General features: G+C 45.3%; 50 protein-coding genes (2 of these 50 running past the window's edge). 18 read left to right on the top strand and 32 right to left on the bottom strand.

Going from position 1 to position 57,671, the window contains the following annotated elements; genetic code table 11:
- The 14 genes from AC1RNB_RS00975 to secA all read right to left on the bottom strand — a co-directional run.
- Positions 1-1,743, bottom strand: partial view of a MutS-related protein gene (locus tag AC1RNB_RS00975; RefSeq protein WP_493079919.1) — the 5' portion only. 36 nt of this gene lie to the left of the window's left edge; the window shows 1,743 of its 1,779 coding nt (coding positions 1-1,743); the start codon lies at positions 1,741-1,743; the stop codon falls past the left edge of the window.
- The gene (gene galK, locus AC1RNB_RS00970) at positions 1,740-2,909 is read right to left on the bottom strand and encodes a galactokinase (RefSeq protein WP_493079917.1); all 1,170 of its coding nucleotides are present in this window, start codon (positions 2,907-2,909) and stop codon (positions 1,740-1,742) included. The genes AC1RNB_RS00975 and galK overlap by 4 nt, the downstream gene beginning before the upstream one ends.
- A 43-nt stretch (positions 2,910-2,952) precedes the next feature.
- A complete protein-coding gene (locus tag AC1RNB_RS00965) occupies positions 2,953-4,353 on the bottom strand; it encodes an MBL fold metallo-hydrolase RNA specificity domain-containing protein (RefSeq protein ID WP_493079915.1) in 1,401 nt (466 codons plus the stop codon).
- Positions 4,354-4,441: 88 nt separating this feature from the next.
- Entirely contained in the window at positions 4,442-4,939 is a 498-nt protein-coding gene (locus tag AC1RNB_RS00960; RefSeq protein ID WP_493079913.1) for a PaaI family thioesterase, read from the bottom strand.
- A gap of 108 nt (positions 4,940-5,047) precedes the next feature.
- Positions 5,048-5,785, bottom strand: a complete 738-nt coding sequence (locus AC1RNB_RS00955; RefSeq protein ID WP_493079911.1) for an MlaE family ABC transporter permease — start codon at positions 5,783-5,785, stop codon at positions 5,048-5,050.
- Positions 5,786-5,880: 95 nt separating this feature from the next.
- The gene (locus AC1RNB_RS00950) at positions 5,881-8,223 is read right to left on the bottom strand and encodes an NADP-dependent malic enzyme (RefSeq protein WP_493079909.1); all 2,343 of its coding nucleotides are present in this window, start codon (positions 8,221-8,223) and stop codon (positions 5,881-5,883) included.
- Positions 8,224-9,064: 841 nt separating this feature from the next.
- A complete protein-coding gene (locus AC1RNB_RS00945; protein ID WP_493079907.1) occupies positions 9,065-9,715 on the bottom strand; it encodes a hypothetical protein in 651 nt (216 codons plus the stop codon).
- Between the two features lie 631 nt (positions 9,716-10,346).
- Positions 10,347-10,787, bottom strand: coding sequence for a VOC family protein (locus AC1RNB_RS00940; protein WP_493079905.1), 441 nt, complete (start codon positions 10,785-10,787; stop codon positions 10,347-10,349).
- Between the two features lie 500 nt (positions 10,788-11,287).
- The gene (locus tag AC1RNB_RS00935; RefSeq protein WP_493079904.1) at positions 11,288-11,809 is read right to left on the bottom strand and encodes an ORF6N domain-containing protein; all 522 of its coding nucleotides are present in this window, start codon (positions 11,807-11,809) and stop codon (positions 11,288-11,290) included.
- 72 nt (positions 11,810-11,881) lie between these two features.
- On the bottom strand, positions 11,882-13,063 hold the full coding sequence (locus tag AC1RNB_RS00930) for a M20 metallopeptidase family protein (RefSeq protein WP_493079902.1): 1,182 nt from the start codon (positions 13,061-13,063) through the stop codon (positions 11,882-11,884).
- Positions 13,064-13,068: 5 nt separating this feature from the next.
- Positions 13,069-13,503 carry an SPOR domain-containing protein gene (locus AC1RNB_RS00925; protein ID WP_493079901.1) on the bottom strand — a complete coding sequence of 145 codons (435 nt, stop codon included), beginning with the start codon at positions 13,501-13,503 and terminating at the stop codon, positions 13,069-13,071.
- 27 nt (positions 13,504-13,530) lie between these two features.
- The gene (gene deoC, locus AC1RNB_RS00920) at positions 13,531-14,202 is read right to left on the bottom strand and encodes a deoxyribose-phosphate aldolase (protein ID WP_493079899.1); all 672 of its coding nucleotides are present in this window, start codon (positions 14,200-14,202) and stop codon (positions 13,531-13,533) included.
- 55 nt (positions 14,203-14,257) lie between these two features.
- Positions 14,258-14,608 (bottom strand): four helix bundle protein, encoded by a 351-nt coding sequence (locus tag AC1RNB_RS00915; protein WP_493079897.1) that lies wholly within the window; start codon positions 14,606-14,608, stop codon positions 14,258-14,260.
- 118 nt (positions 14,609-14,726) lie between these two features.
- Positions 14,727-18,032 (bottom strand): preprotein translocase subunit SecA, encoded by a 3,306-nt coding sequence (secA, locus tag AC1RNB_RS00910; protein ID WP_493079895.1) that lies wholly within the window; start codon positions 18,030-18,032, stop codon positions 14,727-14,729.
- Positions 18,033-18,209: 177 nt separating this feature from the next.
- On the opposite strand from secA, the gene AC1RNB_RS00905 reads away from it, so the two are divergent.
- From AC1RNB_RS00905 to AC1RNB_RS00870, 8 genes are all read left to right on the top strand, one after another.
- The gene (locus tag AC1RNB_RS00905; RefSeq protein ID WP_493079893.1) at positions 18,210-18,797 is read left to right on the top strand and encodes a DUF6992 family protein; all 588 of its coding nucleotides are present in this window, start codon (positions 18,210-18,212) and stop codon (positions 18,795-18,797) included.
- A gap of 404 nt (positions 18,798-19,201) precedes the next feature.
- On the top strand, positions 19,202-20,083 hold the full coding sequence (gene atpG / locus AC1RNB_RS00900) for an ATP synthase F1 subunit gamma (protein ID WP_493079892.1): 882 nt from the start codon (positions 19,202-19,204) through the stop codon (positions 20,081-20,083).
- A gap of 108 nt (positions 20,084-20,191) precedes the next feature.
- Positions 20,192-20,962 carry an SMC-Scp complex subunit ScpB gene (gene scpB / locus AC1RNB_RS00895; protein WP_493079890.1) on the top strand — a complete coding sequence of 257 codons (771 nt, stop codon included), beginning with the start codon at positions 20,192-20,194 and terminating at the stop codon, positions 20,960-20,962.
- A 92-nt stretch (positions 20,963-21,054) separates the two neighbouring features.
- Complete coding sequence (gene lysA / locus AC1RNB_RS00890) at positions 21,055-22,269, top strand: diaminopimelate decarboxylase (RefSeq protein ID WP_493079888.1); 1,215 nt, start codon at positions 21,055-21,057, stop codon at positions 22,267-22,269.
- A 55-nt stretch (positions 22,270-22,324) separates the two neighbouring features.
- Positions 22,325-23,110 carry an ABC transporter ATP-binding protein gene (locus tag AC1RNB_RS00885; RefSeq protein WP_493079887.1) on the top strand — a complete coding sequence of 262 codons (786 nt, stop codon included), beginning with the start codon at positions 22,325-22,327 and terminating at the stop codon, positions 23,108-23,110.
- Between the two features lie 13 nt (positions 23,111-23,123).
- Positions 23,124-23,642 (top strand): TlpA family protein disulfide reductase, encoded by a 519-nt coding sequence (locus AC1RNB_RS00880; RefSeq protein ID WP_493079885.1) that lies wholly within the window; start codon positions 23,124-23,126, stop codon positions 23,640-23,642.
- Positions 23,643-23,721: 79 nt separating this feature from the next.
- Complete coding sequence (gene mdh, locus AC1RNB_RS00875) at positions 23,722-24,651, top strand: malate dehydrogenase (protein WP_493079883.1); 930 nt, start codon at positions 23,722-23,724, stop codon at positions 24,649-24,651.
- Between the two features lie 189 nt (positions 24,652-24,840).
- Entirely contained in the window at positions 24,841-27,264 is a 2,424-nt protein-coding gene (locus tag AC1RNB_RS00870) for a TonB-dependent receptor domain-containing protein (RefSeq protein ID WP_493079881.1), read from the top strand.
- Between the two features lie 75 nt (positions 27,265-27,339).
- On the opposite strand, the gene AC1RNB_RS00865 is transcribed toward AC1RNB_RS00870, so the two are convergent.
- From AC1RNB_RS00865 to AC1RNB_RS00845, 5 genes are all read right to left on the bottom strand, one after another.
- Complete coding sequence (locus AC1RNB_RS00865) at positions 27,340-28,401, bottom strand: glycosyltransferase family 9 protein (RefSeq protein ID WP_493079880.1); 1,062 nt, start codon at positions 28,399-28,401, stop codon at positions 27,340-27,342.
- 54 nt (positions 28,402-28,455) lie between these two features.
- Positions 28,456-29,712, bottom strand: coding sequence for an MFS transporter (locus AC1RNB_RS00860; protein ID WP_493079878.1), 1,257 nt, complete (start codon positions 29,710-29,712; stop codon positions 28,456-28,458).
- Positions 29,713-29,783: 71 nt separating this feature from the next.
- Positions 29,784-31,022 (bottom strand): MFS transporter, encoded by a 1,239-nt coding sequence (locus AC1RNB_RS00855; protein WP_493079876.1) that lies wholly within the window; start codon positions 31,020-31,022, stop codon positions 29,784-29,786.
- Positions 31,019-31,717: a DedA family protein gene (locus AC1RNB_RS00850; RefSeq protein ID WP_493079875.1), complete on the bottom strand. Its 699-nt coding sequence runs from the start codon at positions 31,715-31,717 to the stop codon at positions 31,019-31,021. The genes AC1RNB_RS00855 and AC1RNB_RS00850 overlap by 4 nt, the downstream gene beginning before the upstream one ends.
- 9 nt (positions 31,718-31,726) lie before the next feature.
- The gene (locus AC1RNB_RS00845; RefSeq protein ID WP_493079873.1) at positions 31,727-32,980 is read right to left on the bottom strand and encodes a dicarboxylate/amino acid:cation symporter; all 1,254 of its coding nucleotides are present in this window, start codon (positions 32,978-32,980) and stop codon (positions 31,727-31,729) included.
- Between the two features lie 154 nt (positions 32,981-33,134).
- Here AC1RNB_RS00845 and AC1RNB_RS00840 point away from each other — a divergent pair, with 154 nt between their 5' ends.
- From AC1RNB_RS00840 to AC1RNB_RS00830, 3 genes are all read left to right on the top strand, one after another.
- Positions 33,135-34,751 (top strand): amino acid permease, encoded by a 1,617-nt coding sequence (locus AC1RNB_RS00840; RefSeq protein ID WP_493079871.1) that lies wholly within the window; start codon positions 33,135-33,137, stop codon positions 34,749-34,751.
- Positions 34,752-34,883: 132 nt separating this feature from the next.
- Positions 34,884-35,606, top strand: coding sequence for a YebC/PmpR family DNA-binding transcriptional regulator (locus AC1RNB_RS00835; protein WP_493079869.1), 723 nt, complete (start codon positions 34,884-34,886; stop codon positions 35,604-35,606).
- Between the two features lie 87 nt (positions 35,607-35,693).
- On the top strand, positions 35,694-36,113 hold the full coding sequence (locus tag AC1RNB_RS00830; RefSeq protein WP_493079868.1) for a thiol-disulfide oxidoreductase DCC family protein: 420 nt from the start codon (positions 35,694-35,696) through the stop codon (positions 36,111-36,113).
- Here the strand turns inward: AC1RNB_RS00830 and AC1RNB_RS00825 are convergent.
- Positions 36,103-36,516, bottom strand: coding sequence for a DUF1801 domain-containing protein (locus AC1RNB_RS00825; protein WP_493079866.1), 414 nt, complete (start codon positions 36,514-36,516; stop codon positions 36,103-36,105). The two genes, AC1RNB_RS00830 and AC1RNB_RS00825, sit on opposite strands and share 11 nt — an antisense overlap.
- A 64-nt stretch (positions 36,517-36,580) precedes the next feature.
- Positions 36,581-38,971, bottom strand: a complete 2,391-nt coding sequence (locus tag AC1RNB_RS00820; RefSeq protein ID WP_493079864.1) for an alpha-ketoacid dehydrogenase subunit alpha/beta — start codon at positions 38,969-38,971, stop codon at positions 36,581-36,583.
- A 192-nt stretch (positions 38,972-39,163) separates the two neighbouring features.
- Here AC1RNB_RS00820 and AC1RNB_RS00815 point away from each other — a divergent pair, with 192 nt between their 5' ends.
- Positions 39,164-39,553 carry a DUF1573 domain-containing protein gene (locus tag AC1RNB_RS00815; protein ID WP_493079863.1) on the top strand — a complete coding sequence of 130 codons (390 nt, stop codon included), beginning with the start codon at positions 39,164-39,166 and terminating at the stop codon, positions 39,551-39,553.
- Between the two features lie 92 nt (positions 39,554-39,645).
- Positions 39,646-40,839 carry a pyridoxal phosphate-dependent aminotransferase gene (locus tag AC1RNB_RS00810; RefSeq protein WP_493079861.1) on the top strand — a complete coding sequence of 398 codons (1,194 nt, stop codon included), beginning with the start codon at positions 39,646-39,648 and terminating at the stop codon, positions 40,837-40,839.
- A gap of 408 nt (positions 40,840-41,247) precedes the next feature.
- On the opposite strand, the gene AC1RNB_RS00805 is transcribed toward AC1RNB_RS00810, so the two are convergent.
- The 7 genes from AC1RNB_RS00805 to AC1RNB_RS00775 form a co-directional block, all read right to left on the bottom strand.
- Complete coding sequence (locus AC1RNB_RS00805; RefSeq protein ID WP_493079859.1) at positions 41,248-41,856, bottom strand: toxin-antitoxin system YwqK family antitoxin; 609 nt, start codon at positions 41,854-41,856, stop codon at positions 41,248-41,250.
- Positions 41,853-42,515: an SCO family protein gene (locus AC1RNB_RS00800; protein ID WP_493079857.1), complete on the bottom strand. Its 663-nt coding sequence runs from the start codon at positions 42,513-42,515 to the stop codon at positions 41,853-41,855. Before AC1RNB_RS00800 ends, AC1RNB_RS00805 begins: the two co-directional genes overlap by 4 nt.
- A gap of 2 nt (positions 42,516-42,517) precedes the next feature.
- Positions 42,518-42,940, bottom strand: coding sequence for a DUF4890 domain-containing protein (locus tag AC1RNB_RS00795; protein WP_493079856.1), 423 nt, complete (start codon positions 42,938-42,940; stop codon positions 42,518-42,520).
- 105 nt (positions 42,941-43,045) lie between these two features.
- Positions 43,046-43,801, bottom strand: a complete 756-nt coding sequence (locus tag AC1RNB_RS00790; protein ID WP_493079854.1) for a YHYH protein — start codon at positions 43,799-43,801, stop codon at positions 43,046-43,048.
- A 61-nt stretch (positions 43,802-43,862) separates the two neighbouring features.
- On the bottom strand, positions 43,863-44,435 hold the full coding sequence (locus tag AC1RNB_RS00785; RefSeq protein ID WP_493079852.1) for a Spy/CpxP family protein refolding chaperone: 573 nt from the start codon (positions 44,433-44,435) through the stop codon (positions 43,863-43,865).
- On the bottom strand, positions 44,435-44,770 hold the full coding sequence (locus AC1RNB_RS00780; RefSeq protein WP_493079850.1) for a hypothetical protein: 336 nt from the start codon (positions 44,768-44,770) through the stop codon (positions 44,435-44,437). The genes AC1RNB_RS00785 and AC1RNB_RS00780 overlap by 1 nt, the downstream gene beginning before the upstream one ends.
- Before the next feature lie 6 nt (positions 44,771-44,776).
- On the bottom strand, positions 44,777-45,346 hold the full coding sequence (locus AC1RNB_RS00775) for an RNA polymerase sigma factor (protein ID WP_493079848.1): 570 nt from the start codon (positions 45,344-45,346) through the stop codon (positions 44,777-44,779).
- A 193-nt stretch (positions 45,347-45,539) separates the two neighbouring features.
- On the opposite strand from AC1RNB_RS00775, the gene AC1RNB_RS00770 reads away from it, so the two are divergent.
- Positions 45,540-46,934: a hypothetical protein gene (locus tag AC1RNB_RS00770; protein WP_493079846.1), complete on the top strand. Its 1,395-nt coding sequence runs from the start codon at positions 45,540-45,542 to the stop codon at positions 46,932-46,934.
- Between the two features lie 113 nt (positions 46,935-47,047).
- Here the strand turns inward: AC1RNB_RS00770 and AC1RNB_RS00765 are convergent, their stop codons facing one another.
- Positions 47,048-47,254: a cold-shock protein gene (locus AC1RNB_RS00765; RefSeq protein WP_490834747.1), complete on the bottom strand. Its 207-nt coding sequence runs from the start codon at positions 47,252-47,254 to the stop codon at positions 47,048-47,050.
- 236 nt (positions 47,255-47,490) lie between these two features.
- On the opposite strand from AC1RNB_RS00765, the gene AC1RNB_RS00760 reads away from it, so the two are divergent.
- Positions 47,491-48,471 carry an acyl-ACP desaturase gene (locus tag AC1RNB_RS00760; protein ID WP_493079844.1) on the top strand — a complete coding sequence of 327 codons (981 nt, stop codon included), beginning with the start codon at positions 47,491-47,493 and terminating at the stop codon, positions 48,469-48,471.
- A gap of 159 nt (positions 48,472-48,630) precedes the next feature.
- On the opposite strand, the gene AC1RNB_RS00755 is transcribed toward AC1RNB_RS00760, so the two are convergent.
- Entirely contained in the window at positions 48,631-49,485 is an 855-nt protein-coding gene (locus tag AC1RNB_RS00755) for a sugar phosphate isomerase/epimerase family protein (RefSeq protein WP_493079842.1), read from the bottom strand.
- Between the two features lie 214 nt (positions 49,486-49,699).
- On the opposite strand from AC1RNB_RS00755, the gene AC1RNB_RS00750 reads away from it, so the two are divergent.
- Both AC1RNB_RS00750 and AC1RNB_RS00745 read left to right on the top strand, forming a co-directional pair.
- Positions 49,700-50,716, top strand: a complete 1,017-nt coding sequence (locus tag AC1RNB_RS00750) for a Gfo/Idh/MocA family protein (protein WP_493079841.1) — start codon at positions 49,700-49,702, stop codon at positions 50,714-50,716.
- A 34-nt stretch (positions 50,717-50,750) separates the two neighbouring features.
- Positions 50,751-51,683, top strand: coding sequence for a sugar phosphate isomerase/epimerase family protein (locus AC1RNB_RS00745; RefSeq protein ID WP_493079839.1), 933 nt, complete (start codon positions 50,751-50,753; stop codon positions 51,681-51,683).
- Between the two features lie 74 nt (positions 51,684-51,757).
- Here AC1RNB_RS00745 and AC1RNB_RS00740 read toward each other — a convergent pair whose 3' ends face one another.
- Both AC1RNB_RS00740 and AC1RNB_RS00735 read right to left on the bottom strand, forming a co-directional pair.
- The gene (locus AC1RNB_RS00740; RefSeq protein ID WP_493079837.1) at positions 51,758-53,449 is read right to left on the bottom strand and encodes a RagB/SusD family nutrient uptake outer membrane protein; all 1,692 of its coding nucleotides are present in this window, start codon (positions 53,447-53,449) and stop codon (positions 51,758-51,760) included.
- Positions 53,450-53,459: 10 nt separating this feature from the next.
- The gene (locus AC1RNB_RS00735) at positions 53,460-56,465 is read right to left on the bottom strand and encodes a SusC/RagA family TonB-linked outer membrane protein (RefSeq protein WP_493079835.1); all 3,006 of its coding nucleotides are present in this window, start codon (positions 56,463-56,465) and stop codon (positions 53,460-53,462) included.
- 186 nt (positions 56,466-56,651) lie between these two features.
- On the opposite strand from AC1RNB_RS00735, the gene AC1RNB_RS00730 reads away from it, so the two are divergent.
- Positions 56,652-57,671: the 5' portion of an alkaline phosphatase family protein gene (locus AC1RNB_RS00730; protein WP_493079833.1), read on the top strand. The gene runs 2,259 nt beyond the window's last position; only the first 1,020 of its 3,279 coding nucleotides appear in the window; the start codon lies at positions 56,652-56,654; the stop codon falls past the right edge of the window.

Raw genomic sequence — 57,671 nt, 5'->3', positions numbered from 1 at the left:
ATTTTTGCTTTGTGCGATCCCATTCCGCTTCCTGAAATCGAAATGGAGTCCGGTTTCGGTTACTTCGCTTTCAAAACAGAAATTTTCTACCATGCCTGGGTATTCTGTGGCCAGTATACCTAATTCGATATCATGGGTAGCAATCAGTGTAAGACAGTTCTGCTGTACTATTTTTTTGATCAACAGGGCCGTACCATCATGTTTATCAGTAGAGTTGGTGCCACGCATCACTTCATCCAGCAAAACCAATGCAGGCTCCGGCGCCGCAAGAGATTGTATGATGGTTTGCAGGCATTTTAATTCAGCATAAAAATAAGAAGTGCTTTCCTCGAGCGAATCGATATGGTGAAAAGAAGTTAAGATCCTGACCGGACGGCAGCTGAAACTTTGGGCAAATACCGGTGCACCTAACTGTGCCAGAACCATGTTCAATCCTACTGCCCGCAGAAAAGTACTTTTGCCCGACATATTGGAACCTGTAATCAGGTGTAATCTTGCCGGCTCACCAATAGAAAAATCATTGCACACCGCCCTATCTGTTTTCATCAGTGGATGGCCGAGACCGGTAGCGTTAATCACTAACTGATCTGTAACAATCTCCGGAAATATGAACGAGGGATGATTGTACTGAAAATTAGCAATGGAGTTCAGCATTTCCATTTCTCCCATGGCATCAAACCAATCTTTAAATGCAGATTGATAACGCTTATTCCATTGCAGGTAGGCAAGGGCACAGATCAGATCGGATAAAAAAAGCCCGTTCACAAAAAACGAAAACAGGCTCAGGCGCAGGTCAAATACCCCGGTTAAACGGGCCAGTTTACGGAAAGCGCCGGCCGCTTCCGCCAGTCTTTGTTGTTTTTGTTGCAGACCGGGATGTTCCAGCCGGGCCGCACAGATCCAGTCAAAACAAGCGGCATATTGGGTAAAGAGATAACTCTTTTTAGAGATATGATTATACAGCAGGGAAATTTTACCGAACACCAATGATAACAATAACAATCCCGATACAGTAAACAATAGTAACCAGTTGTACTGATCAACCCAGATCGAATAGCCGATAAGCATTACGCCAGCAATGGGCCAGATCCAGGCTAATTGTTTCCACGGACTTTGCTGTAATGCTTTACCTGCCTTTTCGGGTAAGCCTGCCATCATTTGGGGTAAGGCCTCTTCCTCCTTTAGCAGAAGTGTATGGGCCAATAGTGTTTGTCTGAAATGGATCTTGTCCGATAGTTCCTGCACACTGGCCTGTTGTTCTTCGATCTGCTGTTTGTTCAGCGAGGGCATCAGTAGTGCGGCAGCCAGCTTTTGTTTACCCGGTTTACTGCCGGTACGGTTCAGCACATGGTAGAGAGAATTCTTTCCGAAAATAGTCAGGTCGTTTGCAAAACCCTGAGAACGCAGTACTTCTGTTCCATCTTCGAAACAGGAGGACTTACCATCGGCAATACCTATCTCATTCTCGTTGATCAGGATCAGTTGCTGTTGAAAAGCGATCCGCTGTTTTAACACAGCTGCCCGCGATACCCAGAATAGAAACACAGCTATGCAAAGCAATGCATACCCTAATGCAAAACCTTCGAAACGTTGGCGGAAAGCGGTATATACAAACCAGGCGAATAGTAAAAAAAAGACCAGCCTGAGTAAACTGTTCAGAGAAAGTTGTTTCGTGAGGGATTTCTTTTCTGCCCTATACAGGTCCGCTCTCTCCTGGTAAACAAGAAGCAATGAATCACTCATATGGTTACTATTGACGTTCCGTTAGCAATGGTAACCATATAAGATTTGGGGATCCGGCCAAAACTAACTTCATATGATTTTTCTACCTCTTTTATCAACGCTTCTACAGCATCTTTTTGCACAAGATTAATGGTACAGCCCCCAAATCCACCACCCATCATTCTGGCTCCCAATACTTCGGGGCGATTCCGCACCAGGTTCACCAGTGTATCTGCTTCAGGGCAACTTACTGCATATAAATGGCTGAGACCATCATGCGTAGCAAACATTTTCTGCCCGAAAGCGATCAGGTCATTGTTTATCAGGTCATCGCAGGCTTCCTGTAAACGGCAGATCTCTTCTACCACAAACCGGCAGCGGTTATATACAACGGGATCTCCACCCTGTAAACATTCGTTCACCATATAGGGTGCTGCATCGCGCAGGCTCTGTACCTGCGGATAGGTTTTCTGTATCATGCGTACGCCTGCCTCACACTCTTCTCTGCGCAGATTATATTCCGAAGAAGCCAGCGAATGTTTTACGCCGGTATCAAACAGAACAATCCGGTACGCATCGGTAGCAAATGGCATGTACGCAAAGTCCAGTGAACGGCAGTCCAGGCGGATCACATGCCCCTCCTTGCCAAACATACTGGCAAAGGGATCCATGATCCCACATTGTAGTCCTACGAATTCATTCTCTGCTTTTTGTGCGGTCTGTACCATGGTCAGTCGCGCCAGTTGCAGGCCGAACAATTCATTCAAAGCAAATACAGTGGCGCATTCCACTGCTGCAGAAGAAGAGAGGCCCGCTCCCAGTGGAACATCGCCCATCACTACAGCTGAAAAACCGCTGATCACATGCCCGGCTTTTTGCAATTGCTGCACCACCCCAAGTATAAAATCGGGCCATTGCTGGCCAGACTTGTTCAGCGCATAAAGGCTTCCTGTATAAAACTGATCAAGATCCGCAGCATACAGCAGTATCTGATCATCAGCTCTTTTATTGATAGCGATGTAAATGGCTTTATCGATGGCGGCGGGTAAAACAAATCCCAGGTTGTAATCGGTGTGCTCTCCGATCAGGTTGATCCTGCCGGGAGAACGTACAATTAACGCGGGATCACCAAATTGCTGCTGGTAAATTTCCCGAACCCGGGAAGAAATCGGAACGGTAGCTTGCATGTAGGCTGTTAGTTATTTTTTATTCTCACTGTTCAGAAACAGATCATAATTCAGTTTCAAAATGCATTTCAGGTATAATCACTTCTTTAAATCCCTTGCGAACCAGCCTGCGTGCAAAATCCTGCTGCACATCATACTCACCATGTACGAGGAACAGGCTTCTTACAAGGGCCGGATCCTGGCAGGCCAGAAACTGGCACAGATCATCATAATCGCCATGGGCACTCATGCTGCGCATCTGCCCTACTTCCGCGATCACCGGATACATTTCTCCGAAGATCTTCACTTCTTTGGCCCCGTTCATCAAACGGCCACCCAATGAGCGCGGCTCGCAATAACCCACCAACAGAATGGTATTCCGCTCATCTTGAATATTGTTCATGATATGGTGTTTCACCCGGCCCGCATCAGCCATACCACTGGCTGATATGATCACACAGGGTTGTGGCAGATTATTCAGATTCTTACTTTCCTCTACCGTTTTGATAAAATTGAGTCCTGCAAAATCAAAAGGATCCGCATCATCCTGCATAATCTTTCTGATGCGTTTATTAAAATACTGCGGATAGTTTTTTAACAGACTGGTGGCTTCCCGGCTTAACGGACTATCCACATAATAAGGCACAGCCGGCAGGCGATGCTCCAGTTCCAGCTGATTCAGCGCATACAGTAACTCCTGTGTTCTTCCCACACTGAAAGAAGGAATAATCAGTTTCCCTTTTTTCTCAATACAGGTTTTATGGATCCAGTCGTGCATCGCATCCACTGTACCATGTACTTCATCATGCAGTTTATTCCCGTAAGTGCTTTCCAGCAAAATATAATCAGCCTGCGGAAAAATATCGGGCGAGCGGAGAATGGCATCATTGTAACGCCCCACATCTCCACTGAAACTAATACAAGTAGTTTCTCCCGCCTCAACAATCCGCAGATGAACCGCTGCACTACCAATGATATGCCCTGCATCAGTAAACATCACTTCAATGCTTTCATCAATGCGGGTCCACATATTATAATTCACCGTTTGAAACTGCTCCAGCGCCTGCGCCGCATCTTCCAGATCGTACAAAGGTTCGTAAGGTGGCAACCCTTGTTTGGCCCTACGCTTATTGATGAACCGGGTATCATCTCTCTGAATCTGCGCAGAATCTTCGAGTAAAATACCGGCCAGCTCTTTGGTGGCAGGTGTGGCATAAATAGGTCCTTTAAAACCATGTTTTACCAGGTGCGGCACCTGTCCGCAATGATCGATATGCGCATGCGATAAAACCAGATAATCGATCAGTGCCGGATCAAAACCAAAATCTTCATTCATGGGCCCGGTATCCTTACCCAGTCCCTGAAAAAGACCACAATCCAGCAATAGATTTTTTCCATTCTTCAGTGTGATCAGATGTTTGGAGCCTGTTACCGTTCTGGCCGCCCCATGAAATCCTATTTTCATATTACCTCCACTTCCCTGCGTCTGTAATGCGGTTATACATTACTGCCGGGTTTTATCTAATGAGTAAAAACAACACCCGTTTATTTCATCATCGGGCGGAATTCGATTTCGCTTTAAAACTCCAGGTAATCAGGAATTCCGACACCTGTTCTCCCGCCTCATTCCTTCCTACAGAACGGCAGGTAATGGTTTTACCTTCACCGGTGGCAATGGATGCTTCTATCACTGCATCAATCGCATCGCCATCTTCACAGGTAAAGGCAATGAGATCTGTTGCTTTTTTGAAAAATCTGGCTTCCAGTCCTACCACCAGCATACTCACTGCCGGGTTACGCTGGTATACCTGTCCTGAAGCCAGTAAGCCCGTACTCATTTCTGCCGCCATTGACTGCACAGCAAAATACATGGAACGGAAAGGATTTTGTGTGAACCATTTATAGCGTACCGTAACCACTGCCCTGTGTTCGTCAAATTCCCTGATGCGCAAACCCGCGAAAAAAGCCGAGGGTAATTTCTGCAACATAAACAGCCGGAACTTTACCGGGTTACTAATCTGTTGACGAAAAGAAGCAAATGCCGGGTTCATGTATCGCTGACAGTTTGGTGAAATAAACAGACCTACAGGCAACAAAGCGCCATACCTACCTAAATGTACCAAGTAGCTGCTTGAGTAAAAAATTTAATACAGGAGTTGTTACAACAGCAGGGCAGCCAATGCATAATCGGCCAGCAGAATCAGGATACAGCTCACCACCACCGCACTGGTACTGGCCCGGCCTATCTCCAGTGAACCGCCTTTTACATTGTATCCGAAATAAGCAGGGATACTGCTCAGGATAAATGCAAACGTATACGATTTGTATAAGGCAAAATTGATATTATACAGGTTCAGGTTCTGGCGCAGACCAATATCATAAATATCCGTAGCCAGAATGCCCGACAAAGAACCGGCAAACCGTCCACCCCAGATCCCCAATACTGCAGAAATCACTATCAAACAGGGGATCACCACCAGTGACCCCAGAATTTTGGGAAGTATCAGGTAACTTTTGGTATTAATGCCCATGATCTCCAGTGCATCTATCTGCTCGCTGATGCGCATATTACCCAACTCACTCGCAATTTTACTGCCTACCACACCCGCCAGTACAATACTCACTACCGTAGGCGATAATTCGAGGATCATACTATCCCGTACAATCTGCGCAATGGTAGAAGCCGGCACCAGCGGACTCACCAGCTGATAGGCCGTCTGAATCGTGGTTACCGCACCCAGGAACAGCGAAATGATCACCACAATCGGCAATGCACCTACCCCGATCTCTACACACTGGTGCATAAACTCTTTCCAATACATACGCCAGTTCTCTGGTTTGGTAAACATCCCTTTTAACATCAGGAGATAGGTGCCGAAATGGGTGAAAAAAGACATCTTGAAAAATTAAAAATTAAAAATTAAAAATTAAAAATTGAACAGGGAGCAGTCAACTGTAATTGTTAATTGCTAATTGTTAATTTTTAATTTCCTTATTTTTTGCGCTTCTTCAGGCGTTTCCACCAGGCGCTTCTTTGTACTACATCATCTGTATTAATCCTGCATTTCAGCTGGGCATCTACTACGGCTACCAGGGCCATGTTAATGATGCTGCGTACCGTACTGCCTAATTGTAATACGTGAACCGGTTTTTTTAGTCCGAGTAATATCGGGCCAATGGCGTCTGCGCCGCCTACTTCTTTCAGCAGGTTGTAAGTTACGTTACCAGATGTTAAATTAGGGAACATCAGCACATTCACATCTTCATCCACCAGCTCGCTGAAAGGATAGTTATCGCGCAGGATCTCTTTGTTAAAAGCCAGACTACCCTGCATTTCTCCATCCACAATTAACTGGGGATTGCGTTGCTTCAATATTTTGGTAGCTTCTGCCACCAGCCGCGCTTCGGGCGAATCGCTGCTGCCGAAATTACTGTAACTCAGCATGGCAATACGGGGCACAAGGTTAAAGTTGCGCACTTCTTTGGCTACCATCATGGTAATATCGGCCAGCTCTTCTGCAGTAGGGTTAAAGTTCACCGTGGTATCTGCCAGGAACAAAGGTCCTTTTTTGGTTAAGAGCAGGTACATACCGGCAATCTTCTTCACGCCCTCTTCCGTACCAATGATCTGCAGGGCCGGACGGATCGCTTCTGCATAGTTTTTGGTCAACCCTGATAACATGGCATCGGCATCACCCGTTTCCACCATCATACAACCAAAATGGTTGCGGTCTTTCATGATTTTCAGGCTCTCATATTTGTTGATACCCCGGCGATGGCGTTTCTGAAAAAACAACTCACTGTAAAACTCCCGCTTCGATTCCATCTCATCACTTCTGGGATCAATGATCGGAATATCGGTCAGGTCAATATTATTCTCTTCCGCAATCCGGTTAATTTTCGTTGGATCTCCCAGCAAAATCGGATAGGCAATGCCATCATCATACAAAATGCTGGCAGCTTTCAGAATTTTCTGGTTATCGGCTTCTGCAAATACCAGTCGTTTCGGATCCCTGCGCGCTTTGTTACCAATCACACGGATCAACTGGTTATCCAGTCCCAAACGTTTGTTCAGCTCCAGGGTATAGGCATCCCAGTTGGCAATTGTTTTCTGTGCCACGCCACTTTCTACAGCGGCTTTGGCAACAGCAGGCGCTACGGTCGACAATAATCTTGGATCGAGTGGTTTCGGAATGATATAATCCGGACCAAAAGCCATATTATGCTGGTTATAAGCCATGTTCACAATATCCGGTACCGGCGATTTGGCCAGGTCTGCCAGGGCTTTTACAGCAGCCAGTTTCATGGCTTCATTAATCTGTTTGGCACGCACATCCAATGCCCCGCGAAAAATATAAGGGAAGCCCAATACATTGTTTACCTGGTTGGGATAATCCGTTCTGCCGGTAGCCATGATAATATCCTTCCGTACAGCCGTGGCATCTTCATACGTAATCTCCGGATCGGGATTGGCCATCGCAAACACGATGGGATTTTTAGCCATGCTCTTCACCATCTCCTGCGTTACCACATTACCCACACTCAATCCCAGAAATACATCCGCATCTTTCATCGCCGTCTGTAAGGTCCAGTCGCTTTTTTTAACGGCAAACTGGGTTCTGATGGGACCCAGATCGGTTCTTCCCAGGTGTAATACACCATCTTTATCAAACAGGATAAAATTCTCGTAACGGGCGCCCAGTGCAACGTATAACTGTATACAGGCCATAGCAGCCGCACCGGCACCATTGATCACGAATTTTACTTTCTCAATTTTCTTTTTCTGCAGTTCCAGCGCATTCAGCAAAGCGGCACTGCTGATGATGGCGGTACCATGCTGGTCATCGTGCATCACCGGAATATTCATCTGCTTTTTCAGCTCCTGCTCTATGTAAAAACATTCAGGGGCTTTAATGTCTTCCAGGTTAATACCGCCAAACGTAGGTTCCAGCGATTTTACAATCTGTACAAACTTCTCCGGATCCTTTTCGTTGATCTCAATATCAAACACATCTATATCAGCAAAGATCTTGAACAATACCCCCTTCCCTTCCATCACGGGTTTGCTGGCTTCGGGACCAATATCGCCCAACCCAAGTACCGCGGTACCATTGGTAATCACGGCTACCAGGTTACCCTTGGCCGTGTATTTGTACACATCTTCGGGGTTGGCGGCGATCTCTTTACAGGGTTCGGCCACTCCGGGACTATACGCCAGTGAAAGGTCTCTTTGTGTTTTGGCTTCTTTGGTGGGAACTACCTCAATTTTTCCGGGGCGTCCGCTGGAATGGTATTCCAGGGCCTGCTCCCTTCTCAGGTCTGTATGTTTGGCCATAGCTTTTTTTTAGGTTACCGGCAATCCCGCCGAAGGCGGGATCACTCACTTCAGGGTCCGGTTCGCTATTGAACCGCCACCTTGGCTGAGGGGCAAAAATACGATTTATTCGGATGAGAGGGAGAAGGCAGTTTTATGGCCCTTTATAACAAAACGGGGCCGTTGGCCCCGCATTTGATCTGATTGCTCGCCAGCTAATGGCTATTTTTTATAGTTTGTAATCAACCCTACCCACTACTTCCACTTTAACCGTTTTTACAGGGGTACTTATTTCTAAAACCCCCTTCCGGAGAGAGGTATTGATAGGTGAACTGCGGGTAGTTGTCAGCCTACAGGTGAAGCCATCCCCACGAAATATTTCTCTACAAACACCCTTCTGCAGGTATTCAACCTTGACCCGTTTTACATAAATATGATCAAACTGACTTTTGATAGCAAAAAAGGCTCTTTTAAATCGATCGATAACAAAACAGTTCAACTTTTGGGCCGAATCAGTATTCCCGTTTTGAAAGTCATAGATTCCGCAACCACCATCAATTTTAACACGGTAATCTTTGACCGTGTCTAATTGAAAGTCGGTTTTAGTTGTTTGACTAAAAGAGGTGTGGGAGATTGTTAATAGTAATATATTGAATAAGTATTTCAATTTTCTAATGGCTACTTAGGCAAGAATTTTAAATAGTTGAAGAATATACTTTCGTTAGCCCGTCTATTGCGTCTGAATATATGTACAATATCTTAATGATATTTTGCTGACGAGCTGAGTAGGGTAAGCTGAAAATTCAATCTGAAATCTATACCGGTGATGAGCATACATATCAAGCCATAAATGCAGTAATACTTATGTTGATTGTTGCATTTTCCTTTCTTCTTGTTTTGCTGTTTTGTTTCTTCCAAACTTTTTCATAAATAAACCAAACACTAATCCTCCGATTATCCAAAAAACCGCATTCATGAATAGTTTCTTCCAGGTAAATATATCTTGAATAATTAAAAAATCAGAAATACTCACAAAGATGAACATAAATAACGCATAGCTAAGTCCGATATACCACCATTTATAGTCAGGTTCTGTCAAAACCAATGGCTTAGAAAAATTTTCCTTTTGCATATTTAACCATTTCTGCTTCCACTTTTCTTTAAACCAATACCAAATGGGGAATGTAAGAGCAAGTACTATAAAACTTGTCAGGTTTCTTACACAGGGAATTATTTTACCGCAATTATCGCAGTATAAACCAAACCAGTTTTTGAAAGCCGTGTTATTCTGAGGTGTCCATTTTAAACCGGGATGTAAGGTTTCACAATGTGGACAAGGAACATAACTTCTTTCTGCCAAGCTTTTTTTACTGCTTTTTTCAACCAATGTAATTTTTGGAATTCTCTGTCCAAATATTAACTCGTTAAAAGCAAGCCCAGGGTTCAAAATCCAATGAAGTATCAACGGATGTGTCCAAGTCCAAACCTGGTATTTCTTTTTGTCAAAATTCATATTTTCAAACTTTAGCAGTTGTCCTAACATTACAGACGGTTCTTAAATATACGCAACCACTCATATCAAAACAATAAATTACGAGTCCGTTTTACTCTGTTATCCGCTAACATAGATTATACGTGAGAGGTTTCGCTACAAGCATAGCACAAAGAATTGTTTCTGAATAACTTATAGTTTCAGCCTTGGGTTTGCAGAAAAAAGTAAAGCAAAAGGCGTTCAACATCCGAATCTCGTCTCGGGTTGTAACTCAAAGGTCAGGGCTAAAGCCCACAAACACATTAGCCACCCAACCCCCATGCTAAAGCATGGGGTTATACATGATGGATTTCATACCGAATGCAACCGCCAAACCAGCACTATCTGTAAAGAAGAAAAAACTGCCGCCTCTCCCATTAACCCCAGCCTTCAGGCTGGGGGAATCCATCACTATTCTTACCCGGGCTTCAGCCCTGACCTCAGGTGATGTACCCACAAGCTTACTGCGAGCCGATCACTATGCTACAGTATGGGGCTATAAATGATAGATCATTATCCTAAAAGAATAGCAGCACCAACAGTATCTGTAAACAAACGGCTCCCCCCATTCAGCCAGGCTTTTAGGATAGAAGTCTATTTCATTATTTTTCACTTATACCTTCCCATGATAATTTGGGTCAAAGTCCACCATCCATTCAATACCATATTTGTCTCTGAACATACCAAAATAAGAACCCCAGGGGCTATCAGTCATAGGCATTTCTATTTCTCCACCTGCGGAAAGTCCATTAAATAATTTATCAGCTTCTTCTTTGCTTTCTGTACTGATTGAAATTTTACTCCTATTCTCTTTCTCGTTTACTTTCCCCATGAATTCCGGAACATCATTTGCCATCAGCACATTATTTTTCCCAATAGGCAAAGCGATATGCATGATCTTATTTTTCTCATTCTCTGCTATGGTCATTCCAGGACTTTCAATATCCTTGAAACGAACAATTTTGGCAAATTCTCCGCCAAATACTGATTTGTAAAACGTGAATGCTTCTTCAGCATTACCGTTGAAGTTGATGTGAGGATTGATAAGTGCCATCGTTTTATTTTTGGTTATTATCAAATGTATCACTTATCCAATACATACATAAGGTATGAAAGCGTCAAAAAAGAGGTTCTCTGCGTCAGGCAGTTACGGGGCTACGTAAACTTAAAGCAAGTAAGTTGCCGGTTACAATGAGGCCTAACGCTTAAATATATGCAACCACTCCTGCCAAAACGAGTAAATATCAGTTTGTTATTGTTGCGTTATTCGATAGCGTAGCTATCAGTGAGAGCTTGGGCCGCAAGCTTAACGCAAAGAATTATTTCTGAATAACTTAGAATCAACTATTACCCTCATAGAAAAAAGTGCTGAACACACCTTTCATTCATTACACGCTATCCAGGCTGTAACCCTGCCATCAGGGCTAAGGCCCGCTGGCCAATCAGCCACTCGATCCCCATACCAAAGAATGGGGTTATACTTATTTGGTGATACTATTGAAATAATAAGCCACATCAGAAATATTAATAAATAAGAAAAACACCCGCTCTGTTTTACCTGAATCCAATCCTATCCCTTTCAGCCCAGCTTTTCTGTTCCGTTTTCTCTTCCAGCAGATTCTCAATAGCTGCATAAATCTGGTTCAGTTGCTCATTATGGTTCGAAACAGACGCTTTTATCGCATGAACCTGATCTGCCAATTCATTATACTGAAAAAGGAACCTGCGCATAGCGATAAATGCCCGCATAATAGAAATATGCATATCAATAGCTGTATCAGAATGAAGTACCCCACTTAACATAGCGATCCCTTGCTCCGTAAATGCAAAAGGCAGGTATTTTGAATGGGCCCCACGCCCCCCATTCTTTAAGGTCGCAAATTGCGACCTTAAAGATTTGTATTCATTTTCAGTAAGTTCATACATAAAATCGGGAGGAAATCGACGAATATTTCTGCGGACAGCTTCTTTCAAGCGGCGGGTTTCTACCTGGTACAGGTTAGCCAGGTCAAAGTCCATCATCACCCTGTGGCCTCTTACTAAGAAGATTTTTTCCTGAATTAGCTCTATATCCATACATGGCGGCTTTCGCCAAAAATAGCAAGCACTTAGAAGGAATGGCAGCGTATTTATACGTAGTTTTTAAAGCTACAAAACGGTAGCTGCCCCCAGCCAGGCCATCATGCCCATACCGGTTTCGATGGCATTTTCATCTATATCAAATCTGGGGGTATGCACGTTGTGAATGATGCCTTTTGCTTCGTTCCTTACACCCAGGCGATAAAAACAACCCGGGATTACCTGGGTATAAAAGCCAAAGTCTTCGGCACCCATCCTGATCTCAGTTTCTTCTACGTACTCCTTACCCATATACGTTTCTGCCAGCTGCCAGCCTTTGCCGGTCAGAACAGGATCATTGTCTACAGTAGGATAACCGATATCAATATGCAGCTCTATCTCCGCGCCTGTTGCTTCGGCCATACCCGCTACCTGTTTGCGGATCAGTTCATGCGCTTTCGTGCGCCATGCTTCATCCATAGCACGGAAGGTACCCATCAGTTTTACCTCACTCGGTATCACATTGGTGGTATGTCCGCCTTGAATAGAGCAGATGGATAATACTGAAGGAGACAACGGATTATTGTTCCGCGATATAATCTGTTGCAAACTAACAATCAGCTGCGAAGCCACCAGGATGGTATCTACCGTTAAATGCGGTGCCGCTGCATGCCCGCCTTTGCCTTTGATGGTAAGATATAATTCATCCGCACTAGCCATTACCCTTCCTTTCCGGAAACTAAGTTTGCCCAATGCTAATCCGGGATGTACATGTAACCCATAAATACCCTGCGGCCTCGGATTTTCAAGCACACCCTCTTTTATCATAAAACTGGCACCACCGGGATTTCTTTCCTCACCGGGCTGAAACAGCAGTTTCACTGTTCCCTCCCACTCATCTTTTAATTCTGCCAATATCTTAGCCGCTCCCAACAGGATCGTGGTATGCACATCATGCCCGCAGGCATGCATGACACCAGGATTCTTTGACTTATACGACACTTCGTTCTCTTCTGTAATCGGCAGTGCATCCATATCGGCACGTAAGGCAATGACCCGGCTATCCGGGTTCTTGCCTTTGATGATTCCCAATACACCGGTAGTGGCTTTTATTTCAAAAGAGATTCCGAATGACCGTAGTTTTTCCTGTACATACTTACTCGTCTCAAATTCCTGGTAACTCAATTCAGGGTGGGCATGCAGGTGCTGCCGAACGCTGATGAATTCTGCAGCATATTGACGGGCAAGGTCTTTTATTTTTTGTTGTAACATCTTCGTTATTGATTGATGATATCCTCTTCTTCTTTGGGTATATACTCTACCCCATCTTCTACTATATACACACCCTGCGAATAGATTTTATTCAGCAGGATTTTGAATTTCTCTGCCTCTTCTTTCTTCAGAAAATTTCCGATCCGTACTTTAAAATTAGGCGACTGAAAAATCACATATACTTTCTGATCCGGGAAACGCGACATCAGTTCAGACCTTCTGGCAAAAGCATCACCTCTGCGCGGCGTACTTGCCAGCTGTATGCGGTAGCCTTTGTACAGCCCATTAGGTGTCATCATAGCACTGCGCTGGTTGGCCTGCAGTTGTTTCAAACTTAATATGTCGAGGCGCGGATCCTTTTTTACCATGACAGTGTCAGCCGCATACAAAGTAGCGCTGCAAACAAAAACCAATCCCCCTATGATGATCCGCTGTATCATTCTCACTGTTAAATTACACAATCCTGTTTAATACCCGCCTTCCGTCGCCAGTTGCCCTTTCACAATGGCCACCCCGGCACTGCAACCCAATCGGGTAGCGCCCGCATCTACCAGCTGTTTGGCAAACGCATAATCACGGATGCCGCCCGAAGCCTTGATCTGTATATTGGCCGGTAAATGCAGCCTGAATAATTTCACCGCTTCCACCGTAGCCCCTTTCTCTGCATAACCCGTGGAGGTTTTCAGGTAATCAATACCTGCTATACCATAGATCTCACAGCATTTAATGATCTCCTCATCTGTTAAAATGCCACTTTCAATAATGATCTTGATTACTTTATTCTTACTGCGGATGATGGGCATGATATGATTGATCTCATCGGCCAGGTACATCCAGTCGCCATTTTTGATGGCGGAGATATTGATCACCACATCCAGTTCATCCACCCCATCCACAATAGCCAGCAATATTTCCGCGATCTTGGCTTCCACAGCCGAATACCCAAACGGGAATCCGATCACCGTTGCCACTTTCACCCCCGAACCCGCCGTCAGTTCCTTCGCCTTCTTCACAAAATTCGGCGGCACACATACGGCGGCGAAACCGTATTGTTTGGCTTCGGAGCAGAGGGATGCGATGTCGCTTATTAAGGTAGTAGGTTTTAGTATGGTGTGATCTATGTAAGCAGCGATATTCATGAGTTAAAAGTTAATAGTTAAAAGTTAATAGTGAATAGTTAATAGTGAATAGTGACTATATTTTGGTAGATTTTACTATGGCGGCTAATATTCTGATGATTTCATTTATTTCCATCTTTAAAGAAGAGGAAAACTTCTCTTCAATAATCCCACATTCTATTAAAAGCCTTATCCAGTAAGAAGCTTCACGAGCCTCTTTGTATACAAAGCTCATTTTAGCTGAAAAATCTCTCTTTGAATGCCCACCCAATGCTTCCTCTACATTAGCTCCTATCGAAGAGGAAGCCCTTACCAACTGATTACTCAGACTAAATACATATTTCTCTCTTCTACAAATATCCAAGTGAAGTCTAACTATCCTCACTGCAAAAAGATATGATTTCTCAGCAATGATACTCTCTTTCATAAAAAATGAGTTTGCACCAAAATACAAACTCATTTTACATCCAGCTTACGTATTAATACCTATATCACACCATCTTTTCACTATTAACTATTCACTTTAGACTATTAACTGTTAACTGCTAACTCTCCCTCCCATGACAAGCTTTATACTTCTTCCCACTCCCACAAGGACAAGGATCATTCCTTCCGATCTTGGGTGCTACGTGGATGGGTTGTTGTTTGGCGGGGGTTGGATCGTAATAATCGTTTTCTGTGGGCGGCGCATCCATGTCGTCTTTGTTGGCACTCATGCGGCTCATGTCTGTTTTTTCCTGGCGGCCCTCTTTCAATGCATCACCATCATTCAAAGGAATGCTGGCGTGGCAGAGAAACTGAACAATATCCCTGTTCACTTCAGAATCCATTTTGCGGAACAGTTCAAAAGCCTCCATTTTATAGATCACTAATGGATCTTTCTGTTCGTAAGTAGCGGTTTGTACACTCTGTTTCAGATCATCCATAGAACGGAGATGTTCTTTCCAGGCATCATCTATGAATCCGAGTGTGATACTTCTTTCCAGTGAGTTTACCAGTTCAGCGCCTTTGGTATCAAGGGTTTTGTTCAGGTTAGCCAAAGCCTGCATCGCCCTTCTTCCATCGGTGAAGGGAACAATCACGTTTTCGATATGCGATCCCTGCTGCTGGCGGATATTTTTAAATACAGGAACGGCCTGTACCATTAACTCCTGTTTTCTGCGCTCATAATTGGCAGCCGCTTCGCTGTAGAGTTTTTCGGCCAGTTCATGCTCGGGCAGTTTGGCTAATTCTTCAGCTGTAATGGCTGTATCAATACCAAAATTCACAATGGCTGCCATACGGAAACCTTCATGATCAGTCTGCTCTTTAAAGGAGTTTACCACACCCTCTGCTACAGAATACAGGGCATTGTCGAGGTCAAGCGCCAATCGTTCTCCAAACAAAGCGTGGTTACGCTTGCTGTAAATCACGGTACGCTGTTTATTCATCACATCATCGTACTCAAGCAAACGTTTACGGATGCCGAAGTTATTCTCTTCTACTTTTTTCTGTGCTCTTTCGATCGATTTGGTGATCATGCTATGCTGGATCACTTCGCCCTCTTTGTAACCCGCAAAATCCATCACTTTGGCAATACGCTCGCTGCCGAACATACGCATCAGGTCATCTTCCAAAGATACAAAGAACAGGGAAGATCCGGGATCTCCCTGGCGACCTGCACGACCTCTTAACTGCCTGTCTACCCGGCGCGATTCATGGCGCTCTGTACCGAGAATAGCCAAACCACCGGCTTCTTTTACACCTGGCCCGAGTTTAATATCGGTACCACGACCCGCCATGTTGGTAGCAATGGTTACGGCACCTGCAAAACCCGCTTCGGCAACGATCTGTGCCTCGCGTGCGTGCTGTTTGGCGTTCAAAACATTGTGAGCAATCTGTTTCTGTCGTAGCATACGGCTCAGCAATTCACTCACTTCTACCGATGTGGTACCTACCAGTACCGGCCTTCCGGCTGCAACTAATTTTTCTATCTCATCTATCACCGCACCGAATTTCTCGCGCTTGGTTTTAAACACCAGATCCTGCTCATCTTTACGGATGGCGGGTACATTGGTGGGGATGGTTACTACGTCTAATTTATAAATGTCCCACAACTCTGCTGCTTCGGTTTCTGCCGTACCCGTCATACCCGCCAGTTTGTGGTACATACGGAAATAGTTCTGCAGGGTTACCGTGGCATAAGTTTGTGTAGCCGCTTCGATCTTTACATTTTCTTTCGCTTCTATCGCCTGGTGCAGTCCGTCGGAATAACGGCGGCCATCCAGGATACGTCCTGTCTGCTCATCTACGATCTTCACACCACCATCCATCACCACATACTCTACATCCTTATCAAACAAGGTATAGGCTTTCAGCAATTGCTGAACGGTATGGATCCGGTCAGCTTTCACGGAATAATCGTTAATGATGGCTTCTTTCTGCTGCAGTTTCTCTTCTGCACTCATTCCGGTATTGCCATCAATGGCTGCCAGTGATAAACTGATATCCGGCAGCACAAAGAAATTGGGATCTTCACCGGAACGGGTGATGAGTTGAATTCCTTTATCTGTTAATTCAACCGAATTATTTTTCTCATCTATATAGAAATACAGTTCTTCGTCTGCTTTTGGCATTTCGCGCTGCTGATCGGCGAGATAATGGTTCTCGGCTTTCTGCAGTTTTACCCGCATGCCGGGTTCGCTCAGGTATTTGATCAGCGCATTGTTCTTGGGCAAACCACGGTGGGCGCGGAACAGGGCCAGACCGCCGTCTTTGGGGTCATCATTTCCTTCTGCTATTTTTTTCTTGGCTTCGTTCAGGAACTGATTAGTGGCTCTTTTCTGCGCATCCACCAGTTTTTCGATCCTTGGTTTCAGTTCAAAAAACTGCTGTTCGCCGGTTACATGGCCAATCGGACCAGAGATGATCAGCGGTGTTCTCGCATCATCGATCAAAACCGAATCCACTTCATCCACCATGGCAAAATGGTGTTTGCGCTGCACCATTTCCTGTGGTGTATGCACCATATTATCACGCAGGTAATCGAAACCAAATTCGTTATTGGTACCATAAGTAATATCCGCGAGATACGCGTTACGCCTGGCTTCGCTATTGGGTTCGTGTTTATCGATACAATCCACTTTCAACCCCAGCCATTCAAAAATGGTTCCATTCCACTCACTATCACGTCGGGCCAGGTAATCGTTCACCGTTACAATATGTACCCCTTCTCCCGCCAAAGCATTTAAATAGGCTGGCAGGGTAGACACCAGTGTTTTACCCTCACCGGTAGCCATCTCAGCAATTTTGCCCGAATGCAGTACGCTACCACCAATCAGCTGCACATCATAATGCACCATGTTCCAGGTAACGGTACCGCCGGCGGCGGTCCAGGTATTTTTAAAGATGGATTGATCACCACTGATCTTGATATAATCTTTCTTCACACTCAGGTCGCGGTCCAGCTGGGTAGCCGTTGCCACGATCTCTGTATTCTCTTTAAAACGGCGGGCAGTCTCTTTTACCACGGCAAAAGCCTCAGGCTGGATGGCAGCCAGGGCCTCTTCAATTTTTTTATCCCGGTCTTTTTTCAGTTTGTCTACTTCCTGGTAAATAGCATCGCGGCCGTGGATGTCTACATCAGACAAAGCTTCTGCTGCCTGCTTACGCTCTTCTATCTGGGCATCGATCCCGGTCAGGTGGTCCTGTATCCGCTGGCGGAATTCCTGGGTCTTATTCCTGAGCTCATCGTTGGTTAACGACTGGTATTCCTGGAAAAACTGGTTGGTCTTAACTACGATGGGCATGATCTGTTTCACATCCTTCTCGCTTTTGCTGCCACCGAATAATTGGGAAATAAATTTCAACATATAGCTTGGTCTGGTGTATTATGAAAAATTTTAACAGTCAAAAAGGGTGCGAAAAACAATTTTGAGCCAATTTGGCACCCCGATTGAGAGCCGCCAAAGGTAAAGAATTTGCATTCAGGGAGATCGTCATTTCCGGAACCCTGCATCTTTATCAATTAGTTAACGAAAATCACCCCCATGAAAAAATTGTTGCTTGTTTTTTTTCTCCTGCCATTTTTAACCGCATCGGCCCAACCTGCCTTCCAGGATTCCCTTGCCACAGAGCGGGTTACACTGGTCAAAAACAATCTATGGGTATTGGGCGCCTGGGCCGGGGCCAATATCATCCAGGGCAGTATTTCAGCGGGTAATGCCGAGGGCAGCGGCCAGTATTTTCACCGCATGAATGCGTATTGGAATACGGTAAACCTGGCCGTTGCAGGTATCGGACTGCTGGCCATCAAAAAACAACTGGCCGGCCCCCATAGCTTTGAAAGGAACCTCAAAGAGCAGCAAAAGCTGGAAAAACTGCTGTTATTGAACACCGGACTGGACGCAGCATATATTATGACAGGTATGTACCTCAAAGAAAAAGGCCTGCGGCAGAACAGCGACCAATCGGTGGGTTTTGGCAACAGCCTGCTGCTGCAGGGAGGTTTTTTACTGGCTTTTGACCTGATTCAGTACTTCCAGCACCGCCGCAACAGCAAGGCTCTGGAGCAGAACCGGGCCGGATGGGAGCTGGGAAGTACGGGAAATGGGGTGGGATTGGCGTATCGGTTTTGAATATCGAACACCGAACAGGGAATATCGAATGTCGAAGGAAGTGGCTTTGAACTGAGATTCGACAGCTCCCGACGGGTCAGAATCGAGCCTTCGATGTTCGATATTCCCTGTTCGATATTCGATATTCTGCGGTTTTATCCACTTCAAAGGGATTTTTGCCCGAACTACTGGAATTTCAGGGTGATTCTGCTACTTTTGCAGCCAAAATAAGAGTTTGGAGTTTGGAGTTTGGAGTTTGGAGTTTGGAGTTTGGAGTTTGGAGTTTGGAGTTTGGAGTTTGGAGTTTGGAGTTAATAGTTAATAGTTAATAGTTAATAGTTAAATAGTAGGGAGTTGGAGGGTTGAGATGTTGTTTTTGACTTTTTACTTTTGCATTTTGAATTTGAATTGAAATTTATACCAACATGGCAGGACAGTTAAAAGAGGTACGTAACCGCATCAAAAGTGTGCAGAGCACCCAGCAGATCACCAAGGCGATGAAGATGGTGAGTGCGGCCAAATTGCGCCGGGCACAGGAATCCATCACCCAGATGAGACCCTATGCACAGAAACTGCAGGAAATGCTCAGCAATATTGTGAGTAACCTGGATGGCAGTATGAGCCTGAAACTGGCCGAAGAAAGAGCGGTGGAAAAAGTTTTGTTTATTGTGATTACCAGCGACAGGGGTTTGTGCGGTGGTTATAATGCCAATATCATTAAACTGGCCAAAAGCACGATTGCCGAGAAATATGCGGCCCAGCAGCAGAAAGGAAATGTAACGGTATGGAATATCGGTAAAAAAGGATTTGAAGCCATGACCAGAGCCGGTTTCAAAACCGATGCTACCTACAAGGATATTTACCTGAACCTGAACTTCGAAAATGTACAGGCTGCCGCCAAAGCTGCCATGAAGGCTTTCGAAAACAAGGAATTTGATGCAGTAGAGATCGTATACAGCGAATTCAAAAATGCCGCTACCCAGCGTTTTGTGGCGGAACCCTTCCTGCCCATTCCTAAAACACCTAAAAAAGCAGGTGCCAAAAAATCCGATTTCATCTTTGAACCAGCGAAGGAAGAACTGATTGCCGAGCTGATGCCCAAGATCCTGAATACCCAGTTATACAAAGCCGTTCTGGACGGAAACGCCAGCGAACATGGTGCCCGTATGACCGCTATGGATAAGGCCAGCGAAAATGCAAACGAATTACTCAAATCACTCAAGATCAGCTACAACCGTGCAAGACAGGCAGCCATCACTACCGAACTTACCGAAATCGTAAGTGGTGCCGCAGCATTGCAGGGATAAGCCCTATTAAAAATTAATAATTAGCAATTAACAATTGATGAGTAGTTTTCATCGGCTTGCTGCACTTTATTAATTTTTAATTTCTAATTTCTAATTTTTAATTATCACATGGAAATCAGCCAGATCATACCACACATTGAGGTTCTCATCTTCGCCAGTGAAAAACCACTGTCGTCGCTGGATATTGTGGAACTCATCAATAATACCTTTGGTTTTCTGGAAGAAAGAGTAACCCTTGACCAGGTGGAAAGTGCGCTGGAAGGTATCCGTGAGAAATACGATTCCGAATTCTATCCTTTCGAAGTAAAACAGAGTGGCGGTGGCTGGCAGTTTTTGACCAAACCCTCCTTCCACGCTACCATCGCCCAGCTGAACGGCGATAAATTCCTGAAAAGATTATCCAATGCGGCGCTGGAAACCCTCGCCATCATTGCCTATAAACAGCCCATTACCAAGGGCGAGATCGAAGCCATCCGTGGCGTGAACAGCGACTACAGTATCCAGAAATTACTGGAGAAAGAACTGGTACTCATCAGCGGACGTAACGAGAATATGCCGGGTAAACCATTGGTATATGCCACTTCTAAAAATTTCATGGATTATTTCGGTATCAACTCTGCTGCCGACCTGCCCAAGATCAAGGAAGTACTGGCCGACCAGATTGTAGAAGGTACTATGATCAACCCATCAGATTTTACCGACCAGAACGTAGCCGATACCGTAGCAGAAGAACCGGAGATCCTGCCCGGCGAAGAAGGCGATATCTCCGTTGTTGCAGTAAATGAAGACGGAGAACTCATCATTGAAGTGCAGGAAGAAGATAACGACAACACCGACAACAAGCCCGAAGATGAATCACCTGAGCAAACACCTGAATAATTTGAAAATGTACTGATTTGAAAATGGTTCTACCCTCCATTTCCTAGCTTCATTTTCAAATTCTCAAATTTTCAAATTCTCAAATTGCCTTCATGGTATCATCCCTTTCACACGAGCAACTTCTCAGCATAGCCAACGAATACGGCACACCCGTATACGTGTATCATGCCGAAAAAATCAGCGAACAGTTTGCCAAACTGCAACAGGCATTCAGCCAAACCCCTACCCGCTTCTTTTATGCCAGTAAGGCATTGACCAATATCAATATCCTTAAGCATATTAAATCACTTGGCTGCCATGTAGACTGTAGCTCGATCAACGAAGTAAAACTGGCCCTGTATGCCGGATTTGCAAAAGAGAATGTATTGTATACGAGTAACGGTATCGCTTTCAGCGAGATAGAAGAAGCTGTATCGCTGGGCGTGAACGTGAATATTGACAGCCTGAGCAACCTCGAAAAATTTGGTAAAAAATACGGGCACGATTACCCGGTAGGCATCCGCCTGCGGCCCAATATCATGGCTGGTGGAAACCTGAAAATTTCTACGGGGCACGAGAAAAGTAAATTCGGAATTCCTATCGAGCAGCTTGACCAGATCCTAACACTGGTAAAAGCCACCAACCTGCATATAGCCGGTTTACATGTACATACCGGCAGCGAAATCAAGGATGTGGAAGTATTCATGAAAGTGGCCGACATCTTTTACGACCTGGTACCCCATTTTCCGGAAGTCCGTTTTCTGGACCTCGGCGGTGGATTCAAAGTGCCCTACAAAGAAGGTGAAACCGGTACAGATGTTCCGCTGCTGGGACAGAAAGTGACCGAAGTAATGCAGAAACTCTCGGCCACCTATCACAGGCAATTCGAAGTCTGGTTTGAGCCGGGTAAATTCATCGTGAGCGAATGTGGTTATTTTATTACCGAAGTAAATGTGTTGAAGCAGAATGGTAATACTGTTTTTGCCGGCGTAAACAGCGGTTTTAACCATTTGATCCGTCCCATGTTTTACGAAGCTTACCACCGGATCGAAAATATCAGTAACCCGGACGCACCTAAACATCCTTATACCATAGTAGGTAATATCTGCGAAACAGACACATTTGCCACCGACCGTCCCCTTGCCGAGATCCGGGAAGGAGACCGTCTGGTTTTCTTTAACGCAGGTGCCTATGGCTTTGAAATGGGCAGTAATTACAACTCGCGCTATAAACCGGCACAGGTTTTGGTAATAAAGGGGCAAGCCCACCTGATTGGCAAAAGGGATGTATTTGAAGACCTTCTGCGTAACCAGGTGGAGGTTTTGTAAACCGCTCACCCTAACTTTCTCGTCCGGGCCAAAAAGAAAGTTATCTTGCAGTAGCATGATCGAAATAAAGAACATACACAAACAGTTTGGCGGGCGCGTGATCCTGGAAGGGATCAGTGCCGTAATGGAAGCCGGTAAATGTAACCTGATCATTGGAACCAGTGGCAGTGGCAAAACCGTACTCACCAAATGTATGGTAGGACTTTTTCGTCCCGATAAGGGTTCCATTCTTTACAGCGGCGTAGAAATGCTGACCATGGAGAATGAGGAACGCAAACAATTGCGCCAGCAGATCGGCATGCTTTTTCAGGGAACAGCGCTTTTTGATTCGATGACGGTGGAGCAGAATGTATTGTTTCCGCTGGATATGTTCACCAACTGGACACTGGCCCAGAAAAAGAAACGGGTGGATGAAGTGCTGGACCGGGTAAACCTCAAAGATGCCCACAAACGCTATCCTTCTGAGATCAGTGGCGGTATGAAAAAAAGAGTGGGTATTGCCCGGGCCATTGTACTCAATCCTAAATACCTGTTCTGCGATGAGCCCAATTCGGGACTGGACCCGCAGACATCGATGGTGATCGATAAACTGATCCAGGAAATTACGCGCGAATACAATATCACTACCATTGTGGTATCGCATGATATGAACAGTGTGATGGAGATCGGCGATCATATCATTTACCTGCACCAGGGCCGCAAGCAATGGGAAGGCAGCAATAAGGACATCATTTTCAGTAAGGATGAGTTGCTGAATAATTTCATATTCGCTTCTGAATTCCTGCAGGATGCCAAACAGATGCGGATGATGGAAGCAGCTAATCCCAACACATCCAAATAAAGCAAGTATTTTTATGAAACAGCTGATCGGTTTTTGTGTAGCCTTGATACTGACTGGCACCTTGCAGGCGCAGGGTACTACCGAAGATATGGCACCCTATAAAAAAGACCCGACCATTCCTGCTTTCAATATCCAGCTGGTAGACAGCAGCTGGTTCACCAAAGAACAATTACCTACGCAGTACGCGCATACCATCATCATCTATTTCTCGCCCGAATGTGGTCACTGCCAGCACGAGGCCAAAGAGATCGTGCAGCATATGGATAGCCTGAAAAACACTTTTTTCCTCTTTGTGGCCTATAAACCGCTGGAAGATGTAAAAGGTTTTGCCGCGTATTACGGCCTGGACAAACTGGCCAATGTACGGATCGGACGGGACCCGAAATATTTTATCCCCGCATTTTACCGGGTAAAATACACCCCCTTCCTCGCTATTTACAACAAAAAAGGGTTGCTGGAAAAGATCTACGACACGGAAAATACCCCCCTGCCCGAAACCAGCGAACTGATTGCCTTTGTGAACCGGAATTAATGTATTTTTTGCATAGTTCCCATGCCTGCAACCCCTACCTTTGCTGCGACAAAAATTCCTCATTCAAAATAGTCTTTTTATGAAAGTAACTGTTGTAGGTGCCGGTGCCGTAGGTGCTACCTGTGCCGATAATATCGCCCGTGCCCAACTGGCTGATGAACTGGTTTTATTAGACATCAAAGAAGGTTTTGCAGAAGGTAAAGCACAGGATATGATGCAGACCGCAGCCCTGCTCGGTTTTGATACCCGCATATCCGGCAGCACCAACGATTATTCCAAAACAGCGAAATCTGATGTAGTGGTGATCACTTCCGGTTTGCCCCGCAAACCCGGTATGACCCGCGAAGAACTGATCGGTACCAATGCAGGAATTGTAAAAGGCGTAACAGAGAACATCCTGAAATATTCACCCGATGCCATCATCATCGTGATCAGTAACCCGATGGATACCATGACCTACCTGGCCCTGCAATCTACCGGCTTACCCAAAAACCGTATCATTGGTATGGGCGGTACACTGGATAGTGCCCGTTTCAAATACCAACTGAGCCAGCACCTGGGTTGCAGTCCGGCAGACCTGAACGCAGTTGTAGTAGGCGGTCACGGAGATACCACTATGATCCCATTAATCCGCCTGGCTACCTGGAACAGTGTTCCGGTAAGTAAATTCCTGAGCGAAGAACAGCAGAAACAGATCGTGGCCGATACCATGGTAGGGGGTGCTACCCTTACCAAATTACTGGGCACTTCTGCCTGGTATGCACCCGGTGCTGCCGGAGCTGCGCTGGTAGAAAGCATTGTGCGTGATGAGAAAAAACTCTTTACCTGCTGCGTTAGCCTGGATGGCGAATACGGACAGAAAGATATCTGCCTCGGTGTTCCCGTAGTCATTGGCCGTAACGGCTGGGAAAAGATCCTTGATTTTGGATTGAATGCAGAAGAACAGGCGCTGTTTGATAAAAGTGCCGAAGCAGTAAGAAGTATGAATGATGTACTGAAGACTTTATAATTACCACATAATCATGCGATTGAAAAGATCACTGTAAAAGCAGGAACCGGCAGAAAAATCTGCCGGTTTTTTTTATCCTTTTTTTTCTGCCGTTTATCCGTCGATTAACACAGCTCATCCCTAATCACATCTTTTGGCTGTAACATTTGGAAGTCCTTTGCGTCACATAAGCACAAAATAACAACCATTATGAGACGAATTGTATTAACCGCATTGGCAGCCATCGCTTTTACCACAGTGGGCTTTGCACAAAGCGGTATCACTGTAACAGGAAATGTAAAAGACCTTTCCGGTAAAAGCCTGCAGGCAGTGAGTGTTTCCCTTTTACAGGCCAAAGACAGCAGCCTGGTAAAAGCTGATATTACAGATGCCGCTGGTAAATACCAGATCGCTTCTGCCAAAACAGGAAAATTTCTATTGAGTTATAACCTGATCGGTCATGAAGTAAAATATTCAGCCGCTTTTGAGATGCAGGATGGCCAATCCTATGAGGCTCCGGCAGTTACATTGGAAGCAGCCGCTAAAAAACTGCAGGATGTAACGGTTGTATCGCGTAAGCCATTGATCGAGATCAAAGCAGATAAAACCGTTTTTAACGTAGAGAACAGCATCAACGCCACCGGCAGCAATGCCATGGAACTGCTGCAGAAAAGTCCGGGCATACAGGTAGACAACAACGATAATATCACCATGAAAGGAAAAACCGGTGTAAAGATCTATATCGATGGAAAGCCTACCCAGATGAACAGCAAAGACCTGGCAGCTTACCTCAAAGGCATCAACAGCAATGATGTGGAAGCGATCGAAATGATCAGCAACCCCAGCGCCAAATACGATGCCAGTGGTAATGCAGGTATCATCAATATCCGTTTAAAGAAGAACAAAAAATTCGGCACCAATGGTAGTGTAACCACCGGTTTTACACAGGGTATCACTCCCAAAGGAAATGGTTCCGTAAACCTGAACTATCGCGATAAGCAGGTAAACCTCTTCAGTAATGTGAGTGCCAATATTGGCCGCTATGAAAACGACCTGAGCCTGTACCGGATCCAGCGCGATTCCATCTACGACCAGCGAAGCATTAATGCCAACTATAACAAGAACCTGAACCTGAAAGCCGGTGCAGATTATTTCATCAACAGTAAAAATACACTGGGTGCACTGGTTACCACCAGTTTCGGAAGTTCTGAATGGACCAATAACAGCACCACAGGTGTTTATTACCAGCCAACCAACCAGTTTGTAAAAAACCTGAAAGCCACCAACTCCATTCCGGGCAGCCGCACCAATGTAAATGCTAACCTGAACTATCGCTATGCAGATACCAGTGGACTGGAAGTGAACGTGGATGCAGATTATGGCCTGTTCCGTGGTGTAGGCCGCAGCTACCAGCCCAACTATTATGTAGACCAGAATGGCGCACCCTTATACCAGATAGTAAACCGTAACTATACCCCTACTGATATTGATATTTATACGTCTAAAATTGATGTGGAGCAGAACAAGTGGAAAGGTAAACTGGGATATGGTGCCAAGTTCTCGTATGTAAAAACCACCAACACCTTTGATTTCTTTAACGATATCAACGGTACACCGGTTAAACAGTTAAACCGAAGTAACAGTTTTGCCTATACAGAGAATGTAAATGCTGCCTACGTGAATTACAACCGTAAGTTCAGTGATAAATGGAGCATACAGACAGGTGTACGGGTAGAGCAGACCAACAGTGAAGGGGTTTTGACTCGTGCAGATGGCGTTATTCAGTCTGACAACACAGTGAAGAGAAATTATATCAATCTCTTCCCCAGTGCAGCCGTAACCTGGACAGTGAACCAGAAGAACACGTTGAACCTGACTTTCAGCCGCAGGATTGACAGGCCCAGTTACCAGGATCTGAATCCGTTCGAGAACAAACTGGATGAACTGACCTACGAAAAAGGAAACGCGTTCTTACGTCCGCAGTACACCAATAATATTGAACTGACGCATACTTTCAAATCAGCCATCAATACCACCATTGGTTACAGTCACGTAAAAGATTATGCTACGCAGATCACCGATACGGCCAACAATGCTACTTTCATTCAGCAGCAGAACCTGGCTACACAGGATATCATCAGTTTCAGTATCGGTTCACCCTTACCTATTGCCAAATGGTGGAACGGGTATGTGAACGTATGGTACAACTACCAGATTTTTGATGGTAAGATCGGTGCAAAAACAGTACGCACAGAGATCCCGTTATATGGTGCATATATGCAGCAGACCTTTACCCTCGGTAAAGACTGGAGCGCAGAACTGAGTGGCTGGTTCAGTGGCCCTGCCATCTGGGGTGCTACCTGGAAAACAAAATCGCAGGGTGGTGTAGACATCGGTTTCCAGAAACAACTGATGCAGAAAAAAGCGACCCTGAAAGTAACCGCAACCGATATCTTCCATACCAATCCATGGTCATCATTAAGTGAGTTTGGCGGATTGTATATCAAGGGACGCGGTGCCTGGGAAAGCCAGACCGTACGTGTAAGCTTTACCTTCCGCTTCGGAAGCAACCAGGTAAAAGCGGCACGTCAGCGTCAGACCGGTCTCGAAAGCGAAAGCAAACGAATTAAATAACAGTTGATATAGCAGTTGAGTTTTGGGTTGATCCCTCTGAAGTAATTCAGGGGGATCTTTTTTAGTAAGGTAGGATCAGAGATAGGATTGAACCAAACTATTCAGGTGTGTCACATCCTGCAACTCCATACATTTAAAATGACCTTTCGGACATTTATGATACCCTATTTTACTGCAGGGTCGGCAGCGCAGGCCATGCACTTCTGAGATCTCACTCTTCACGGCTGCATTTCCGTAGTATGGTCCCATCCCAAATGCAGGAACCGTATTACCCCAGATACTTACGATCGGTTTTTTGAATGCAGCAGCTATATGCATCAAGCCGGTATCGTGTGTAATGATGAGGTGCGCTCGATGCACCAGGTCGGCACTTTCGTTCAGGCTGAATTTACCACAGGCATTATAGATCTTGATGGGGTCTGTGGCAGCAATGGCATCACCATTTGCCCGGTCTTCCGGACCACCCAACAATACAATCGGATAATGAATAGCTGCGCAGAGTTCTGTGAGTTTATGTACCGGCATTTTTTTGGTTTCCAGTGCCGCACCTATCACCAGGCCCACAAAACCAAAGAGATGTGATACGGGCAGGTCTTGGGAACTAACCTTATCCTGTTCCGTATAAAAATAATCCAGTCCCTGCTGGTCATTCACTACACCGAAACTTTTTACAGTATCGAGGTAACGGTCTACGATATGTACATCCGGCAGCCGGTTAATGTTGAATGCGGTGAGTAGCCACTTTTCAATATTCAGTTTATCGAAAGAAAATGACTTTGCTGTTTTCAATGCCCGTTTAATACGCAGGGTACGAAGGTTATGGTGCAGATCAATGATATAGTCATAGTCTTCATACTGTAGCTGGTGCATCAGCAGTTCCCAGCTACTACCCAGCACCTGCACTTTATCTATGTAAGGATTATTTTTTACCAGTGTGCGGTAAGTTTCTTTGGTCAGAAAATGGACTGTGACACCCGGCACCTGCTCTTTCAAACAACGGATCACCGGTGTGGTAAGAACGATATCACCAATGGAAGAAAAACGGATGATGAGGAACTTTTTACCAGTTCCTTTCCCCTGGCCCTCAGAAAGAAGGCTGGTTGGGTGAGCAGGGGTACTGATGTTACTCTCGAACATGGTTACAAAGGTAGTCCAATTAGGGGTTCCTCCCTTTCTGCCTGGCAGCGAAGATCAGGGGTACTCTGTAGCTTCTATATAATTGAGATCCTTATGAAAAGTTTCTTCGGTAAAATAGAAGGCGATCAGGGTAATACCCATCACCACTATACCGGTAACAATGGCACTCTGTAATAATCCCCAACTCCAGGTTTTCTGAAACAGGTTCAGGAACATGAGATTGATCAATGGCAGGGCGCCACGCACCATATTCGGAATGGTAGTGGCAGCTGTGGCCCGCAGGTTAGTGCCAAACTGCTCCGCTCCCATGGTAATAAAAATAGCCCAGAAGCCGGTACTGAAACCCAGCATGGCACAGATGGCATACATGCGGCTATCGCTGTTATTAAAGCCACTGAAGAAAACAAAGAGAGAAAAAATACAGAGGACGAAAAAACAAAGCAGTGCTTTTTTCCGGCTTTTAAAATACTGACTCACCAATCCGATCAGGATATCACCCACGGCAATACCCACATACGCGAACATGATGGCCCGGCCGCTTTCTACCTTATTATCACCATACAGTTCGCCGGCAAAACGGTTGCTCAGGTTTACCAGGATCCCGATCACATACCAGGTAGGCAAACCGATGAGAATAGCGAGAAAATATTTTTTGAATCTTTTTTTATTATTGAAGAACATCAGGAAATTACCCCGCTGCACACCCACCTGCTGTTTCACCTGGTGAAACATGCCACTCTCTGCCACTGAAATACGGAGTAATAACAATACAATACCCAGTCCGCCACCTATTTTATAACAAAGGCGCCAGTCGTTGGTAGCTTTGTAAATAAAATAAGCGAACACCGCACCAAACAATCCAATACCCGCCACCAGCGAAGTTCCCACGCCTCTTTTCTCCTTAGGCAGCAGCTCGCTTACCAGCGTAATACCCGCACCCAACTCACCCGCTAAACCTACACCTGCCACAAAACGTGCCCAGGCATACTGGTCTACGGTTTGCACATACCCCGTTAAAAAATTAGCAATCGAATACAATGCAATAGAGCCGAATAACACACTCAGTCTTCCTTTTTTATCACCAATGGTACCCCAGATCACACCACCAATCAACAAACCCACCATCTGCCAGTTGATGATCTTGGTACTGGCCGCCAATACCTGTGCCTTTTCACTTAATACCACGCCAATCCCCTGTAAACTCGGCTCCCGCACAATGGTAAACAGCAGCAGATCGTAGATATCTACAAAATACCCCAATGCAGCAACGATCACCGGAACAGATAAGATCCCAAATTTTTTCTCAATCATAATAACAGGCTTTAGCAATAACAATCAAAAACAGGAACATTCACTCATTCACTCACCCACTCATTCACTCATTAATTTTCCTCCACAAAATTCATATCCTTTCCAAAACTCTCCTTTGTATAATAAGCTGCCGCTACTGCCAGCAGCATAATAATTCCACCCGTCATCCATGCACCGGTAATATAACTACCTGTCAGACTCCGTAATCCGCGATGCAATAATATGATCAAGGGCAGTACACCCCGCACTACATTCGGAATAGAAATAGCCGTAGAAGCGCGGAGATTGGTGCCAAACTGTTCTGCCGACATGGTAATATACAAAACTGAGAAGCCCGCACCAAAACCCAGGCAACTGCAGATCAGGTACATGGATTGAACAGTTCCCCATCCGCTGTCCTGCAAAAAGAATACAATGATGAACAGACTGAGGATACCGAAGAAAGTAAAGAGCGCTTTTTTCCGGCTTTTCAGATAATTGCTGAACAACCCTGCACTCAGATCGCCCAGGGCAATGCCTACATACTGGTACATAATGGCTTTACCTGGCTCTACGCCTTCTATCCCGAACTCTTTGCCGAACTTATCAGAAAAAGTAACGAGTATACCGATGGCATACCAAACCGGTAACCCAATGAGTACACCTTTCAGATACCGCAACGCACGTTCTTTTTTATTAAAGAGCATAATAAAACTCCCCCGCACCACTCCGGAATCCTTCACCTGATCATACATACTGCTCTCCATTACATTGGCACGGAGTAATAATAACAGTAAGCCCATTACGCCACCGATATAAAAACAGAGACGCCAGTCCTGGAAAGTCTGGTACACAAAAAAAGCGGCAATCGCCCCAAATACACCCACTACGGCAATCACCGATGCCGCAATACCTCTTTTTTCTTTCGGCAACATTTCTGCCACCAGGGTAATACTGGCACCGAGCTCGCCAGCCAAACCAATCCCTGCTATAAATCTTAAAAGAATATACTGCGGTACCGTTTGCACCATGCCATTGGCAATATTGGCAAGAGAATATAAAATGATGGAGCCGAAGAGTACACTCAATCTTCCTTTTTTATCACCCATAATACCCCAGATCACACCACCCAGTGTGAGACCGATCATTTGTACACTGATAATGATCTCTCCCTGTGTCAATACTTCTTCCGGAGATAGGTGTAAAGATTCCAGGCTGGGTTTACGGATAATAGAGAAGAGCAGCAGATCATACACATCCACAAAAAAACCCAATGCCCCCACAATCACAGGCAGCGAAAGAACACCATATTGTTTGGGGGTTACACTCATGCCTGATCGGTATGCGGAGGGTCTTTGTGTTTGTTGAACAGCAATTTGTAGATGATGGGAGCAGTGGTTACCAGTACGATACCCAATACAATTATTTCGAGATGGTCTTTCAGATCAAAGCCAAACTCTGCCAGGATCCACTTCTGCAAAAAATGCCCACCAAAAAGCATACTGAAAACCCAGGCCACACAGCCAATAATATTATAAAAGACAAATTTCTTCCGGTCCATTTCCACAATACCGGCTACAATGGGTGCAAAGGTTCTGATAATGGGAATAAACCGCGCGATCACGATAGCTCCACCGCCGTGTTTCTCATAAAAATCATGCGCCTGACGTAAATATTTTCTTTTGAAAAGCATATTCTCTTTCCAGCCATACATGGCCGGACCCACTTTGCGGCCAAACCAATAACCTACCATATTACCGGCAATACCGGCCAGTGAAATCAGTACCAGTAATAAAAACAATCCCACGTATTCGTTATCCGTTTTAATGATCTCATTGGCAATATTAGAGCTATAGATACCGGCCACAAACAACAGGCTATCGCCCGGCAGAAAAAAACCGGCAAATAAGCCTGTTTCTGCAAATACCACAAACAGGATCAGCCATAAGCCGCCATGTTCAATATAAAACTGGGGTTGTAATAACTGGCTCCAGTGAAAAGAGGATAACAAAATATCTGCTAACATAATGATCGCTTATTCGGTGATGGCAGCTGCCGGTTCCAGAGAATTTTCCCATTTGCTTACCACGCTGGTGGCTAAAGCATTACCCAATACATTGGTTGCTGTTCTGAACATATCACAGAAATGATCGATCGGCAATATCAATGCAATACCTTCCGGCGGAATATTAAACATGGCGCAGGTAGCGGTTACCACTACCAGCGAAGCCCGCGGTACGCCGGCAATACCCTTACTCGTCAGCATCAGTACCAGCAACATGGTTAACTGGGTTCCCAGATCGAGGTGTATGCCATAGGCCTGGGCAATGGCAATGCTCGCAAAAGTCATGTACATCATACTTCCATCCAGGTTAAAAGAATAACCCAGCGGTAAAATGAATGCCACAATTTTATCCTTACAACCGAATTTTTCCAGCTCATCTGTCAGCTTCGGAAAAACCGCTTCACTGCTGGTGGTACTGAAAGCAATGATCAGCGGCGGGAAAATTCTTTTGAGCAATTCGGGCAATCGTTTTCCCAACACAAGAAAACCTACCAGCAGTAATACCGCCCACAAAGCGGCGATACCTATCAGGAAGTACAACAGGTATTTTCCGTAGAAGATAAACACTTCCAATCCCTTGGTGGCGATCACCGCTGAAATAGCACCGAATACACCCAGTGGTGCAAAATTCATCACATAATTTACCATACGCAGAATCACATGTGCCACAGCGTCTAATCCTTTTACCACCACTTTCGCTTTATCGCCCAGGGCCGCAGTAGCGATCCCGAAGAAGATACTGAAGATCACCAGTTGCAGGATCTCGTTATTGGCCATGGCCTCAATCACACTTTTTGGAAAAACGTGTTCGATAAATTTCTGGATATTGAATTCCTGGGTTTTACCCACCAGGTCTTTGGCCCCGCTCACATCCGCATTACTCAGGTCTATACCGGCACCGGGTTTGAACAGGTTCACCAGCATCATACCGAGCAACAAACTCACCAGCGAAGCGGTAATGAACCATAACATGGCTTTGCCACCTACCCTACCCACGGTTTTCAGATCGCCCAGTTTGGCAATACCCACCACCAGCGTTGAGAATACCAATGGCGCAATAATCATCTGTACCAGCCGCAGGAAAATGGTGGTCAGCAGCTTGATATTAATGGAAAAGGATTTGATGAATTCCGGACTCGATTGGGTATGAATCAGATAGCCCAGCAACACACCGGCAATCATTGCCACAATTATATAAAGGGTAAGCCTGTTCGATTTCTTCATTTGGCGGCAAATTAGTGTCGCAATATAAGATTTCTGCTGAAATGGCCTGTTGTGATACCCTATTCACCGTTTTATAAATCTTTTGAAGCGGAAATGGCAGAATTGCCTATTTTGCCGCTACTTTTTAATTAAAGAAAACTTAACTACTGTACTTATGAGTTTATTCAGAAAGAAATCTCTGACAGCCATGCTGGCTATGGCAGAAGATTCAGAAAAGGGTTTAAAGAGAACGCTTGGTGCGGGTAATCTCATCGCATTGGGCATTGGTGCCATCATTGGCGCCGGTCTGTTTGTAAGAACCGCTGCTGCCTCTGCTGAAGCTGCCGGTCCTGCAGTTACCTTATCATTTGTAGTAGCCGCCATCGGTTGTGCATTTGCCGGATTATGTTATGCTGAATTTGCTTCCATGATACCCATTGCCGGTAGCGCGTATGCCTACAGCTATGTAACCATGGGCGAACTGGTAGCCTGGATCATTGGCTGGGCCCTGATCATGGAATATGCATTGGGTGCTGCCACCGTATCTATCGCCTGGAGCGAGTACCTGAATAATTTGTTGGGGGGGACGATACCGTATGAATGGTGCCACTCCCCGTTTGAAAGTCTGCACAAAGTAACCGGCGACGCTGTTAACCAGATCGTAGCCGCCATGCCGGAAGTAGCCAAATCTGTCAAGAATGGTGTTTTATTATTAAGCGATGACCAGTTTAAGGTACTGCCTGCTAACCTTACCGGTCTGGTAGCATCTACCACCGGTATCATGAACGCACCGGCACTGATCATCCTGTTATTATTGACCCTGCTGCTAATCAAAGGATCGCAGGAGTCTGCTTTTGTAAACATGATCATCGTATTTGTAAAAGTGGCCATCGTTTTATTATTCATCGGTTTTGGCTGGCAGTTTATCAAACCCGAAAACCACACACCTTACCTGATTCCTGAAGGAACCATCGGACACGACGGATTCTTTAAATGGGGATGGGGTGGTGTATTGGGCGGAGCCGCCATCGTGTTCTTTGCCTTTATCGGTTTTGATGCTGTGTCTACCGCCGCACAGGAAGCCAAAAACCCAAAGCGCGATATGCCGATCGGGATCCTGGGTTCGCTGGTGGTTTGTACCATTTTATACATCCTCTTTGGACACGTATTAACCGGTGTGGCCAACTATACCGAATTTAAAACAGCCGGTAAAGAAGCTTCTGTTGCCTATGCCATCCAGACCTATATGAAAGGATACGAGTGGCTGGGTACCAGTGTAACCGTAGCCATCCTGGCCGGTTTCTCTTCGGTGATCCTGGTGATGTTGATGGGCCAGAGCCGTATTTTCTATACCATGAGTAACGACGGACTGATCCCGAAAGTTTTCGGCGATCTGCACCCTAAATACAAAACCCCTTACAAAGCCAACTGGATCCTCTTCATTTTCGTGGGCCTGTTTGCCGCTTTTGTACCGGGTAGTGTGGCCGGCGATCTGACCAGCTTCGGTACCCTGTTTGCCTTTGTACTGGTAAGTCTTGGTGTATGGATACTTCGCAGAAAATCTCCGGAAATCCCCCGTTCTTTCAAAACACCACTGGTTCCGCTGGTGCCGATACTCGGAGCGGTGATCTGCCTGGGTATGATCGTGGCACTTGACCAGCAGACCCTGAAAGTGGCTTTTGGCTGGATGGCACTGGGCCTGGTGGTTTACTTCCTCTACAGTAAAAAAAGAAGTAAACTGAGCAATCCGAGCGAGATCCTGCCGCACGCATCTGATTTCGAGAAACATTAATCTGTTGCATATCTTCAGAAAACCGTTCCGGGTAGTGCCGGAACGGTTTTTTTATGCCCTTCGTTGGTGGCTAAGTTTCATTCCGTTAATTTTGCCACCCCACTAATACTCATATTGTAAACAGAATAGATCATGGGAAGGATTTTTGAAGTACGTAAAGCCACCATGTTTGCCCGTTGGGATAAGATGGCCAAACAGTTTACCCGCATCGGGAAGGAGATTGTGATTGCTGTAAAAGCCAGTGGGCCCGATCCGGCTACCAACCCTGCCCTGCGCCGTTGTTACCAGAATGCGAAGAGTGTAGGCATGCCCAAAGACCGGGTAGAAGCGGCCATTAAACGGGCCATGGGGAAAGATACCAGCAACTACGAGGAGATCCTGTATGAAGGATACGCACCGCACGGTGTGGCCCTGCTGGTAGAAACCGCTACCGATAACCACGTTCGTACCGTAGCCAATGTAAAAAGTCATTTCAATAAAGGACATGGCGCCCTGGGTAACAGCGGTTCCGTTAGCTTCCAGTTTAAAAAGATGGGAGTGTTTAAACTGAAACCGGAAGGTCTCAACATGGACGAACTGGAGCTGGAACTGATAGACCATGGTCTGGATGAACTGGGAGACAGTAACGACGACCAGGGTAATCCGATCATTGTATTACGTTGCGCTTTTGTAGATTTTGGTAACCTGCAGAAAGCACTGGAAGAAAAAGGTATTTCACCCATCAGCGCCGAGCTGGAATGGATCCCTACCACCACCGTTCCTGTTACCGACGAGCAGGCAGAAGACGTGAGTAAACTGATTGAAAGATTAGAACAGGATGAGGATGTGAATAAAGTGTTTCATAATATGGCATAATGTAAGGCAAAAGTTAAAATTAAAAAGTCAAAAAGGGCAGCGATAGCCGCTTTTGACTTTTTAATTTTGACTTTTTAATTTCCCCACATGATCAACCTGCAGACACTCAAAAATCCTGTCATTTTCTTCGATGGTGTCTGCAATCTCTGCACCGGCTCTGTTCAGTTTATCATCAAACATGATCCGAAACATTATTTCCGGTTCGCTTCTTTACAAAGTGAGTTAGGGCAACAGTTCCTGCAGCAAAACGGCCTCTCTGCCGATACATTCGACTCATTTATTGTATGGGAGGACGGGAAATATTACACCGAGTCTACTGCAGCCCTGCGGGTAGTGAGAAAACTCAATGGACTCTGGTCTGGGTTGTATACTTTTATCCTGCTGCCTGCTTTTATCAGGAACAGTGTATACAAACTGATCGCCAGAAACAGGTATCGCTGGTTTGGGAAAAAAGAAGTCTGCTGGCTGCCTACAGCAGAATTAAACAGCTTATTTATCAGCCGGTAGCTTTCAGCCAATCCTTCACTATTTTTTTGATCTTGATTTTCTTTTCCTGTACTTCTTCCAGGCTGAAAAATTTCGCAACAGCTCGTTCATTGGATAACCATTGCAATAATCCGGTGCTGTCTGTAAAAAGCGGAGCATCACTTTTGGTCTCTTTACCTTTGGCGCCGCGATGAAACACCACGAGGATCTGATCGTTCTTATGCAGGTTAAACGTGATCCTGTCGTCTCCTCCGTAACAGAAACTGGGACCATTCCATTTGATATGTTCTGTAATTGTTTTGTCTGAGTCAAGGATCAAATTGCGCAAAAATTCCATCGCCGGTTTCAGCGGATGCTGACAGCTGTCCAGAAATAAAAGCACTTCGGCTGTTCCGGAAAGTTTGGGAGCGGCAGCTTTTGTCATAGGTATTGAATGGGGTTGGTATCAATGTCAAAAACCTCTCTCACGGCTGCTATCAACAGCATCTCTACTCCTGCATCATTTCTTTGATTACAGTGATGATCGTTTCTGCATTGGGTTTGCTGAAATAATCTCCATCACTGCCATAACCCGGTCTGTGTGCCTGCGCCGTAATGGTTCGCGGCGCCACATCCAGCCACTGGAACGCTTTCTGCTCTTCCATTACTTTACTGAACATATAGGCAGCTGCCCCACCCGGCACGTCTTCATCTATAAAAACAATACGGCTGGTTTTTTTGAGTGATCCGAGAATCACATGATGGATATCAAAAGGCAATAAAGTCTGTACATCAATCAATTCACAACTGATCTCCATCTGTTGCAAACGTTCTACTGCATCTTCTACAATACGAAGTGTAGAACCATAGGTTACCAGTGTGATATCAGATCCCTCTCTCACTATTTCCGGCACACCCAGTGGTACGGTATATTCCAGCAGGTTGGCCGGTACTTTTTCTTTGAGTCGGTATCCGTTCAAGCATTCAATGATCATGGCAGGATCATTACCGCGTAACAAAGTATTATACATACCCACCGCCTGCACCATATTTCTCGGTACGCAGATATACATACCCCGCAGCGAGTTGATGATCATACCCAGTGGCGAACCACTGTGCCAGATCCCTTCCAGCCTGTGACCACGGGTACGGATAATGACCGGGCAGCTTTGTTGTCCTTTGGTGCGGAAATGCGTAGTAGATACATCATCACTCAAGGGCTGTAAACCATACAGCAGGTAATCCAGGTATTGGATCTCCGCAATCGGGCGCAAACCACGAAGCGATAAACCAATGGCTTGCCCTATGATGGTTAATTCACGGATCCCTGTATCAGAAATCCTGTCTTTACCATGTTTATCCTGCAATCCGGCAAATCCCTGGTTCACATCACCGATATAACCCACATCTTCACCAAATGCATACACATAGGGATTGCTGGCAAACAAGGCATCAAAATATTTATTCAGTACTTCATACCCGTTGGCTACCGGCGCATCAAAAGCGATCAGCGGTTTTACCTCCGGCACTTTCAGGGCACTTTTCACACCTTCATTATACAGATCGCTGTTGTAGAGGGCACGGTTCTCTTCCAGCAATTCGTTGTAATAACCCTTCAGTTCAGATACAGTAGGAGAAGCAGGCGCTGTTTCCATGGCCAGGGCCAGTGTGCGCAGCACATCGCGGCGTAAAGGTTCTTTATGACTCTGCAGTTCTGTGGCCAGTTTTTGTAAATGATTGTATTTCTCCATATCATTTACCATCATGCCCCTGATCAGTTCTGCAGCAAGGGCAGCAGCTTCTTTGATGGGTGCCTGGTATTTTTCCCAGGCTTTGTTACGGCTGTTGCGCACATATTCTTTGGCACCCGCTTCTATCTCGGTCAGCTCTTCTGCATTCGATAAACCGGTTTCGATCAGCCACTCTTTCATTTTTTTGATACAGTCCCACTCTTTCTCCCAATCCAGTCGCTCCGGTGTTTTGTACCGCTCGTGACTACCGCTGGTTGAGTGGCCCTGTGGCTGTGTAACTTCTTCTACATGGAACAAAGCAGGTACATGTGTTTCGCGCATCTGCTGTAACGCTTCTTCAAACACTTCGCACATGCCGGCATAATCCCAGGCTTTTACTTTATAGATCCGGATCCCGTTCGTGGTTTCTTCTTTTTCGAGGCCACGCAAGGCTTCAGAAATGGAATTTTTAGTGGTCTGGAATTTTTTGGGAACCGAAATACCATACCCATCATCCCAAACAAATACCGCCAGCGGTACCTGTAATACACTGGCCGCATTCATGGTTTCCCAGAAATGGCCTTCCGAAGTACTGGCATCACCGATGGTACAGAAACAGACCTCGTTTCCGTGGTGACTCAATGATTCAAACTGATCAGTATGACTGGCACTGCGGAAACATTTAGAGGCCCAGGCCAATCCCAAAGCCCTCGGCATCTGCGAAGCAGTGGGGGCCATATCGGAAGAAATATTTTTACGGTTAGCCAGATCCAGCCAGTTACCGTTCTCATCTACAAACTTTGTGGCAAAATGCGCGTTCATCTGCCGGCCCGCGCTGAAAGGATCATTTTTAACATCAGGATCGGCATATAATTGCGCAAAAAACTGCTCCACACTGGCCAGTCCGGCAGCAAACATGAAAGTCTGGTCGCGGTAATACCCGCTGCGGAAATCGCCGGGCTGAAAAAATTTCGCCATGGCTATCTGGGCCACTTCTTTTCCATCACCGAAAATGCCGAATTTACCCTTACCGGTCAGTACTTCTCTCCTGCCCAGCAAACTCACTTCCCTGCTCACTACCGCCGTTCTGTAATCATCCAATATGGTATTGCGAAAGCCCTCAAAAGAAAGCATATCATCTTTGTACCCTAGTGCAGATGTTTGTTCCATTGAGCAAAAATAACATTACCCGCGGAATAGACTAACGTAAATTAGTTTATCCGCTAAAAAACACGATTTATCCCCAATCGGGGGCGGGGGAAAGCCAATTTTAAAAATTCAGCTAAAAAGCGGGCTTTGGCACAGATTTGGCTTTCCGTAGTTCCTGATTCAGTAATTTTACCTTTTAAATCAATCCGCACAATGAAAAAGATCCTCTTTATGGCCGCCCTGCTGGTAGCCGGTTTTGTTAACGCACAAGCATCACCTGATATCGTATTCCAGAAAACCACACACAGTTTTGGCAAGATCAAACAGAATGTGCCCGCCACTTATATATTCACTTTCACCAATAATGGCAACAAACCCGCGGTGATCGAGTTTGCCAATGCAGAATGTGGTTGTACCACACCTGAATACAGCAAGGACCCGATCCTGAAAGGCAAATCCAGCACCATTAAAGTAACTTATAATGCAGCTGCAATGGGTACTTTCAAGAAAAATGTGAATGTAAAATTTGCCAACCAGCAATTACCCATGGTGCTCACCATTGATGGTGAAGTGATTCCTGCGGCCAAGGGCAAAACTAAATAATAGCATACCGTTTCGCATAACCACAGATACGCAACCAGTACCGGTTGCGTATTTTGTTTTGACAACGTTGCCACCCCAACTATCTTTGCAAAATGTTACAGATCAGCCAACGCGGCCAGCACATGCCCGCCTCCCCCATACGCAAACTGGTTCCTTATGCAGAAGCAGCCAAAAAAAGAGGAACCAAAGTATATCACCTGAATATCGGTCAGCCGGATATCGAAACACCCAAAATGGTGCTCGATGCCGTTCGTAACAGCGATTTTAAAGTGCTGGAGTACAGCCATAGCGCCGGTAACGAAAGCTACCGCCGTAAACTGGTGGGATATTATGAAAGCGTAGGCATTCATGTAAATCATAATGAGATCATTATTACTACCGGCGGTAGTGAAGCCATCCAGTTTGGTTTTATGGCCTGCCTGGATGCGGGTGATGAAGTCATCATCCCGGAACCTTTTTATGCCAACTACAATGGTTTTGCCGTAGCGGCTGGTGTAACCGTGGTGCCTATCACTTCTCATATCGAGAATGGATTTGCCCTGCCGCCGATTGAAGAGTTTGAGAAAAAGATCACCCCCCGCACCAAAGCCATCGTTATCTGCAACCCCAATAATCCTACCGGTTACCTGTACAGCGATGCAGAAATGCAGCAGCTGAAACAGATCATCCTGAAACATAATCTCTTTTTGTTCTCAGATGAAGCGTATCGTGAGTTCTGCTATGAAGGCAAACAGGTAAGCGCCATGCACCTGACAGGGGTTGATGAGCATGTGATCATCATGGACACCATCAGTAAAAGATACAGTGCCTGCGGCGGCAGGATCGGGGCATTCATCACCAAGAACAAAACCCTGCTGGATGCTGTCATGAAGTTTGCACAGGCGAGACTGAGTCCGCCCAGTTTTGCGCAGATAGCCGGTGAAGCTGCGATTGACCTTCCTGCTGATTATTTTGATACTACCAAAGCGGAATATAAATCCCGTCGCGACCTGATTGTACAAAGGCTGAATGCCATGGAAGGGGTATTCTGTCCCAATCCCGGTGGCGCTTTTTATGCCATTGCCAAACTGCCGATCGACGATGCGGATATTTTTTGCCAGTGGTTACTCGAAAGTTTCTCTTTCCAGAACCAAACCGTGATGCTGGCACCCGCTACCGGCTTCTACGGAACCCCCGGATTAGGCAAACAGGAAGTAAGATTAGCTTATGTATTAAATTTAAATGACATAAATAAGGCAATGGATTGCCTTGAAGTGGCATTAAAAGAATATCCAGGCAAAAAGTAGACTGTTAATCAATACTTTATTTTAACAAATAAAAGATGTTTAACCATTTATGATAATATATTACAAATAATTACATATTATCATATTCTTATTTTTTTGCCTAAAAATGTCAAAAAAATGTAAAAAATAATTAATTATTGAATAAAATACTATGTTATTTGATTTTCCCTTATCTTTACAGCAGAAACAAAAATACAGATAGACAGAAGGTTTACTGTTGATTTCAGGTTAATGAATTGATAATTATCTCTTTTCTTATATGGCAAGCAATCGAAGACGTCCCCTGTTTCTACAGGGGACTTTTTGTTGGAAGAAAGGAACAGAAGAACAGATGAACAAGGAACAGACGAGCGGAAGAGGTAAGAATTGGCTTGCGCTGCCTTAGAACTTATCACTTAGAACTCTCGTCTATTCTGAGCTGTTTTCTACATATTCCCCCCTCTCATTCTTAAGAGAGTAACATAAATTGGGGTTAATTAAACCATAGAGCCGGCCATTGCGCATAACAAAGCTCATATAGGGTTTACCGTTTTCGCGCCAGCCTTTTCCCCATTGTTCCTTACCCTGGTGGTATGAAATATGCTTGAATGGCTTGCCGGATGGATACCATTCTTTGAAATCGCCTTCGTATTCGCCGTTCCGGTAATGATATTCATATTGCAGTTGCCCATTCAGCCACCAGCCCCGGTGTACGCTGTCTTTTTCTCCATTGTGATAAAAACGTTGGGCCTCCCGGTTGCCATTTTCATAAAAAGACTGCATCAGTCCTTCTTCTTTTCCGGTATAAAATTGTTGGGATAAACGGATCTGTCCTGACATATACCAGGTTTCTATGGTTCCGCTGAAAGGCTGGCCATTCCATAGCCAGACACCGTTTACAAGATGCAGCGCAGTATCAGACCTGTCTACGGTTATGGCAGGAATCTGCGGTGACTGATATACAGTTGCGATGAGAGCAGGTTGTTCGCTGCAGCTGGTTATCAGTACAACTAATATTATTGCGAAGACAATTTTCATTCTTCCTGTTTTAATAACCTGATATCCGCGATCAGGTCGTTCACATCTTTCAGCGAAGTGCCTTTGTACACACCCCTGATGTGCCGGTGCCGATCAATCAGTAACAGGTTCTCAGTGTGAAGGAAATCGCTGCTGTTCTTTTGTATACCCATATCCTCATCCGCGAAGTATGCTTTGCGCGCGAGGGTATAAATCGAATCCCGGTTACCCGTAAGCAGGAACCACTTATCGCTCACCACTCCATAATCTGCAGCATACTGCTGCAACCTGGCAACACTATCTGTATCGGGAGTTACGCTATGTGAGAGGATCCGCAGATCATCATCAGCGAGATAGGCTTTCTGCACAAGCGCGAGATGATTGGTTAACCGCTTACAGATTCCCGGACAGGCGGTGAAGAAAAAACCTGCTACATAGATCTTACCGGCCACTGTTTTCGCCGTAATGGTTTTACCCTGCTGATCAGTGAATTGAAAATCGGGTATGGCATGTATTCCGCTGTATGCCGGATCAGTAGTGCTGATCCATTGCGGCGTGAAATCAGCACTGGTATAAAAAGGCAATACCTTCTCCGCCTGTTCCTGTTGTTCAGGTGTTTGGCAGGAGGAGAAGGTAGTAACGAATCCTATCACACAAAAAAAAGAGAATGCTTTAAACATGTTTATTGTTTTGGCGCAGGTGGTGGCATGGGTTTACCTTCTTTGTTACCTGGTACAGGCGGGCGCAAAGATTTTTCCATAGCGGTATATTTCCGGAACTGTGTTTCAGTCAGCATCGCTTTGATCTTTGCATCACGCGCTGCACTGAGCTTCTCTGCTGCTTCTCTGTTAACAGGTGGTGGTGGAGGCGGTGGTGCAGTCGGTCTGCCTTCTTTTGACCGGATTTTTTCCATACCATCAAAAAACTCACTGTAAGCTGCTTCCAGTTTGGTTTTTTGCGCAGCTGTTAAGTTAATCTCTTTGTTGATCTTTTCTGTAACGTGTTTCAGTCTCTCCGATTTCGAAGGAGGTTTGGGTGGTTCAGGTTGTGCGATCACCATTGTAAAACCCAATAATGCGAATACTGTCAGAAATTTCTTTTTCATACGATTGATAATAAATGAAATAATATAATAACAACCATCAGATGTAATTATGAATTGCCAACCCTTGCCATCACTTGTTAGCGTTTTCCTAAACCGTGAACAGCATTACTGTGTCACAGATCCTTTGGTACCATAGAAGCCCACTCCATTGATATAAGGCGCATCGGCTGTAATATGATAATGATAAATGCCATTGGGATAATCAGCGGTAACAGCGGTATGACCATGGTAAGTATCCAGGTCTGCACTCACCAGTGTTTTTCCATTTTCCAGAGGACCATAAACAGGAAATCCATCCAATAAAAAACCGATCAGCGCACTCTTTGTTTTATTCAGCGTGATATACAAAGGTTCTACATGATAATGATAAGTGGCACTTTGATCCGGATGACCATTATACTGATCGAAGGAATTGATCTCATTGGTTAATGGCTGGTTGGGACCCGCATACTGGTTATAAATAGCCACACCGTTAATAGCCACACCAATTGGCCCCAATGGGGTAGCTTCATGCGCTGAATTGACAGCAGGTGAAGCAGGAATCCTGAACGTAAAACTTTTCGTTCCGATACTGTTGGGATTTTTGGAGAAAGCATTATTGCTTCCGTTATATGCCTGGTAGCGGGCATCGGAACTAGCAAAATAACAGCTCTTGTGGTCGGGAACACCATCACTCTTGATCGTGATCGTGGTTCCATCAGAAGAAACCGTTACAGTGGAATTGAACTTCTTAAACACGTCGGGAACCGAAGCAGTGGCGGTTACGATAGTGGTGGTAGCAGTAGCATCCTTCTTACAGGAAAAACCCAACAAAGCTATTGCCACCAGCCCTGTTAGGCCGGCAAATTGTATCCTGTTCATAATAAATGATTTTGAAGTTAGATGTGATGGTTGCTGAAAAACCTTCGCCTTAGTTAAATGATTATTGGCTTGGTGGCGGTGGTGCCTGCCCTTCTTCGCCGGGCGGCGGACCGTCTTGTTTTTCACCGTTTCTGCCGGGAGGTGGCCCTCCTTGTGGTCTGCCCGGCGGTGGTGGTGCCATCATCCGCAACACTTGTCTTAGCACAGATTCAAACTTGACTTTCTGTTCTGCCCTGCACAAAGCGCGAATCTGTTGAAAATGACGGAATGTAAGCATATCCGTTTCTGCATCATACCGCGCAGCTTCTTTGGCTGCCGCTGCTAAAGCTGTATCGGAAAGATCTTCCTGTTGCAGGAGATCAAAAAAAGCGTTCTTGGCATCCCGGTTATAACGGCGGATGGCCTGCATCTGCTGCCGGTGCTCATCCCGCAAAACGATCAGTTGTTTTTTCTGCGCAGAATCCAGTCCCAGTTCTTTCACCAGAAAATCAACCAATGCGGGCTGGTTGCCGTTGGAACGTTCGGCTCCCCTTTCGTGCATGATCCACAAAGTACTAAGGGTGATAATATTGAGTGCGATCAGCACCAGGAAAGCTATGGCGGTCCATTTATTCCTGTTAAAATAACTCATCATCAGTTTTCTTTTTCGTTATACACAGTAGAAGTACCCAATCCGTATTCATCTGCAAATGTTTGCAAGCCGGTTGTTTCCTGTACCTGGGCAGATGACGGTGTATGCAGGTAGGAACGGATAACAGCTATATTCAGGATCAGCAGTAAAGACAAAGTTCCCAATGATACCGCCGGCCTTGTAAGCAAGTACCAGAAATAACCGGCGCCCTCGTTTTTTTTATTTAGCTGTGCCTGCAGGCGGGTATAAAAAAACGGGGGCATTTCGGCACGACTGATACCATTGAGGCTGTTCAGTATCTGTTCCAGTTCTTCGGGGTCGGGTCTATTGGTATGCATGTTCACTTATTTATCGGGGGTATAATAATGTTTCAATTTTTGCCGAAGGTTTTCTTTGGCGCGATGCATCAGCGCTTCTACCGCTTTTATGCTGAGGTTCATGATGGTTGCCGTTTCTTCGTAACTCAATCCTTCTGCTTTGATCAATGTAAAAGCGATCCGCTGGTTTTCCGGTAACTGCTGCATGGTTCTGAAAAGAAGTGCCGCACGTTCTTTATTATCGAGTGCTACACCGGGATGATGGAAATGCGCCAGGTTCTCTTCTTTTTCGCCCAAACCAATCCAGGAACGCAGGTTGGCCATTCTTTTTTTGGTTTTCTTTTTCCGCTCCGCATCCAGGGCCTTGGTTAGTGCTACCCGGTACATCCAGGTAGAAAGTTTGGCCTCGCCCCTGAAATCTTTCACAGACTGGTATATCTGGATAAACACTTCCTGCGAAAGATCTTCCGCTTCCTGCCTGTCCTGCACAATGCTGAGCACAGTATTGAATACCATGTTCTGCCAGCTTTCTACCAGCTGTTTAAATGCCAGTTGATCGCCGTTTTGCAGTGCCCGGATAAAGTCCTGTTCGCTCAAATAATGCCGTATTGGTTAGTTAGATGCAACAACCTACAAAAACCTTCGCCCAAAAACAGAAAAAACTGCCGTATTTTGACTTCGCGAAGGATTTCAGAACCTGAACCGGATTGTACGGGGTGGCGTTCTTTACAAAATCATAAAAAATTCCGTTCGGGCTGCACAGTGTAACCTGCGGGTATCAAGGGTAGATATGCATACAAAAACCGGCTTCTTTATTAGCCTCCTGCTGTTGTTTTCATCGGTAAAACTAACCGCCCAGGGTTACCAGGCTTTGCATGGATCTGCTTATACGGGCAGTACTGCTGTTTTCAATAATCCGGCCTCTTCTGTTAACTCGGTTCACAAATGGGACCTGACCCTGTTTTCTACGCAACTGAAGATGACCACCAATTCACTTTACCTGAAATCAACCAACGGAACAGAGGAACTGTCAGTAAAAGATGATCGTAACAGCAAAATCAACCATGCCAACGCAGATCTGAGCCTGTTTAATTTTTTATACCGGATGGATAACAGGAGCGCCATTAATTTCGGTATCAGGGCCAGAACCTACCTGCATACCAAAACAGCACCTTTCAGATATACCGATTCTGTGACCAGTTTGCATAATTTTCTCATCGCCAACAATAATCTTCCCTTCTTAGAAGGATTTGCTACCCAGACCGGATGGCTGGAAGCTGATCTGAACTATTCGAAAGTATTATTTGAAGACAGCCGTTCACGTTTAAGCGGGGGGATTACTTTACAGATCATGAAAGGTTTGTCGGGGGCATTTGTAAAACTGAACAGGGTCAGTTATTTCGAATCCAAGAATGCCACAGATACTATTTTTTCGCTGACCGATGGCAGTGGTTCGCTTGGGTATTCGGGTAATTATGATGAAAGTTCCTTTAAAGATTTTTATAAAAAATCCCGAACAGGTCTGGGACTGAGCATGGGGATTGAATACATGACCTATAACGATGAAACCACAGCCGGGATTGGGAATAACAGCTTGAATTACGACTGGAAAATTGGCCTTAGCCTGATGGACCTGGGTGCCAACCAATTTACCCCGGGCACGGCTTCTGTGGAATTATTCGGTCCTAATTTTGCGCTAACGGATGCTACCATTGACAGGAAATTGACCGGTGCACGGGATCTCCAATCCTTCAAGGATTCACTGCGAACCATTTTTACCAACAGTGCCGACATCACCGCACCATTTAAGATTGCCAATCCCACACGCCTGATCCTGAATATCGACAGGAATCTCGGTAATCATTTTTATGTGAATGGGGAATTGAATATGAATTTCTACTCCAGTTCCAGTTATACCAAACTGCGTACCCGGGAGCTGAACCTGCTTACCGTAACACCCCGCTGGGAAACCCTGAACTGGGGAGCGTATTTACCCGTTCAATACAATACACAAGGACAATTATGGGTAGGTATGGCCGTAAAAGCCGGGCCATTGGTAGTAGGTTTTCATAATCTCGGGATGTTGAAAAAAGAACCCATGCTGAATGGAGGTGGTTACCTGTTATTATCAATCCATCCCTTTAACCGTAAAAAGGTCAGGGACATCATGGATTGTGTGGAATAAGACGGGCGGAAGTCCTGACATACAAAATCTCTGTATTCCCGGTTCAATTACTCAATCCGGGAACACAGAGATAGTTCAAAACCGCAGATTGTGCGGCTGGGGATCAAAAAAGATTATTCGGCAGACTGAATATTAGAAGCCTGTTTTCCTTTTTTACCATCTGTTATTTCAAATGATACTTTTTGTCCTTCTTTCAAGGTTTTGAAACCGCCCATATTAATGGCAGAAAAGTGAGCAAAGAGATCTTCACCACCATCATCTGGCGTGATGAATCCGAAACCTTTTGAATCATTGAACCATTTTACAACTCCTGTTGGCATAATTTTAAAATTTAATCCTTAAATGTAGTGATTTTCGCGGGTTTTGAAGCTTTTCGGCCTTTTGTCTTTCCAAAAAGGCCTGTTTTGACCCCAAAATCAGTCATTCTGAGCAGAATGAGGGGGTATCAGCGTCAAAGAAACGCCAGAATCCTACACAAAAAAACTTAGGGGAAGCTATTACCGTATCTTCACCGGGTTACCCTCATTCGTCTCAAGTAAGAACAGGCAGGCAGTACATGAACATATCACAAACCCGGCTGGAAGTGATGCATTTCCTTGGCCAAAGCATGGATAGTTTTATTGACAGTTTTTTAAAACCGATCGATACCAACTGGCAACCCTCAGATCTGTTACCCGACAGCGCCAATGAAAATTTTCTGGCAGAAGTAAAAGAACTCCGTTTGCAATGCAGAGAACTTCCTTATGATTACCTCGCCGTATTGATTGGCGATATCATTACCGAAGAAGCTTTACCCACTTACGAAACCTGGCTGATGGATATTGAAGGGATAGGCCAGACAAATAAATCGGGCTGGAGCAAATGGATCCGCATGTGGACGGCAGAAGAGAACCGTCATGGTGATCTGCTGAACAAATATGTTTACCTCTCGGGCCGTGTAAATATGCGGCAGATGGAGATCAGCACCCAATACCTGATAGCAGACGGAATGGAAATCGGTACCGCCAGAGATCCCTACCGGAATTTTGTATACACTTCTTTCCAGGAAATGGCTACCAATATCTCGCACCGCAGAACGGCCAGTTTGTCCAAGCAATATGGCAACAACCAATTGTCGAAGATCTGTGGCGTAATTGCGGCCGATGAAGCGAGACATGCGAAAGCGTATAGAAGTTTTATCCAGCGCATATTTGAAATAGATACCAGCGAAATGATGCTGGCATTTGAAGATATGATGCGCAAAAAAATCGTGATGCCTGCCCATTTTCTGCGGCAGCAGGGCGAAAAGATCGGCACTACCTTTTCGCATTTCAGTGATGCGGCACAGCGGCTGGGGGTGTATACCACCATTGATTATACAGATATCCTGGAAAACCTCATCAAAGAATGGGATATCGGCAATATGCGGAGTTTGACCGATGCAGCTGAAAGGGCCAGAGATTACCTGATGGGCCTGCCCGACCGTTTCCGCAGGGTAGCCGAAAGAACCACGATCAAATCACCGCTGGAATATGAGTTTAACTGGATTACGAGATAAGAACTATGTTCTGAGTTGTATGTTCTAAGTTTTAAGGCGTATAGTCCCAGTTCATCTGTTCGTCTGTTCCTTGTTCATCTGTTCATCTGTTCTTCACATATATAAAAGAGACCTGCAAGTAATTACAGGTCTTTTTTGGCATAATATGATGTAGTGAGATCATTTGGTAGCAGACATCACTCCTTTAAAAAATCCGATAGACTCTGCCAGGCCCGCCATCGGATCTGTCATGTCTTTTTCGAATTCGATGCTGCATACTCCTTTGTAACCGATCTTATTCAGTGCTTTCACGAGTGAAGGGAAATCGATGGCTCCTCTGCCGATCTCAATGGCTTTACCATCTTTGGCAGCAATGCTTACATCTTTGATATGCAGGTCGAATAATCTGTCCTTGTAGTCTTTCACCGCTTTTTCCGGAGCAGTACCGGCACGTAATGCGTGACCGATATCGATGCAAAGTCCCATTCTGGGGTCACGGTTCTTGATCCTGTCGTACACATCTTTCGGACCGGGATACAAAGCATCTTCGGGTCCGTGGTTATGGATGGCCAGTTTGATATCGTATTCTTTCACTTTCTGTTCGGCATAATCCAGCAGATCATAGCCGGGCACACCTACAATCATAGGTACTCCGCATTTTTTGGCATAGGCAAAAGCCTGGTCCACGGCTTCTTTGGTTTTCATATAGATCACCCCAACTGTATACACATTGATATCAGCTGCTTTGTATTTGGCCAATGTGGCGTCAATGGTTTCCTGGCTGCTGTTCAGCGGTAGGTGAACATCTTTTACGGAGAGATAATGAATACCCAGCTTTTTCATCATGGCGATGGATTTTTCCAGGTCGAACCGGAAAAAAGTGTAACCGGCAATCCCTACCGGCAGCGGATCGGTACCATTTACCGCGAGGGTATTTCCGGGTGTTACCGGTGCAGCGTATGCTGTATCAGCCAGCGCTATAACCAGGGCCAGTAAGGCAAGTGGTTTCCGGAAAAATTTTCTGAATACTGACATGCAATCGTTTTTATAATTGAGGAGATGAGAAACCTGCTCTACTATTCCTTACAGACAGAAACAGTACTGTGAATTTTGTGTTTTTTTGTCACTAACTGCTATTGCATCGAATCTATATTTACGAAAACGATGTAGTTTACCGGTTGAGAAAAATCGGCCACAGTAATCACTTACTTGTGGTAAATGAATAACTTTAAGCCTACTGAATTCATTTATGTCTATCCATTCTTCTTCAGATAACCAGACAACCCTCCGCTGGGGTATTATTGGCTGCGGCAATGTAACTGAGAAAAAAAGCGGGCCAGCTTTTAATAAAATACCCGGTTCCTCGCTGCTGGCTGTGATGCGGCGAGATGGCAACAAAGCGAAAGATTATGCAGGAAGGCATGCTGTACCCAAATGGTATGATGATGCACAGGCATTGATTAACGATCCTGATATCAACGCCATTTATATTGCCACACCACCCGATTCGCACGAAGTGTATGCGATTGCCGCTATGCAGGCAGGTAAACCGGTATATGTAGAAAAACCAATGGCAGTAACCACTGATGCCTGTTTACGCATGCAGGAAGTGGCCAATGCTACGCAGGGTAAACTAACCGTTGCCCATTACCGCAGGGGTTTGCCCATGTTCCGCAAAGTGAAGGAACTGCTGGCAGAAAAAATTATCGGAGATGTAAGGACCGTCCGTATCAGTATGCTACAGCAACACAAAGAAGCGATGAATAATAGCGCCGATAACTGGCGTGTAAACCCGGCTATGGCGGGTGCGGGTTATTTTTATGATCTGGCACCACACCAGCTGGATCTGGTAGTGCATTTCTTTGGCGATCCTGTGAACGCAATAGGTTATGGTGCCAACCAGGCTGGCTTCTATCCCACCGAAGATGTGGTAAGTGGCGTAATGCGTTTACCGGGTGATATACTTTTTACCGGCCAGTGGTGTTATACCGTGGGGGCTGGCGGGGAAGAAGACCTGTTTGAGATCCAGGGATCGAGGGGAAGGATCCGCTTTCCGGTATTCGGAAGAACCGTTTCTTTACTGGTAGATGGAGAAGAAAGTATACTTGATTTTGAACCACCCGCACATATACAGCAACCCATGATAGAGAGAGTGGTACAGTATTTTACAGGAAAGGGGGGCAATCCCTGTTCTGCAGCGGATGCACTGGTATCGATGCGGGTGATGGAAAGTTTTGCGTATAACCGCCCCTTAGCAAGGCAATAACACCCAACCATCCTATCATTCAAATAAACTGCTTATGCCAGTCCAGCAACGGAGAAGATTCCTCCAGACAATACTTACCGGTTCTGTTGTTGCCGGCACGGCACCCATGGCCTGGGCAAAAGATCATCGTCTGCAACCAACCGGTTTTGCTGCCGGCAATCGTTTTAAGATCAGTCTCAATGCCTATTCTTTCAATGCACCTCTTGTGGCCAAAAAAACCACACTGGATGATGTGATGGAGTTTTGTGCGAGAGAAGGTTTTGATGCCATCGATATCACGGGTTATTATTTTCCGGGTTATCCGGAAATTCCTTCGGATGAATATATTTATCACCTCAAAAATAAAGCGCACCGGCTGGGTCTTGGTATCAGTGGAACGGGAGTGAGAAATGAATTTGCCGATCCGGATGCTGCCAAACGCGCCGCAGATGTACTACTCGTAAAAAACTGGATAGATGTTGCCGCCAAACTGGGCGCACCCGTGATCCGCATTTTTGCCGGAAAAACCTTACCCGCCGGATACCAGTGGGAGGAAGTGGCTGGCTGGGTAACAGAAGCTATCAAAAGCTGCGTGGCCTATGGCGAACAGAAAGGGGTGATTGTTGCTTTACAGAACCATAATGATTTTGTGAAGACCGCCGCACAGACCATCGACCTACTGCAGCGGGTGAACAGTGAATGGTTCGGACTGGTACTTGATACCGGCAGTTTTGTTACAGAAGAGCCGTACAGTGAAATTGAAAAAACCACTTCGTATGCTGTAAACTGGCAGATCAAAGAAAAACTGAATTACAAAGGCACGGTGTCTGATATGGACCTGGACAGGTTATGCCGTATCATCCACGCATCTACCTACCGCGGTTATCTTCCGATTGAAACGCTTAGTCCGGGAGATCCTTTTCTACTTGTTCCTCCTTTTCTGCAAAAAGTAAAAACGGCACTCTCAAAAGCCATAGCCAATACATAACATAAAAAACCACGGATTCACAGTATGTATCAACTGTAAATCCGTGGCAGGAAAATGATCTTATTTTTTCTCTTCTAGTATCCGGGATTCTGTTTCAGATAACCCGGTAAGTTACTGGCACCATCAATCGCCGTTTGCGGTATCGGGAACAGACGTTTGTTTTTATCCGTATTGTTTTTTTCTGTCCAGGTACCTTCATATTTTCCAAAGCGGATCATATCAGTACGACGTTGCATTTCCCAATACAATTCAAACCCTCTTTCGCGGAAAAGAATATCCAGTGTAAGTGTGCCTGTTAATGGCGCGGGTTTTACGGTATAAGCTGTGCGCGACATACGAACCGTATTCACATCCAGTAAAGCACCAGCCGCGTCATTTTTACGCAGTTTGGCTTCTGCACGCATCAGGTATACATCTGCCAAACGAATGATCGCAATATCTGCTTCTCCAAAATTACGGCCACTGACAGACTTACGGCTGAATTCATATTTCTCAACCCGGAAGCCGGTTGAGTAATCGCTGCCGGCAGTAGTAAAATCAACTGCTTCAGTAAAAATAACCGGTTGCGTAGGTCTGTTACGGGTGGCATTGTACAGCTTACCCACTTTGAATTTACCATCCGGACATTTTACAAAAACCCCATTCTGGCGAATCAGACCATATTGTTGTCCGCGCAGGATTCCACGGTCAATATTGAAATCTGTTACACAGGAATCGCCCGGATTGGTATAGATAGAGATGTTTTGCTTATAAAACCTGGGGTCGGCCGCTGCCGGATCAACCGGTGCATAGGTATTTGCCCAGCTTCTGTAAAAGTCAGGTGTAATGGCCGGACCATCTGTTCCATTCGCAGAAGGGAAAGCGGGCAAAGGAAACTGGTCTCCTGATAAAGAGAAATACGCCAGACGGTTATGTCCATTCAGATCGGCTCGCTGGTCTACCGCAAAGATCAATTCCTTATTATCATGGTTATTATCATTGAAAATAGAGAAATAATCTGCCGCCAGTGCATATTGGCCTGAAGCTGTGATCTTATCACAATATTTGATCACTTCATCCATGTCTTCTGTTTTGAAAGCGGGTGTACCCGAATAATAAATATCACGGTAAGCCGCTGCATTCAGGTGCAGGCGGGCGAGCAAGCCCCATACACCGGCTTTGGTTAAACGGCCGGGACCGGTGGTATTATCCAATACCGGTTCAACAGCGAGCAGTTCGCTCTTGATATACTCAACCGCTTCGGTTCCGCGAATGATGGTAGAGGTTGCACCCGGATCGTCTTTTACAAATGCAACACCAAACAGATCCAGGCTCAACAGGTTGTAAAAAGCCCGCATACCACGCGCTTCTGCGATATAGAGTTTTACGTTCGGATCGGTATTCGTTTTTAAGGAAGAGATCGCGGTAATAGCTCTCGAAATTTCCTGCGTAATCAGGTTCCAGGTATCACGCACATTGGGATCAGTGCTGGCTGTTTCATGTTTATGCAAAGACAGGTAAATCCCATTATCCCCCCAGTCTGTACCACCGCGGTAAGGCAGGATGGCTTCATCAGTTGAAATTTCCTGTAAGGCAAAATAAGTGGTATGCTGGTAAATATTCGGGAGCCTCGCATATACGGGTGCAATCAGTCCATCAGCAATCTGTTTCTCTGTTTGACCGGTTACAGAAGACTCATCCAATACATTTTCCTGCAATTTGGTACAACCTGTTGCCGTAGCTAACAGGGCTGCAATAGCAAATAGTGGAATGATATTTTTTTTCATAGTAGGTTCTTTAGAATGATACGTTTAAGCTGAATATGAATGATCTCGCTTTCGGGTAACTGAGATAATCAATACCATAAGAAGAGATTCCATTGATGGTTCTGTCTGTATTCACTTCCGGATCATAACCGTTGTATTTGGTAATCAGGAAGAGGTTCTGTCCGGTAACCGATACACGCAGACCGGTAATGTATTTATTGATACCCAGTTTGGCGGTATTAAAAGTATAACCCAGTGCCAGGTTATTCAAACGAAGGTAAGAGCCGTTTTTAAGGAAACGGGTACTTACCGGTGCGGCATTGTTAACCGATTCCTGCGGACTGGCGATAGCTTCGCTTGTGGTATTGATGCCTTTAGACAAACGTAGTTTATAAAAGTTGGCATTGGCAGTATTATCGTAGATCTTGTTTCCGGATACACCATTAAAGTTCACGGAGAAATCAAACTCCTTATAGGAAAGCGTACCAAAGAAATTATAGGTGTACTTAGGAAGGGCCGAACCGGCAGCTATCCTGTCTTTATCACTGATAATTCCATCTCCATCCGTATCACGGTACACGCTCAATCCGTTATTATCAAATCCTATGAATTCTTTCAGGTAAAAAGTTCCGATGGGTTGGTCATTGATATAACCATTGATGGTGGCAGAAGTAAGTCCGGAACCGGAAGCAGAGCCGGAAGGAATCACTGTATAAGGCGACTTCGTTACTTTGTTTTTCTGGTAAGTGAAGTTACCACCTACTGAATAGTTCAGTCCCTTTTCTGACCGTACCCTGTATTCCAGTTCCATTTCTACCCCATTGTTGGTGATGTTCATATCCTTTACATTGGTCCAGAAACTGCCGGCAGGTTGCACTGGATCGGCCGGAATAACTTCGAGCAGTATATTGTTGGACACTTTGTTGAAGAAGTCGACAGACCCACTGAATCTTCCTGCACCAAAATCAAGACCGATATTAGTCTGGTTAGATACTTCCCACTGAATATCCGGATTGGCTAACCTCGAGAAAATAGTTCCCGCAGGATACGCACCCGTTCCGCTGAGTGGGTAGCTGGTGGTTGCCGATACGGATGAAGTATACAGCGCCTGTGTGATCTTGGAAGGAATTTCCTGGTTACCCGTCTGGCCCCATCCGGCACGCAGTTTCAGGTTGCTGAACAGGGAATTTTTCATAAAATCCTCTTCAGTTATTTTCCATCCCAGGGAGAAGGAAGGAAAGATCCCATATTTATTGTTGGCTCCAAATTTGGAAGAACCATCTGCACGCACGTTAATGGTAGCGAGGTATTTGTTCTTGTATTGGTAGTTAACCCTGCCAAAATAAGATTGTAACTCGTTGATGAGTGCATAACCACCCGGACGGTTATTGGCCAGTGTCAGGTCCTGTCCTAAACCGGGATTGTACTGCGGTTCCACCGGCGAAATGGCAAAACGGTTGATGCTGTAATTACGACCCTGTAAAAAGATCTTCTGGTAAGAATAACCCGCAAGGGCAGACACCACATGATTTCCTTTGGTGAAATTATACGTGAGGTAATTTTCGAACAAAGTATTCCGGTTAGTGGTGTAATAGGTTTCCAGTCTTCCTTCTCTCAGGGGGACCGCATTGGGTAATGACTGTATATCGCGGGTGCCACCGGAATTATCGATACCGAAATTCATTTTGAAGGTAAGTCCTTTGGCAATTTTAAGTGAAGGAGAGATATTTCCTACGATGCGGTTGATCTTGGTGATATCCTGATCCAGTTTAAAACTCTGCATAGGGTTATTGATGTTCAGGTACTGCGCTGGATTACCTGCTGCATCGTATACCGCATAAGTAGGATTATTGGAGATGGCATCACCAATAACACTGGAAATGGGCGGACGTGTATTATAGGTTCCGGTAACACTCAGGTTCGCTTCTACAATGAGTTTGTCTTCCAGAAATCTTTGGGTAGCATTAAAGCGGCCCGTGTACCTGTCGAGTGTGTTGTCTCTGATGATCCCTTCCTGCTTCTGCATACCGAAAGATGCATAGTAAGTCAGTTTTTCTGCGCCACCGCTTAAAGCCAGGTTATGGTTCTGTGTTTGTGCAGTGCGGGTAATAGCTTTTTGCCAATCTGTATTGGCACCTTTATCATCCAGTGTACCACCCAATGCAGCAACCTGTTTTTTATATTCTGCGGCATCAAAAACAGCAATCGGCCGGGCAATATTGGAAACACCATAGCTGGTAGAAACATTGATGGTAGAGATACCTGCTTTACCACGTTTGGTAGTAATGAGGATCACACCGTTGGCACCTCGGGAGCCATAGATGGCCGTGGCAGAAGCATCTTTTAATACATCGATCGATTCTATATCCTGCGGATTCAGAAAATTCAAAGGATTCCCACCACCGGTGCTGGAATTATCGAGTGCCAGTCCATCTACTACAAACAAAGGCGTACTTCCGGTACGAACACCACCGGGTCCGCGTACAGTAATGCCCAGAATACTCCCGGGTTCACCACTGGCAGAAGTTACGTTTACGCCGGCCACTTTACCCTGTAATAACTGCTCTGGCGCATTGATGATACCTTTGTTAAAAGCTTCACTCTTGACAGATTTTACTGCACCGGTAACATCCCTCCGGCTTTGCGTGCCATAACCCACCACTACTACCTGGGTAAGATCCTGCGCAGCTGGTTTTAATGAAATGTTGAGAGTAGTGCCGGTTACAGCAACTTCCTGGGTATTGTATCCCACATAACTGACCACCAGCACAGCTTTACTGCCGGTAATCCTGATGGCATACTTGCCTGATGCATCTGACGATACATTTACTTTGGTTCCTTTTACGGAAACTGTGGCACCGGAAAGCGGCAGGCCTGTATTGGCATCTGCAATGGTTCCTGTAACCAGTTGATCTGATTGGGTCTGATAAAAACCCGGTGTATATCGGGTACCGGCTGCAAAGGATTCCGCATAATGGAATACAGTTAGCAACAGGCAACAACACACAGCAGTTGCGTTGTGTAATGGTTTCTTCATGAGCATTGGTTTACGTAATTACAATTTTAAATGGCAAAACTATTGTGGCGTGAATGTAAAAAAAAAATATCTGGATGTATAACATTTTGATAATGTAAATAAAACGGAAGCATAATGCTACAGATTTAGCGCGATGAGTTCATTCTGAGAAAAATGCACAATATTTGACTCTCCAAACCAACCTGTATGCGCATAACTCATTCATTCCTACTTATATGTCTTTGTTTTGTCTCCTGTACCCTATCAGCACAAAGCAGCACTTATACGCTTGCCAATGCCCATTCGCATAATGACTTTGAACAGCAGCATCCTTTCTACCAGGCATACCAGGAAGGGTTTGGCTCGATGGAGGCTGATATTTTCCTTTTCAACAAAGCCATTTTAGTAGGTCACGACAGTTCGCAATTAACGCCATCACGCAATCTGGAAAACCTGTACCTCCAGCCCATGGCAGAGAGTATTAAGCGGAACCGTGGCAGTATTTATAAAGATGGCAACCGCAGACTTCAGTTTCTGATAGATCTGAAGACAGACGGGCTCATCACTTTACCGGTGTTGATATCGGTACTTGAAAAATATCCATCAATCATCCACAACCAAACAATCCAAATCGTAATCTCCGGCAGCAGGCCGGCAGATTCCTTATTCCACCGTTACCCGTCTTATATCTGGTTTGACGGGAAACTGGGGCAGTCATACCAGGCAAAAGCCCTATCACGTATTGCTATGCTGAGTGAGAGTTTTAGTAAGTTCTCCAAATGGAAAGATGCTGCACAAGCTTTTCCCGAGGAAGATAGACAGAAAATACAAAAAGCAGTTTCGCAGGCGCATAGTTTGAGCAAAACAGTCAGGCTATGGGCCATGCCCGATCATCAAAGAGGTTGGGAAGAAATGATGAAGCTGGGTCTGGATTTCCTGAATACCGATCGGATCGCAGATCTCGCTGATTTTCTGGGCAAACAAAATAATACCAATCAGACGCTTCCCTATAACAGAACCATCCGTTCGGCAGGTACTGTAGTGCGCTATGGTAAACCGGAACTGGAGAACCATGCACTGGATCTGGCTTTGCTGCCTGCATCTGATGTAGTGGTGATCGAAGACAGGTATGGCATCAGTACATTAAACATCCATGATAAAAAGATCAGTAACCGCTGGAGTTATACCGATATGCCCGTTTATGCAAAGTTGATGAGTACTTATTCG

It is taken from the genome of Sediminibacterium sp. GW821-FHT12F12 (assembly GCF_058806635.1).
Note: the sequence above shows the minus strand (reverse complement) of the source record. Positions and strands in the feature narration are given on the sequence as shown.

Bases quoted from the DNA above. Each gene is read 5' to 3' on its own strand.
- galK (WP_493079917.1), bottom strand. From the start codon at position 2,909: ATGCAAGCTACCGTTCCGATTTCTTCCCGGGTTCGGGAAATTTACCAG.
- AC1RNB_RS00965 (WP_493079915.1), bottom strand. From the start codon at position 4,353: ATGAAAATAGGATTTCATGGGGCGGCCAGAACGGTAACAGGCTCCAAA.
- AC1RNB_RS00960 (WP_493079913.1), bottom strand. From the start codon at position 4,939: ATGAACCCGGCATTTGCTTCTTTTCGTCAACAGATTAGTAACCCGGTA.
- AC1RNB_RS00955 (WP_493079911.1), bottom strand. From the start codon at position 5,785: ATGTCTTTTTTCACCCATTTCGGCACCTATCTCCTGATGTTAAAAGGG.
- AC1RNB_RS00950 (WP_493079909.1), bottom strand. From the start codon at position 8,223: ATGGCCAAACATACAGACCTGAGAAGGGAGCAGGCCCTGGAATACCAT.
- AC1RNB_RS00945 (WP_493079907.1), bottom strand. From the start codon at position 9,715: ATGAATTTTGACAAAAAGAAATACCAGGTTTGGACTTGGACACATCCG.
- AC1RNB_RS00940 (WP_493079905.1), bottom strand. From the start codon at position 10,787: ATGGCACTTATCAATCCTCACATCAACTTCAACGGTAATGCTGAAGAA.
- AC1RNB_RS00935 (WP_493079904.1), bottom strand. From the start codon at position 11,809: ATGGATATAGAGCTAATTCAGGAAAAAATCTTCTTAGTAAGAGGCCAC.
- AC1RNB_RS00930 (WP_493079902.1), bottom strand. From the start codon at position 13,063: ATGTTACAACAAAAAATAAAAGACCTTGCCCGTCAATATGCTGCAGAA.
- AC1RNB_RS00925 (WP_493079901.1), bottom strand. From the start codon at position 13,503: ATGATACAGCGGATCATCATAGGGGGATTGGTTTTTGTTTGCAGCGCT.
- deoC (WP_493079899.1), bottom strand. From the start codon at position 14,202: ATGAATATCGCTGCTTACATAGATCACACCATACTAAAACCTACTACC.
- AC1RNB_RS00915 (WP_493079897.1), bottom strand. From the start codon at position 14,608: ATGAAAGAGAGTATCATTGCTGAGAAATCATATCTTTTTGCAGTGAGG.
- secA (WP_493079895.1), bottom strand. From the start codon at position 18,032: ATGTTGAAATTTATTTCCCAATTATTCGGTGGCAGCAAAAGCGAGAAG.
- AC1RNB_RS00905 (WP_493079893.1), top strand. From the start codon at position 18,210: ATGAAAAAATTGTTGCTTGTTTTTTTTCTCCTGCCATTTTTAACCGCA.
- atpG (WP_493079892.1), top strand. From the start codon at position 19,202: ATGGCAGGACAGTTAAAAGAGGTACGTAACCGCATCAAAAGTGTGCAG.
- scpB (WP_493079890.1), top strand. From the start codon at position 20,192: ATGGAAATCAGCCAGATCATACCACACATTGAGGTTCTCATCTTCGCC.
- lysA (WP_493079888.1), top strand. From the start codon at position 21,055: ATGGTATCATCCCTTTCACACGAGCAACTTCTCAGCATAGCCAACGAA.
- AC1RNB_RS00885 (WP_493079887.1), top strand. From the start codon at position 22,325: ATGATCGAAATAAAGAACATACACAAACAGTTTGGCGGGCGCGTGATC.
- AC1RNB_RS00880 (WP_493079885.1), top strand. From the start codon at position 23,124: ATGAAACAGCTGATCGGTTTTTGTGTAGCCTTGATACTGACTGGCACC.
- mdh (WP_493079883.1), top strand. From the start codon at position 23,722: ATGAAAGTAACTGTTGTAGGTGCCGGTGCCGTAGGTGCTACCTGTGCC.
- AC1RNB_RS00870 (WP_493079881.1), top strand. From the start codon at position 24,841: ATGAGACGAATTGTATTAACCGCATTGGCAGCCATCGCTTTTACCACA.
- AC1RNB_RS00865 (WP_493079880.1), bottom strand. From the start codon at position 28,401: ATGTTCGAGAGTAACATCAGTACCCCTGCTCACCCAACCAGCCTTCTT.
- AC1RNB_RS00860 (WP_493079878.1), bottom strand. From the start codon at position 29,712: ATGATTGAGAAAAAATTTGGGATCTTATCTGTTCCGGTGATCGTTGCT.
- AC1RNB_RS00855 (WP_493079876.1), bottom strand. From the start codon at position 31,022: ATGAGTGTAACCCCCAAACAATATGGTGTTCTTTCGCTGCCTGTGATT.
- AC1RNB_RS00850 (WP_493079875.1), bottom strand. From the start codon at position 31,717: ATGTTAGCAGATATTTTGTTATCCTCTTTTCACTGGAGCCAGTTATTA.
- AC1RNB_RS00845 (WP_493079873.1), bottom strand. From the start codon at position 32,980: ATGAAGAAATCGAACAGGCTTACCCTTTATATAATTGTGGCAATGATT.
- AC1RNB_RS00840 (WP_493079871.1), top strand. From the start codon at position 33,135: ATGAGTTTATTCAGAAAGAAATCTCTGACAGCCATGCTGGCTATGGCA.
- AC1RNB_RS00835 (WP_493079869.1), top strand. From the start codon at position 34,884: ATGGGAAGGATTTTTGAAGTACGTAAAGCCACCATGTTTGCCCGTTGG.
- AC1RNB_RS00830 (WP_493079868.1), top strand. From the start codon at position 35,694: ATGATCAACCTGCAGACACTCAAAAATCCTGTCATTTTCTTCGATGGT.
- AC1RNB_RS00825 (WP_493079866.1), bottom strand. From the start codon at position 36,516: ATGACAAAAGCTGCCGCTCCCAAACTTTCCGGAACAGCCGAAGTGCTT.
- AC1RNB_RS00820 (WP_493079864.1), bottom strand. From the start codon at position 38,971: ATGGAACAAACATCTGCACTAGGGTACAAAGATGATATGCTTTCTTTT.
- AC1RNB_RS00815 (WP_493079863.1), top strand. From the start codon at position 39,164: ATGAAAAAGATCCTCTTTATGGCCGCCCTGCTGGTAGCCGGTTTTGTT.
- AC1RNB_RS00810 (WP_493079861.1), top strand. From the start codon at position 39,646: ATGTTACAGATCAGCCAACGCGGCCAGCACATGCCCGCCTCCCCCATA.
- AC1RNB_RS00805 (WP_493079859.1), bottom strand. From the start codon at position 41,856: ATGAAAATTGTCTTCGCAATAATATTAGTTGTACTGATAACCAGCTGC.
- AC1RNB_RS00800 (WP_493079857.1), bottom strand. From the start codon at position 42,515: ATGTTTAAAGCATTCTCTTTTTTTTGTGTGATAGGATTCGTTACTACC.
- AC1RNB_RS00795 (WP_493079856.1), bottom strand. From the start codon at position 42,940: ATGAAAAAGAAATTTCTGACAGTATTCGCATTATTGGGTTTTACAATG.
- AC1RNB_RS00790 (WP_493079854.1), bottom strand. From the start codon at position 43,801: ATGAACAGGATACAATTTGCCGGCCTAACAGGGCTGGTGGCAATAGCT.
- AC1RNB_RS00785 (WP_493079852.1), bottom strand. From the start codon at position 44,435: ATGATGAGTTATTTTAACAGGAATAAATGGACCGCCATAGCTTTCCTG.
- AC1RNB_RS00780 (WP_493079850.1), bottom strand. From the start codon at position 44,770: ATGCATACCAATAGACCCGACCCCGAAGAACTGGAACAGATACTGAAC.
- AC1RNB_RS00770 (WP_493079846.1), top strand. From the start codon at position 45,540: ATGCATACAAAAACCGGCTTCTTTATTAGCCTCCTGCTGTTGTTTTCA.
- AC1RNB_RS00765 (WP_490834747.1), bottom strand. From the start codon at position 47,254: ATGCCAACAGGAGTTGTAAAATGGTTCAATGATTCAAAAGGTTTCGGA.
- AC1RNB_RS00760 (WP_493079844.1), top strand. From the start codon at position 47,491: ATGAACATATCACAAACCCGGCTGGAAGTGATGCATTTCCTTGGCCAA.
- AC1RNB_RS00755 (WP_493079842.1), bottom strand. From the start codon at position 49,485: ATGTCAGTATTCAGAAAATTTTTCCGGAAACCACTTGCCTTACTGGCC.
- AC1RNB_RS00750 (WP_493079841.1), top strand. From the start codon at position 49,700: ATGTCTATCCATTCTTCTTCAGATAACCAGACAACCCTCCGCTGGGGT.
- AC1RNB_RS00745 (WP_493079839.1), top strand. From the start codon at position 50,751: ATGCCAGTCCAGCAACGGAGAAGATTCCTCCAGACAATACTTACCGGT.
- AC1RNB_RS00740 (WP_493079837.1), bottom strand. From the start codon at position 53,449: ATGAAAAAAAATATCATTCCACTATTTGCTATTGCAGCCCTGTTAGCT.
- AC1RNB_RS00735 (WP_493079835.1), bottom strand. From the start codon at position 56,465: ATGAAGAAACCATTACACAACGCAACTGCTGTGTGTTGTTGCCTGTTG.